This window comes from Kitasatospora sp. NPDC058184 (assembly GCF_042883725.1).
GTDB lineage: Bacteria > Actinomycetota > Actinomycetes > Streptomycetales > Streptomycetaceae > Kitasatospora.
In genome coordinates this window covers 309,557-367,227 of the sequence record NZ_JBHVVE010000006.1, presented here as the reverse complement: position 1 = coordinate 367,227, position 57,671 = coordinate 309,557, and the positions used below count along the sequence as shown (strand labels likewise).

At 73.4% G+C, this 57,671-nt stretch carries 42 protein-coding genes; 20 read left to right on the top strand and 22 right to left on the bottom strand.

Annotation, left to right across the window (positions count from 1 at the left end):
• Window positions 1-110: 110 nt before the first annotated feature.
• A complete protein-coding gene (locus ACFVXH_RS14770; RefSeq protein ID WP_380718489.1) occupies window positions 111-1,061 on the top strand; it encodes a methyltransferase domain-containing protein in 951 nt (316 codons plus the stop codon).
• Between the two features lie 266 nt (window positions 1,062-1,327).
• Here the strand turns inward: ACFVXH_RS14770 and ACFVXH_RS14765 are convergent, their stop codons facing one another.
• From ACFVXH_RS14765 to ACFVXH_RS14755, 3 genes are all read right to left on the bottom strand, one after another.
• Window positions 1,328-2,149 carry an aminoglycoside 3'-phosphotransferase gene (locus ACFVXH_RS14765; RefSeq protein WP_387823419.1) on the bottom strand — a complete coding sequence of 274 codons (822 nt, stop codon included), beginning with the start codon at window positions 2,147-2,149 and terminating at the stop codon, window positions 1,328-1,330.
• 239 nt (window positions 2,150-2,388) lie between these two features.
• Entirely contained in the window at window positions 2,389-3,213 is an 825-nt protein-coding gene (locus ACFVXH_RS14760) for a phosphoenolpyruvate hydrolase family protein (RefSeq protein ID WP_074002548.1), read from the bottom strand.
• Between the two features lie 52 nt (window positions 3,214-3,265).
• A complete protein-coding gene (locus ACFVXH_RS14755) occupies window positions 3,266-4,501 on the bottom strand; it encodes a Tm-1-like ATP-binding domain-containing protein (RefSeq protein ID WP_387823416.1) in 1,236 nt (411 codons plus the stop codon).
• A gap of 145 nt (window positions 4,502-4,646) precedes the next feature.
• Between ACFVXH_RS14755 and ACFVXH_RS14750 the strand changes: the two genes are divergently transcribed.
• Window positions 4,647-6,122 carry a PLP-dependent aminotransferase family protein gene (locus tag ACFVXH_RS14750; protein WP_387823413.1) on the top strand — a complete coding sequence of 492 codons (1,476 nt, stop codon included), beginning with the start codon at window positions 4,647-4,649 and terminating at the stop codon, window positions 6,120-6,122.
• A gap of 58 nt (window positions 6,123-6,180) precedes the next feature.
• Here the strand turns inward: ACFVXH_RS14750 and ACFVXH_RS14745 are convergent, their stop codons facing one another.
• Entirely contained in the window at window positions 6,181-7,209 is a 1,029-nt protein-coding gene (locus ACFVXH_RS14745) for a glycosyltransferase family 2 protein (RefSeq protein WP_117487007.1), read from the bottom strand.
• A 266-nt stretch (window positions 7,210-7,475) separates the two neighbouring features.
• Window positions 7,476-8,078 (bottom strand): superoxide dismutase, encoded by a 603-nt coding sequence (locus ACFVXH_RS14740; RefSeq protein WP_049649981.1) that lies wholly within the window; start codon window positions 8,076-8,078, stop codon window positions 7,476-7,478.
• Window positions 8,079-8,477: 399 nt separating this feature from the next.
• On the opposite strand from ACFVXH_RS14740, the gene ACFVXH_RS14735 reads away from it, so the two are divergent.
• The 5 genes from ACFVXH_RS14735 (at window position 8,478) to ACFVXH_RS14715 (ending at window position 14,844) form a co-directional block, all read left to right on the top strand.
• Complete coding sequence (locus ACFVXH_RS14735; RefSeq protein ID WP_387823408.1) at window positions 8,478-10,757, top strand: M9 family metallopeptidase; 2,280 nt, start codon at window positions 8,478-8,480, stop codon at window positions 10,755-10,757.
• Between the two features lie 539 nt (window positions 10,758-11,296).
• Window positions 11,297-12,343 carry a cytochrome P450 gene (locus tag ACFVXH_RS14730; RefSeq protein WP_380739634.1) on the top strand — a complete coding sequence of 349 codons (1,047 nt, stop codon included), beginning with the start codon at window positions 11,297-11,299 and terminating at the stop codon, window positions 12,341-12,343.
• A 66-nt stretch (window positions 12,344-12,409) separates the two neighbouring features.
• Entirely contained in the window at window positions 12,410-13,444 is a 1,035-nt protein-coding gene (locus ACFVXH_RS14725; protein WP_387823399.1) for a JmjC domain-containing protein, read from the top strand.
• A 123-nt stretch (window positions 13,445-13,567) separates the two neighbouring features.
• Complete coding sequence (locus ACFVXH_RS14720; RefSeq protein ID WP_387823574.1) at window positions 13,568-13,936, top strand: BlaI/MecI/CopY family transcriptional regulator; 369 nt, start codon at window positions 13,568-13,570, stop codon at window positions 13,934-13,936.
• The gene (locus ACFVXH_RS14715; RefSeq protein ID WP_387823396.1) at window positions 13,933-14,844 is read left to right on the top strand and encodes a M56 family metallopeptidase; all 912 of its coding nucleotides are present in this window, start codon (window positions 13,933-13,935) and stop codon (window positions 14,842-14,844) included. Before ACFVXH_RS14720 ends, ACFVXH_RS14715 begins: the two co-directional genes overlap by 4 nt.
• 44 nt (window positions 14,845-14,888) lie before the next feature.
• Here the strand turns inward: ACFVXH_RS14715 and ACFVXH_RS14710 are convergent, their stop codons facing one another.
• The 12 genes from ACFVXH_RS14710 to ACFVXH_RS14655 all read right to left on the bottom strand — a co-directional run bounded on the left by ACFVXH_RS14710 (window position 14,889) and on the right by ACFVXH_RS14655 (window position 35,263).
• The gene (locus ACFVXH_RS14710) at window positions 14,889-15,722 is read right to left on the bottom strand and encodes an MOSC domain-containing protein (RefSeq protein WP_387823393.1); all 834 of its coding nucleotides are present in this window, start codon (window positions 15,720-15,722) and stop codon (window positions 14,889-14,891) included.
• Window positions 15,707-17,365, bottom strand: a complete 1,659-nt coding sequence (locus ACFVXH_RS14705; RefSeq protein WP_387823390.1) for a (2,3-dihydroxybenzoyl)adenylate synthase — start codon at window positions 17,363-17,365, stop codon at window positions 15,707-15,709. The genes ACFVXH_RS14710 and ACFVXH_RS14705 overlap by 16 nt, the downstream gene beginning before the upstream one ends.
• Before the next feature lie 51 nt (window positions 17,366-17,416).
• Window positions 17,417-18,745, bottom strand: a complete 1,329-nt coding sequence (locus tag ACFVXH_RS14700) for a salicylate synthase (protein WP_387823387.1) — start codon at window positions 18,743-18,745, stop codon at window positions 17,417-17,419.
• Window positions 18,746-18,799: 54 nt separating this feature from the next.
• Complete coding sequence (locus ACFVXH_RS14695) at window positions 18,800-19,564, bottom strand: thioesterase II family protein (protein ID WP_387823384.1); 765 nt, start codon at window positions 19,562-19,564, stop codon at window positions 18,800-18,802.
• Entirely contained in the window at window positions 19,561-21,261 is a 1,701-nt protein-coding gene (locus ACFVXH_RS14690) for a condensation domain-containing protein (protein WP_387823381.1), read from the bottom strand. The genes ACFVXH_RS14695 and ACFVXH_RS14690 overlap by 4 nt, the downstream gene beginning before the upstream one ends.
• Window positions 21,258-21,713, bottom strand: a complete 456-nt coding sequence (locus ACFVXH_RS14685) for a type II toxin-antitoxin system RatA family toxin (protein ID WP_387823378.1) — start codon at window positions 21,711-21,713, stop codon at window positions 21,258-21,260. Before ACFVXH_RS14685 ends, ACFVXH_RS14690 begins: the two co-directional genes overlap by 4 nt.
• The gene (locus tag ACFVXH_RS14680) at window positions 21,710-22,951 is read right to left on the bottom strand and encodes an aspartate aminotransferase family protein (RefSeq protein WP_387823375.1); all 1,242 of its coding nucleotides are present in this window, start codon (window positions 22,949-22,951) and stop codon (window positions 21,710-21,712) included. The genes ACFVXH_RS14685 and ACFVXH_RS14680 overlap by 4 nt, the downstream gene beginning before the upstream one ends.
• Window positions 22,948-23,994 (bottom strand): SDR family oxidoreductase, encoded by a 1,047-nt coding sequence (locus ACFVXH_RS14675; RefSeq protein ID WP_387823372.1) that lies wholly within the window; start codon window positions 23,992-23,994, stop codon window positions 22,948-22,950. The genes ACFVXH_RS14680 and ACFVXH_RS14675 overlap by 4 nt, the downstream gene beginning before the upstream one ends.
• An 8-nt stretch (window positions 23,995-24,002) precedes the next feature.
• The gene (locus ACFVXH_RS14670; RefSeq protein WP_387823369.1) at window positions 24,003-25,088 is read right to left on the bottom strand and encodes an acyl-CoA dehydrogenase; all 1,086 of its coding nucleotides are present in this window, start codon (window positions 25,086-25,088) and stop codon (window positions 24,003-24,005) included.
• 110 nt (window positions 25,089-25,198) lie between these two features.
• The gene (locus tag ACFVXH_RS14665; RefSeq protein WP_387823366.1) at window positions 25,199-29,206 is read right to left on the bottom strand and encodes an amino acid adenylation domain-containing protein; all 4,008 of its coding nucleotides are present in this window, start codon (window positions 29,204-29,206) and stop codon (window positions 25,199-25,201) included.
• Window positions 29,203-32,832 carry an amino acid adenylation domain-containing protein gene (locus tag ACFVXH_RS14660; protein WP_387823363.1) on the bottom strand — a complete coding sequence of 1,210 codons (3,630 nt, stop codon included), beginning with the start codon at window positions 32,830-32,832 and terminating at the stop codon, window positions 29,203-29,205. Before ACFVXH_RS14660 ends, ACFVXH_RS14665 begins: the two co-directional genes overlap by 4 nt.
• 181 nt (window positions 32,833-33,013) lie before the next feature.
• A complete protein-coding gene (locus ACFVXH_RS14655; protein ID WP_387823360.1) occupies window positions 33,014-35,263 on the bottom strand; it encodes an MMPL family transporter in 2,250 nt (749 codons plus the stop codon).
• Window positions 35,264-35,672: 409 nt separating this feature from the next.
• Here ACFVXH_RS14655 and ACFVXH_RS14650 point away from each other — a divergent pair, with 409 nt between their 5' ends.
• The 5 genes from ACFVXH_RS14650 to ACFVXH_RS14630 all read left to right on the top strand — a co-directional run bounded on the left by ACFVXH_RS14650 (window position 35,673) and on the right by ACFVXH_RS14630 (window position 39,782).
• A complete protein-coding gene (locus ACFVXH_RS14650) occupies window positions 35,673-37,100 on the top strand; it encodes an MFS transporter (RefSeq protein ID WP_387823357.1) in 1,428 nt (475 codons plus the stop codon).
• Between the two features lie 39 nt (window positions 37,101-37,139).
• Window positions 37,140-37,760 (top strand): TetR/AcrR family transcriptional regulator, encoded by a 621-nt coding sequence (locus tag ACFVXH_RS14645; RefSeq protein WP_387823354.1) that lies wholly within the window; start codon window positions 37,140-37,142, stop codon window positions 37,758-37,760.
• 33 nt (window positions 37,761-37,793) lie between these two features.
• Window positions 37,794-38,573 carry an SURF1 family protein gene (locus tag ACFVXH_RS14640; protein WP_387823351.1) on the top strand — a complete coding sequence of 260 codons (780 nt, stop codon included), beginning with the start codon at window positions 37,794-37,796 and terminating at the stop codon, window positions 38,571-38,573.
• Window positions 38,574-38,735: 162 nt separating this feature from the next.
• The gene (locus ACFVXH_RS14635; protein ID WP_387823348.1) at window positions 38,736-39,200 is read left to right on the top strand and encodes a DUF6193 family natural product biosynthesis protein; all 465 of its coding nucleotides are present in this window, start codon (window positions 38,736-38,738) and stop codon (window positions 39,198-39,200) included.
• A gap of 81 nt (window positions 39,201-39,281) precedes the next feature.
• A complete protein-coding gene (locus ACFVXH_RS14630; RefSeq protein WP_380739628.1) occupies window positions 39,282-39,782 on the top strand; it encodes a histidine kinase in 501 nt (166 codons plus the stop codon).
• A 79-nt stretch (window positions 39,783-39,861) separates the two neighbouring features.
• On the opposite strand, the gene ACFVXH_RS14625 is transcribed toward ACFVXH_RS14630, so the two are convergent.
• Both ACFVXH_RS14625 and ACFVXH_RS14620 read right to left on the bottom strand, forming a co-directional pair.
• Window positions 39,862-42,240, bottom strand: a complete 2,379-nt coding sequence (locus ACFVXH_RS14625) for an FtsX-like permease family protein (protein WP_387823345.1) — start codon at window positions 42,238-42,240, stop codon at window positions 39,862-39,864.
• Window positions 42,237-43,010, bottom strand: coding sequence for an ABC transporter ATP-binding protein (locus tag ACFVXH_RS14620; RefSeq protein WP_387823342.1), 774 nt, complete (start codon window positions 43,008-43,010; stop codon window positions 42,237-42,239). The genes ACFVXH_RS14625 and ACFVXH_RS14620 overlap by 4 nt, the downstream gene beginning before the upstream one ends.
• 209 nt (window positions 43,011-43,219) lie before the next feature.
• Here ACFVXH_RS14620 and ACFVXH_RS14615 point away from each other — a divergent pair, with 209 nt between their 5' ends.
• Together ACFVXH_RS14615 and ACFVXH_RS14610 are read left to right on the top strand one after the other, a co-directional pair.
• Complete coding sequence (locus tag ACFVXH_RS14615; RefSeq protein WP_387823339.1) at window positions 43,220-44,464, top strand: sensor histidine kinase; 1,245 nt, start codon at window positions 43,220-43,222, stop codon at window positions 44,462-44,464.
• Entirely contained in the window at window positions 44,461-45,156 is a 696-nt protein-coding gene (locus ACFVXH_RS14610; protein ID WP_049650744.1) for a response regulator transcription factor, read from the top strand. The genes ACFVXH_RS14615 and ACFVXH_RS14610 overlap by 4 nt, the downstream gene beginning before the upstream one ends.
• A gap of 98 nt (window positions 45,157-45,254) precedes the next feature.
• Here the strand turns inward: ACFVXH_RS14610 and katG are convergent, their stop codons facing one another.
• Window positions 45,255-47,471 carry a catalase/peroxidase HPI gene (gene katG / locus ACFVXH_RS14605; RefSeq protein WP_049650745.1) on the bottom strand — a complete coding sequence of 739 codons (2,217 nt, stop codon included), beginning with the start codon at window positions 47,469-47,471 and terminating at the stop codon, window positions 45,255-45,257.
• A 301-nt stretch (window positions 47,472-47,772) separates the two neighbouring features.
• On the opposite strand from katG, the gene ACFVXH_RS14600 reads away from it, so the two are divergent.
• A complete protein-coding gene (locus ACFVXH_RS14600; RefSeq protein ID WP_049650746.1) occupies window positions 47,773-48,186 on the top strand; it encodes a Fur family transcriptional regulator in 414 nt (137 codons plus the stop codon).
• 113 nt (window positions 48,187-48,299) lie between these two features.
• Window positions 48,300-48,920, top strand: coding sequence for an L-threonylcarbamoyladenylate synthase (locus ACFVXH_RS14595; protein WP_049650747.1), 621 nt, complete (start codon window positions 48,300-48,302; stop codon window positions 48,918-48,920).
• A gap of 27 nt (window positions 48,921-48,947) precedes the next feature.
• Here ACFVXH_RS14595 and ACFVXH_RS14590 read toward each other — a convergent pair whose 3' ends face one another.
• Together ACFVXH_RS14590 and ACFVXH_RS14585 are read right to left on the bottom strand one after the other, a co-directional pair.
• Complete coding sequence (locus ACFVXH_RS14590) at window positions 48,948-49,304, bottom strand: cytochrome P450 (protein WP_387823333.1); 357 nt, start codon at window positions 49,302-49,304, stop codon at window positions 48,948-48,950.
• Window positions 49,305-49,488: 184 nt separating this feature from the next.
• Window positions 49,489-50,001, bottom strand: a complete 513-nt coding sequence (locus tag ACFVXH_RS14585) for a hypothetical protein (RefSeq protein WP_181970515.1) — start codon at window positions 49,999-50,001, stop codon at window positions 49,489-49,491.
• A 444-nt stretch (window positions 50,002-50,445) separates the two neighbouring features.
• On the opposite strand from ACFVXH_RS14585, the gene ACFVXH_RS14580 reads away from it, so the two are divergent.
• The 4 genes from ACFVXH_RS14580 (at window position 50,446) to ACFVXH_RS14565 (ending at window position 57,539) form a co-directional block, all read left to right on the top strand.
• A complete protein-coding gene (locus tag ACFVXH_RS14580; protein WP_380744845.1) occupies window positions 50,446-53,817 on the top strand; it encodes a hypothetical protein in 3,372 nt (1,123 codons plus the stop codon).
• 329 nt (window positions 53,818-54,146) lie between these two features.
• A complete protein-coding gene (locus tag ACFVXH_RS14575; protein WP_380744847.1) occupies window positions 54,147-56,117 on the top strand; it encodes a DNA/RNA non-specific endonuclease in 1,971 nt (656 codons plus the stop codon).
• 31 nt (window positions 56,118-56,148) lie between these two features.
• On the top strand, window positions 56,149-57,195 hold the full coding sequence (locus tag ACFVXH_RS14570) for a hypothetical protein (protein WP_074002536.1): 1,047 nt from the start codon (window positions 56,149-56,151) through the stop codon (window positions 57,193-57,195).
• A 203-nt stretch (window positions 57,196-57,398) separates the two neighbouring features.
• Window positions 57,399-57,539: an N-acetylmuramoyl-L-alanine amidase gene (locus ACFVXH_RS14565; RefSeq protein WP_387823328.1), complete on the top strand. Its 141-nt coding sequence runs from the start codon at window positions 57,399-57,401 to the stop codon at window positions 57,537-57,539.
• The last annotated feature ends 132 nt before the right edge of the window (window positions 57,540-57,671 follow it).

Below are 57,671 nucleotides of genomic sequence, written 5' to 3'. Positions count from 1 at the left end.
TTCTCCCTGACCGCATTTGGCTGGGGCCCGACGGCGGCTCCCTCACACCGTGCGACCGTGGACGCGAGCCCGACCGGTGGTTGGCCGCCGCCTACGCGGACGAGCCGGTCGTGACGCAGATCAACGACGGGCAGGAGGTGAAGGACCCGTCCGACGCCCTTCCGTCCTCCTCGGCTTCCGCCCCGTCGATCGTCTTCCGGATGCTCGAACTCCTGGACGTCGAACCGGGGATGAGGATCCTCGAAATCGGCACGGGCACCGGGTTCAACGCAGCTCTCCTGTCCCACCGGCTGGGTGACGCCAACGTGACCACGATCGAGATCGATCCCGTCCTCGCCGAACTCGCTCGTTCCAACCTCAAGGCCACCGGCTACGCCCCCACCGTGGTCCGGGGTGACGGAGGTCTCGGCTGGGGCGTCCAAGCGCCATTCGACCGTGTGGTGGCCACGTGCTCGGTACGGCGGGTTCTGTACGCTTGGATCCGCCAGAGTCGGCCTGGCGGAGTCATCCTCACCCCGTGGTGCGACGACTGGAGTCACGGCGGCCTGCTCCGCCTCACCGTCGGCGACGACGGGACCGCCAGCGGCCGTTACACCCCTGACAGCGCCTTCATGCTGATGCGTACCCAGCGCCTCGACCTCCGGCTCTTCCGGGACGTCGCCCTGGACGAGCACGTGCCCACCGAGTCCACGACCGCCCTCGACCCGTGGGCTGTCGCGGATTCCGCCTTCGAGACCCAGTTCGCCCTCGGCCACCGCCTCGGCGACCTCTGGTACGCCTGGCACCACGGCCCCGAGGTCGAAGGCGTGGTGACCCGCCTCTGGGTGGCAACGACCGACGGCGGCTCCTGGGCGGCCGTCGACTGGGACGGCCGCGAGAACACCGAGCGCTACACGGTGTGGCAGCACGGCCGGCGCCGGCTCTGGGAGGAGGTCGAGGCCGCTCACCGCTGGTGGCTCGACAACGACCGCCCCGGGCCGGACCGGTTCGGCTTGACCGTCACGCCCGAGGGGCACACCGCCTGGCTCGACGACCCGGCGAACGGGTGGCCCTTGCGGTAGGACCGCACCCGCTCCCGGGCACACCCCTGCGCGCCCCCTCGGCTCTGGGGTCCGGAGCAGTTGGTGCCTGTTGAGCGCGTCCGGCTGCGGTGGCAGCCGGACGCGCCGGATGCCCGCCTGGACGGCAGTGAGCCGGAACTCGACCATGTCCGGCCACTCCGAGAGGACGGCCACCACCTATCGCTCATGCGCGGATGCGGTACGGGATCTCGCCAGGCCCCGGTTGTTCGAGAATCGCAGCGGCCGCCTCCTGGCGGATGCCGGGCTCAGTCCGTCAGTTCCCACAGCAGCCGGTAGTAGGCGGTCCGCTCCGGGTCCGGGGCGATGCCGTAGGCGTCGAGCAGCGGCTGCTCCCAGCCCGGGCCGTAGTTCCACTGGGTGCTCCAGGTGGCGATGGCGAGGTCGGCCCAGCGGTCGGCGAGGCCGAGGGTGCCGAGGTCGACGTGGCCGGTGTGGGTGCCGTCGTCGCCGATCAGGGTGTTGGGGGCGCAGGCGTCGCCGTGGCAGACGACGAGGTGGTCGATCGGGGGGATGTCGGCGAGGGTGGCCAGGGCGCGTTCGACGGTGCCGTGGTGGCGCAGTTCCTCCGGCCAGTCGGCCGGGTCGGTGCGGCCCGCTTCCGCCTTGGCCCGGGCGTTCGTCAGGCGTGTTTCGGCGGACCAGTCGAAGGGGCAGTCCGCGACGGGCAGTGCGTCGTGGAGCGCGCGCAGGCCGGCGCCGATGGCGCGGACGGCGGTGGCGGGGTCGCGCTTCCAGTGGTCGTCCACGGCCGACCGGCCGGGCAGGCCCTGGGTGACGAGCCAGGATCCGGTTTCGTCGGCGCCCTCGCCGATGACCGGTGGCACCACGGCGAACCTCGCCGCCCAACGCAGGCGGACCGCCTCCGCCGCGAGGTCGATGCCGATGCCGGTGCCGCTGCCGCTGCCGGCCGGCGTCCACTTCACGAACTGCCGGGTGTCGCCGTGGCCGAGCTGGAAGGTCAGTCCGCCGAGTTCGTTCTCCCAGACGGCCCGGACCGGCCGTCCGGCCGCGAGCTCGGTGACGACGGGTGGCGGCTGGACGGGGCCCTGGGGCGCGGCGGCGATCATCCGCCCATTCTCACCGGGGCGGGCGGCACCCTGCCAACCGTTTTGCGGGGTTCCGCCGCTACCAGGCGGCGGCCCGGAGGACGTCCTGGGCGATGTCCTCGACCGACCGGTCGTCGGTCGGGACGCGGACCGTGCCGGCGCCGGGATCTCCTGTCGCCGGGATCTCCCGCCGCCGGGAGGGCGGGGCGGCGGCGCTCCCGTTCCCGGGTACGCCGCCGTCCGGCCACCGCCCGTCGGTCTCAGCCGAGCGGCAGGGACTTGAACGCGCGGGCCTGCTCCGTGATGGCGCGTTCGGTGGGCAGCCGCTCCATCGAGGAGGCGCCGAAGAACCCGGCGATCCCGGTGGTGTGCTCCAGCACGTAGCGGGCGTCCTCGGGTTCGGCGATCGGGCCGCCGTGGCAGAGCACGATGATCTCCGGGTTGACCCGCTTCGCGGCGTCGTGCATCTCCTGTACGGCGGCCGCCGCCTGGTCGAGGGTGAGCGCGGTGGCCGCGCCGATGGAGCCCTTGGTGGTGAGCCCGACGTGCGGGACGAGCACGTCGGCGCCGGCCCGGGCCATGTCGGCGGCCTGCTCCGGGTCGAACACGTAGGGGGCGGTGAGCAGTTCGCGCTCGTGGGCCTGGCGGATCATGTCGACCTCCAGGCCGAAGCCCATCCCGGTCTCCTCCAGGTTCGCCCGGAACGTGCCGTCGATCAGTCCGACCGTGGGGAAGTTCTGCACCCCGGTGAAGCCGACGGCCTTCAGCTGGTCCAGGAAGTTGCCCATGATCCGGAACGGGTCGGTGCCGCACACCCCGGCGAGCACCGGCACCTCGCGGACCACCGGGAGCACCTCCCCCGCCATCTCCAGCACGATGGCGTTGGCGTCGCCGTACGGCATCAGGCCCGCCAGCGAGCCGCGGCCGGCCATCCGGTAGCGGCCCGAGTTGTAGATGATCAGCAGGTCGACGCCGCCGGCCTCCGCGCACTTGGCGGACAGGCCGGTGCCGGCGCCGGCTCCGATGACCGGCTTCCCGGCGGTGATCTGCGCGGTCAGGCGGGCCAGGGCTTCGGTGCGGTTCACGGGTGGGCTCCTCGTTCGGCGAGTGTCGTTCGGTGGGGGTATCGGCAACGGGTCAGGCGTGCGCGGCGATCAGCTGGTGCAGCCGGTCGGCGGCCGCGACGGCGAAGGCCGGGTCGTTCAGGTGGGCGTCCAGCTCGCGCAGTTCGACCGGGCCGCCGGCCAGCGCCGAGCGCAGCGCCGCCAGGCCGGCCCGGTCGGCGGCCGGGTCGTGGAACGGCCCGCCCGGCGCGTCCACGGCGGACACCCCGCCGAGCGGCCAGAGCACCGTCACCGGGCCGCGCGCCGCGTTGAGCTTGTGCCCGAGGTCGGCGCCGACGGCGGACATCTCCTCGGCGGTGGTGCGCATCAAGGTCACGGTGGGGTTGTGGACCAGCAGCCGGCGTTCGGCGAAGCGCTCCGGAACGGTCTCCCGGGGGCCGAAGTTGACCATGTCCAGCGCGCCCGGCGCGACCACCTGGGGGATGCCGGCCCGTCCGGCCGCGGTCAGCCGGTCGGGCCCGGCGCTGAGCACGCCGCCGACCAGTTCGTCCGCGAGTTCGGTGGTGGTCAGGTCCAGGACGCCGGCCAGGAAGCCGCCCGCGGCCAGCTTCTCCAGCGCCCGGCCGCCGGCTCCGGTGGCGTGGAACACCAGGACCTCGTAGCCGAGTTCGTCCAGGCGCTCGCGGGCGGCGTCGACCGCGGGCGTGGTCACGCCGAACATGCTGGCGCCGACCAGCGGGCGGCCGTGCGGACGCGGGGCGGCCAGCACCCGCTCGTGCCGGACGGCCATGCCCGCGGCGGCCGCCGCCGCGTTCCCGAGGATCAGCGAGGACACCGAGTTGATGCCCGCGACGTCCACCACGCTGTACATCAGGGTGACGTCGCTGCTGCCCACGTACGGTGCCACGTCCCCGCCCGCCATGGTGGACACCAGCAGCTTGGGCACGCCGACCGGCAGCGCCTGCATCGCGCGGGCCGCGATGGACGACCCGCCGCTGCCCGCCACCGCCAGGACGGCGTGCAGCCGGCCCGACCGGTACAGCTCGCCGACCAGCCGCTCGGCGCCCTGAGCCATCGCCGTCACGGCCGCCCCGCGGTCGCCCGCGGAGCGCAGCGCCGCCAGGTCGTGCCCGGCGGCCCGGGCGACCTCCTCCGGGCCGAGGTCGGCGGCGGGCGTGCCGGGGGGCGGCGGCAGCACGCCGGCGTCGACCATGACCACCTCGCAGCCGTCCTCCCGCAGCCGCTCGGCGAGCCACGCGTACTCCGCGCCCTTGGTGTCCAGTGTCCCGACCAGTACGACGGTCGCCATGTCCCTGCTCCTTTGAACGGACGGTGCCCCGATCATCCGGCGGGGCCGGGACGGCGGCCAAGACCACTTGCGGGCAAGTGGCCTGCCGTCGGCCCCGGTCACCGGGCCGGACGGCGGCCGGGGCCACCGGGGCATCATGGACGGCATGGACCGGATCCCCGCCACCCGCCTGTCGCGCCTGCTCACCGGCTGGGCCGCCGACGGTCCGGGGGCCCTGCCGCGGCTGCTCGCGGACGCGCTGCGCGAACTGGCCGAGCGCGGCGACGTGGCCCCCGGCACCGCGCTGCCGTCGCAGCGGGCGCTGGCCTCGGCCCTCGGGGTCAGCCGCTCCACCGTCACCTCCGCGTACGGGCTGCTGGAGGCGGAGGGACGGTTGGAGAGCCGGCACGGCAGCGGCTCGCGGCTGCGCGCCTCGGGAGCGGTCGGCGAGCCCGTCGGCGAGGGGCGGCTCGCCAGTTTCGGCACCCGGGACGGCGTCGTCGACCTCTCCAGCGGGGCGCTGGAGGGCCTGCCCGCCGTGGCGGACGCCCTCGACTCGCTGTCCGGCCGGGACCTCGCCGCCGCACTCGCCGGTGACGGCTACCTCCCGTACGGGCTGCCGCGGCTGCGCGAGCTGCTGGCCGAGCAGTACCGCGCGGCCGGCCTGCCGACCTCGCCGGACCAGATCCTGGTCACGGCCGGGTCCCAGCAGGCGCTCTGGCTGATCACCCAGGGACTGGTCGAGCCGGGCGACACCGTGGTCGTCGAGGACCCGACCTACCGGGGCGCCCTGGAGGCGCTGCGCGCCCGGGGCGCACGCCTGGTGCCGCTGCCCGCGTACGGCTCCCGCTCCGGCGCGGCCCGCGCCACCGACGCGCACGACGACGGGCCCGCCGCCCTGGCCCGGCTGACCGGCCGGATCCGCCCGCGCCTGGTGTACCTCCAGCCGGCCGTGCACAACCCGACCGGGCGCGCCATGAGCGGGCCGACCCGACGGGCCTGGGCCGCCGTCCTGGCCGAGCGCGGCCTGTACACCGTCGAGGACAACGCGTACGCGGAGCTGTCCCTGTCCGAGGACGGCGCGCCGCCCCCGCTCGCCGCACAGCTGCCGGACGGCACGACCGCGACCATCGGCACCCTCTCCAAGCTCTACTGGGGCGGCCTGCGGCTGGGCTGGATCCGCGCCTCCCGCCCGGTCATCCACCGCCTGGCCGAGCTCCGCAAGTCCGTCGACCTCTCCTGCCCGGTGGTGGAGCAGCTGCTCGCGGTGCGGCTGCTCCAGGGGCTGCCGGAGGCGCGGGCCCGGCGCCGCGCGCAGCTGCGCGAGCGCCTCGCCGCGGCCGAGCGGCTGCTCACCGCGCAGGCGCCGCACTGGCGTTGGGAGCGGCCGGCCGGCGGCTCCGCGCTGTGGGTCGAGCTCCCCGGCACCGACGCCGAGGCCACCGCCCAACTGGCCCGCCGGGCCGGGGTGCTGGTGGTGCCCGGGCCCGCCTTCTCCGCCGTCGACGGCTTCCGCAGCCGCCTGCGGCTGCCGTTCGCCGCCCGGCACGACCCGCTCGACCCGCACGACCAGTACGACCGGCTGGCCGCCGCCCTGCCCGTCCTCCTGCACAGCGCCGACCGCGCCGGTCCCGTCCGCTGAGCCGCCGTACCCACGGAACCGCCGTACCCGCGGAACCGTCCGCCCCGCGCCCCCCGGCTCAGCGGCGGAGGGCCTGGCGGGTGCGGCGGGCGAGGCGGTGGGCGCGTTGGACGGCGACGAAGGCGGGCATGGAGTCGGCCTGGGTGAGCCGGTACTTGAGGCGGAGCTGGGGGCTGAGGCCGGCCTGGGCCTCGGGGCCGATGGCCTGGAGGAGCCGGGCGACGTGCTGCTGGTAGGCGGCGCGGTAGGCGCGGTCGCCGTCCGGGACGGTCCAGAAGAACATCGGGATCTCCTCGACCAGGCAGTTGCGGTCGTAGGCGCGCAGGTGCTCGGCGAAGGCGGGTTCGGGGCGGGCGAGCAGCCATTCGCGGACGAGTTCCATCGAGCGGACCCGGTCGACGACACCGCGCGGGTCGGTCTTCTTCTGGGTGATGGAGAGGTCGCCGTCCTCGCGCACCCGCCAGTGGTAGACCGGGTCGGCGAGCACGTCGACGCGTGCGGCGAGGAAGTGGTGGGGCACGCTGACCGGGGCGTCCTCGTACAGGATGCCCTCGGGGTACGTCAGGCCGGCGCCGTCGAAGAAGGAGCGCCGGTAGACCTTGTTCCAGGCGGTGCGGTCGGTGACGAGGGCGGGGGTCTCGCCGATGTGGGTGCGCAGCCGGGTCTCGTGGAACGGGCGGCGGTGGGCGTGCGAGGGGCTGAGGCCGGAGGTGCGCAACCGCAGGGCGTTGCCGGCGGCGAAGTCGGAGCCGGTCCCGTCGAGGGTGCTGATCATCAGCTGGTAGGCGTGCGGCGGCACGACGTCGTCGCTGTCGACGAAGGCCAGGTACTCGGTGCCGGGGGTGAGGTGGCGCCAGCCGGTGTTGCGGGCGGCGCCGAGGCCCTGGTTCCGCTGCCGGACCAGTCGGAAGCGCCCGTCCCGCTCGGTGTACTCCTCGGCGATGACGGGGCCGTCGTCGGTCGAGCCGTCGTCGACCAGGACGCACTCGAAGTCCTCGAACGTCTGGGCCGCGATCGAGTCCAGGCACTCCCCGAGGTAGCGCTCGACGTTGTAGATCGGGACGACGAGGGAGAGACGCGGGGCCATCGCACGGCCTTTCGCTCAGGACACGAGCGGACGGGCCGGGCGGCCGTCGACCGCCGGTCACCGACAGTGGCCCGAGCATACGGACCGTATGCGGCCCGCGGGCGAACGCCGGGTTGAATCGAGCGAGCGGAACGGTGCAATCACCGGTCCGCCGGGGCGTCGGCCGCGCCCGGCGTCAACCCGCCCGCGCGGGAAGCCCCTTGGGGCGCAAGGGGAGGGCCCCGGACCGCCCGACCGGTCCGGGGCCCTCCGTCACCCGAACCGGGTCAGGCGCTCTTGACGGCCGCGAAGCGGTCCGAGACGTCCTGCCAGTTGACGACGTCCCACAGGCGGGTGACGTAGTCCGGGCGGACGTTGCGGTACTGCAGGTAGTAGGCGTGCTCCCAGGCGTCGAAGGCCAGCAGCGGGGTGGTGCCCTGGCCGACGTTGCCGTGGTGGTCGTAGACCTGCTCGACGATCAGGCGCTGGCCGAGCGGCTCCCAGGACAGGATGCCCCAGCCGGAGCCCTGCACGCCGGTGGTGGCGGTGGTGAGCTGCTTCTTGAAGGCGTCGAAGCTGCCGAAGTGCTCGGTGATGGCGTCGGCCAGCTCGCCCTCGGGGCGGTCGCCGCCCTCGGGCGAGAGGTTCTGCCAGAACAGCGAGTGCAGCACGTGGCCCGACAGGTGGAACGCGAAGGTCTTCTGCAGGCCGACCAGGCCGCCGAACTGCTCCTTGTCGCGGGCCTCGGCCAGCTGGTCCAGGGTGTCGTTGGCGCCCTTGACGTACGCGGCGTGGTGCTTGGAGTGGTGCAGCTCCAGGATCTCGGCCGACATCGCCCGCTCCAGCGCGGAGTAGTCGTACGGCAGGTCGGGAAGCGTGTAGGTGCCCATCAGGACACGGCCCCTTTCGGCGGGTTGAACGGTGGTGATCGTGCCGGGACAACACTATTGCGTATCAGTTGCAAGAACGAAGCATGGGCTCCTGCTTATTCCCGCACGTCCCGTCGGGCACAATGACCGCCGCTGACCACCCGTCCGGCCCAGCCGACTCGCCCCGCCCGCCCGACCCGTCCGGCCTGCCCGGCCCGTACGCCCCGTCACCCCGGCGGCCCGTCACTCCGCCGCACCGGTGCCCCTCCGGCAACGTTTCGGTCTCGTAGACCGGCAATCCGTTCCCGGGGCTTCCCTCCGTGTTCGCCGTTGTGCCATTTTACATGTCACACAGCAAGGCCCGTGCGCCCCACGCAGCGCGGCCACCCCCACCCTCAACGGCCCCGGAGGCCCCCACAGATGCGTCCCTCCTCGATAGCGAAGGACGGCGCGCGCAGACTCCCTGCGCTCGGCACCGCCCTCCTCCTCTCGCTCGGCCTGTTCGCACCCGCGGCGCAGGCCGCCGCCCCCGCGGCCGCCCCGGCCGGTCAGCCCGCCACCTCGGCCGGCCAGACCGCCGCACCGCGCACGATCCCGGTGCCCAAGTCCCCCGACACCCCCAAGGACGCCCGTCCGCTGGTCTCGGACCCGCAGGCCAAGGCCACCGCCCCGACGGCGGGCAGCACCGTCGGCGCCGCCAGGTCGGCACGGGCGCTCACCGCCGCCGCCTGCGACGTCTCCGCCTTCACCGGCAAGTCCGGTGCCGCGCTGGTCCAGCAGGTCAAGGGGGCCGGGCTCGACTGCGTCAACACCCTGTTCACGCTGACCGGCAACGACGCCAAGGGCGCCTTCAACGAGGCCCAGATGGTCACCGTCGCCAACGCCCTGCGCGACACCGCCGCCACGTACCCCGGCGACAACTCCACCTCCGCCGGGCAGCTGGTGCTCTTCCTGCGGGCCGGCTACTACGTGCAGTGGTACAACAAGGACGTCGTCGGCCCGTACGGCACCGGCCTCCAGACCGCCATCCGCGGTGCGCTGGACGCCTTCTACGCCGCCCCGCACAGCAAGGACGCCACCGACGCCAACGGTGCCACCCTCGCCGAGGCCGTCACCCTGATCGACAGCGCCCAGGAGAACGCCCGCTACACCGGCGTCGTCAAGCGGCTGCTGAACGACTACACCGGCAGCTGGCCCGCCACGATGGCCACCGCCGTCGCCAACACCGAGACCGTCATCGAGCGCGGCTTCGACCTGCCGGAGTTCGTCTCCGCCCTCCAGGCCGACCCGGCCTTCGCGACCACCGTGTCGTCCTTCGTCACCCGCAACAGCGGCCAGCTCAACGGCGGCGACACCGTCACCAAGATCGGCATCCAGCTCGGCAACCTGGTCGCCAACGACGCGCTGCGCGCCCAGGGCCGGCCGATCGTCAAGGACCTGATCAACCGCTACCCGCTGGTCGGCAACACCGGTCCGCTCACCATGAACCTGCTCTGGTTCACGGAGAAGAAGGACGCCGGCAACTGCTCCTACTACGGCACCTGTGACGTCCCGGCCAAGCTCGTGCCGCTGGTGCTCACCATCGACCACACCTGCAACGCCAACCTGCGCATCCGCGCCCAGGACATGACCGCGCAGCAGCTCGCCGACACCTGCACCAGCCTGGTCAACCAGGACGCGTTCTTCCACAAGGTGGTCAAGGACAACGGCCCGGTCCCGAACGACAACAACACCAACCTCGAGGTCGTCGTCTTCGACGACTACTACAACTACAGCCTGTACGCCTGGGAGATGTACAAGATCGACGTCGACAACGGCGGCATGTACGAGGAGGGCAACCCGGCCACGGTCGGCAACCAGGCCCGCTTCATCGCCCACGAGGCCTCCTGGCTGCGCCCCCAGTTCCAGATCTGGAACCTCAACCACGAGTACACCCACTACCTCGACGGCCGCTACGACATGTACGGCGACTTCGAGGCCGGCATGACCACCCCGACCATCTGGTGGGTCGAGGGCCTCGCCGAGTACGTCTCCTACAGCTACCGCGGCGCCCACTACGACGACGCGGTCGCCCAGGCCGGCAAGGGCACCTACGCGCTGAGCACCCTGTTCGACACCACCTACGACAACGCGGACTCCACCCGGATCTACAACTGGGGCTACCTGGCCGTCCGCTACATGCTCCAGTCGCACCCGCAGGACGTCGACGCGCTGCTCGCCAAGTACCGCGCCGGTGACTGGAACGGCGCCCGCACGCTGCTGAAGACCACCATCGGCACCGCGTACGACGCCGACTTCGCCACCTGGCTCAAGGCCTGCGCCGCCGACAACTGCGGCTCGCTGCCCACCACCGAGCAGCCCAAGGCCCCGCTCTGCACCGCCACCGACGCCCGGCAGTACGACAAGAACTGCCGCCGCGACAACGTCGCCGCCACCACCGGGAACTACAGCTACAGCTTCCTGAACCTGCCGGCCGGCGTGAAGCAGCTGACCATCACCACCAGCGGGGGCACCGGCAACGCCGACCTCTACTACAACGCCGGCTCCTGGGCCACCACCGGCTCCTCCACGGCCAAGTCCGCCACCGGCGGCAACGGTGAGACCCTGACCATCACCAACCCGCCGGCCGGCTACGTCTTCTTCAGCCTCTACGCCCAGCAGGGCTTCGGCGGCGTCACCGTCACCACGACCTACAACTGACACCGACGCCCCACGACCGACCGACTGCCGCAGGCAGCAGGGCCCCGCGACTTCGCGGGGCCCTTTCGCTTTCCCGTTCCGACCCCCCCGCCCGGGGATATCCAGGGGTTATAACGATTCGGCCATCGAATAGGCCGTCAACGGCCCGTAAGAGATCGCATATTCCTCTGCCGAGGGGGTGTCCGGGCGGCGAAGTTTCGGTTAGTGTCCATGAACAGATCAACCGGTTCGGCCTCCGGCAACGGAATGCCGAATATCTCTGACGGCTCGGGTGCGGCATTCTCGCCACACCCGCCAATCCCCGGAATGGAGAGTTAGTCATGAAGATGGTCAAGGCGCTCGTCAAGAAGTTCAAGAAGAACGACGACCTCGCGAACCACGCGTGGGTGCTGCACGTTATCTAACGTGTCCAGCCGCTGGCGGGGGCCGGGTCGGCCGTGCCCCCGCCGGCGCCACGGCGCGTCCGGGATTCCTCCGCGCGCCATGCCGAACACACTGACCTGCCATTTCGCATTGGAGGCCGGATTCCCGTGGAAGAAATGGCGACGGCAACCGCGCGCAGCCGTTCCCTCGTGTTCGCCCCGAGGATTCAGGAGCTGCTGGCCAGGGACGAGAAGGTGTTCCGGATCGACCCGTCGAAGGTCGGCGTCTCGGACTCCCGGCTGATGGCCGAAATCGTCGCGGCCCGCCCCGTCCTTTCCACCGAGCGATCGGTCTACAAGCCCGCCGCCGGCTCCGACATCCCCCACGACAGCGCGACGCGCACCATCCGCGCGCTGGGGCAGGACGCCATGGCGGGCATCCGCAAGCCGCCGCCCCCGGCGCGCGGCATGGCCGGCTCCTGGCCCTACGCGGGCACCTCCTACCTGCGCCGCTGGCTGTTCTCCGACGACCCGCTGCCGGTCTCCCTGCTGTCGAAGCGCGGCGTCACCCGCTCCGACACCCTCTCCCGGCTCGTCGACCGCGCCGTCACCGCCTGGCCCGGCTCCGCCGACCAGGACGGGGGCACCGAACTGGCCGGACTGATCCGCGGCGCCGACGAGACGCTGGAACGCAAGCAGGCCATCGCGATGTACCGCCGGGCGACCGCCACCCTCTGCGACGGCGTGGCCGCCCTGGCCGGCAACGCCCTGTGGCTCATGGGCCCGGAACAGGACCGGCCGGAGCACCGCGCCAAGCTCACCGACGTCCTCTGGGAGACCCTGCGCCTGCTCCCGCCCGCCTGGATGCTCTACCGCAACGGCGGCGCGGCGTACACCGAACTCCACCCCGAGATCCGGCCCGAGGACGACGTCGCGCTCTTCCCGCTGCTGATGCACCGCCACCCCGACTACTGGTCCGACCCGCTGGACTTCCGCCCCGAGCGCTGGGACGGCGTCGCGGACCCGGAGAAGACACCCGGGTTCATGCCCTTCGGCTTCGACGGCGCCCGCTGCTGGGCCAAGCACCTGATCGTGCCGCTGGCCGAGCAGCTGCTGACCGCGGCCCTGGACAACCGGCTGGTCGTCCACAGCCCGCGGCAGGACGCGCAGGTGCCGCTGCGCTCGCTGCTCGCCGTACGGTTCGAGGCGCGGGTCCGGGCCTGACGCCCCGGCGCCGCCTCCGGAACACCCCCGCCGCCCCGGAAGACCCCTGACACCACGGGACACACCATGGAATCGCCCACACTGGCCGACTGGGTCGGCGACGTCGACGGCTTCACCGGCCGCCAGTGGCAGCGCGAGCCCGCGCTCTTCCCCCGGAAGGCCCCGGAGGCGCCCGCCTCGCCCGCCGCGCCCGCCTCGCCGTTCGACCTCGACGAACTCGACGCCGCCTTCGACGGCGGGCTGCTGCGCACGCCCTACCTGGAGATGGTCCGCTCCGACAAGGTGACCATCCCGCCGGAGGCCTTCACCACCTCGCGCACCGTCAACGGCACGGCGCACCACGGCTTCGCGGACCGCGCGAAGGTGCTCGCCCAGCTGCGCCGCGGGGCGACGCTGCTGCTGCGCTGCGTCGACCAGTGGCACCGCCCGACCGGCGAACTGGTGGCGCGGCTCTCCGAGGAACTCGACCGGCGGGTAGAAGCCTTCTTCTTCGTCACCCCGGCCGGCGCCCAGGGTCTCGCCGTGCACCGCGACGACGCCGACGTGTTCGTCCTCCAGGCCGCCGGACGCAAGACCTGGTACGTCCACGACGCGCCGACGACGGCGGACTGGCGGCTCGGCGAACTCCCCGAGGACGAACGCTCCCCGCTGCGCCTGCACGGCGTCCTGGAACCCGGCGGCGTGCTCTACATCCCGCGCGGCTTCGCCCACCGGGCGGTCGGCGCCGGGGGCCTGTCCGCCCACCTGTCACTGACCGTCCGCGACCTCTCCGTCCAGGACCTGCGCACCGCCCTGGAAGGGCAGTTGGCCGAAGGCCTCGGCCTGCCCGCCCGCCCGCTCGGCGAGCCCGCGATCACCGACGCCTGCGCCGCCCTGCTCGCCCACGCCCGGACGAGGCTCGACGCGCTCGGACCGGAGGACCTCCTGCGCGCCGCCCGCGCCGCGCACCGAGTCCACCAGGTCCCGGCAGCCCCGGCCGAACCCGCGGAAACCCTCACCGAGGCCGCCCGCACCTGGGAGTCCGCCACCCCGACCGACGGCCGCCCCGGGCTCGCCTCCGTCGGCCGCACCTGGCGCCGCCTGCGCGGCGCGGCCGGGTAGCCTGCGGCGACGGCAGCCGGCAACGGCGCGTCAGGGCGGGAATCGCGCCCCCTTCAAGGGGCGAACCGCACCGTCTACGATGAGCGCCGGAGAGTACGGGCCGAGGAGAGGAAGGCAGTGAGCGTGCGACGGCTGGGGGAACTGGAGGCGGAGATCATGGATCGCCTTTGGAGCTGGGGCCGCCCGGCGACCGTCCGCGAACTCGTCGACGACCTGAACCGGACCCGCCCGCTCGCGTACACCACCGTGATGACCGTGGCCGACGTGCTGCACGGCAAGGGCATGGTGCACCGGGAGAAGGACGGCCGGGCCTGGCTCTACGAGCCGACCCGCACCCGGGAGTCGTACACCGCGGCTCTGATGCAGGACGCCCTGGCCGCCACCACCGACCGCTCCGGCGCCCTGGCCCACTTCGTCGGCCAGATCACCCCGGACGAGCAGGACGCCCTCCGGCGCGCGCTGCGCTCGCTCAACGGCGACGACCAGGAGTGATCGGGCCCCTCGTGCTGGCCGGGTACTCGGTGCTGATCGGCTGCCTCGTGCCGTTCCTGCTCGCCCGGGCGCAGTGGCCGCTGCGCTCCCCCAGGACGGCGCTGCTGCTCTGGCAGGCGCTGATGGTGTCGTTCGTCGTCTCCGTCGCGCTGACCTGGTACCACCTCACCCCCACCGGCCGGCACCTGCACGGCGTCCTCGGCACGGCCGAGCGCTGGGTGAACGACCCGGGCCCGGTCGCCGACGGCGCCCCCGCCGGCGGCGCGGAGGGCCTGGCGTTGCTGGCCCCGATCGGCCTGACCCTGCTCTGGCCGGCCGCCTGGTTCACCGTGCTCGGCGTCTCGGCCCACCGGCGCCGGCGACGCCACGCCGACCTGCTGGACCTGGTCGGCCGGCCCGCGCCCGAGCTGGGCGCCGTGGTCCTCGACCACGCCGTCCCGGCCGCCTACTGCCTGCCCGGCCGGTCCGCCCGCGTCGTCCTGACCAGTGCGGCCGTACGGTCCCTGACCGCCGACCAGCTGCGGGCGCTGCTGGCCCACGAGCGCGCGCACCTGGCCGGTCGCCACCACCTGGTCTCGGCGGCCACCGAGGCGTTCGCCCGTGCCTACCGGATCGTGCCGCTGGCCCGGGCCGCGCGCGAACGCACCGCCGTCCTGCTGGAGATGGTCTGCGACGACCACGCCGTGCGCAGCACCTCCGCCCGGACGCTGGCGGGCGCGATGTGCGAGGTCGCGACGGGCGGCGCGCCGCAGTCTGCGTTCGCGGCCGGCGGCGCGGCCGTGCTGGCCCGCGTCCGGCGGCTGCTGCGGCCGGCCGCGCCGCTCCACCCGGCGGCCCGGTGCGCCATCCTGCTGCTCGGCGTCGGCGCCGCCCTGCTCCCCTACTTCGTGACCTGCGGGCCGGTGTGACCTACGGATCGGCCTGACCCTGGGGCCGGGCCGCCCGGCCGCGCTCAGTGCAGCAGCACGGCGTCCCCGCGGGCGATCCGGCCGGGGACGAGCACCCGGGCGTGCACGCCCGCGCAGGGGTGCGGGCCCATGCCCGCCAGCGGCTCGACCCGGTTGTGCCGCGCGGGGACCCGCAGGGCCTCCGGGTCCCGGGGCAGTACGCCGTGGGCGAGAGTCGGCACGGCGCAGCGCGGGGTGGGGACGGTGATCCGCAGGCGCAGCCGCGGGCCGACCGTCAGGTCCCGGCCGATCCAGCCGTTCTCGACGAAGCCGCTGCCGCCCTCGGTGCGGATCACCATGTTCGGCCGGTAGCGCTGGACCTCGACGGTCCCGCGCGGGCTCAGTTCGCCGATCCGGTCGAGGGTGGCGGTGGTGAGCAGGTGGAGCGGAGAGTGGTCGAAGAACGTGCCGGCGGGCAGCCCGACGGCGTGGACCGCGACATCGGCGGCCGGTCCCGCGTGCAGGACCTCCTCGGGGTCGGCGCGGTCGAGCGAGGCGCCCGGCGGCGGCTCCGCGGTCAGGGTGACGGGGCGTCCGACGAACTCCGCCAGCGCGTCCGGATCGAGTTCCGCGCCATCCGGGCCGGTGATGCGGACGCCGTCCTCCGTCGTCGCCGCCGAGAGCGTGAGCAGCCGCCGCCACAGGCGCGGGTTCTTCGCGCTGGCGACCTTGCCGGTCCGCGGGTCGAGCAGGGCGAACCGCCGGTCCCCGTCGACGCCGCGTTCGGTGACGTCGGCTGCGGACAGGTCCTCCCCGAGCATCGACTTGACCGGGTAGCGCCGGAGCGCGCCCACCGTGCCGACCCGTCGTCCCGTGCCTGCCGTTACGGCGTCGGACACGAGGCGTCCCCTTCCGACGGCCGCGCCGGGCCGCCCACCAGGGCCGCGATCCGCTCGGTCAACGCCCGCTTGTCGACCTTCCCCACCGTGGTGAGCGGCAGCGCGTCGACGCACTCCAGGCGGTCGGGCAGCTTGTAGGTGGCGAGGCCGCGGGAGACGAGGAAGTCGACCGCCTCGGCGTGGCTCAGCCCGCTGTCCCGGGTGACGGCGAACACGCAGATCCGCTCGCCGAAGTCCGGGTCCGGCATCGGGACGACGGCGGCCTGGCGCACGGCCGGGTGGGCCAGCAGTTCGTTCTCCAGCTCCTCGGCCGCCACCTTCTCGCCGCCCTTGTTGATGACCTCCTTGGTGCGGCCCAGGGCGACGACGTGGCCGGTCGGGAGCAGCCGTACCAGGTCGCCGGTGCGGTAGAAGCCGTCCGGGGTGAAGGCGGTGGCGTTGTGGTCCCCGGCCCCGTAGTAGCCGCGCAGGGTGTACGGGCCGCGGGTCAGCAGCTGTCCGACCGCTCCCGGCGGCACGTCGAGGCCGTCCTCGTCCACCACCCTGAGCTCGTCGGCCGGGGACAGCGGTAGGCCCTGGGTGGTGGCGACGAGCTCGTCCGGGTCGTCGAGCCGGGTGTAGTTGAGCAGTCCCTCGCCCATCCCGAAGACCTGCTGGAGCCGGCAGCCCAGGCTCCCCCGCACCCGGCGGGCGGCCTCGGCCGGGAGCTTGGCGCCGCCGGCCTGGAGCAGGCGGAGCGTGGACAGGTCGTCGTCCAGCCAGTCCACGGCCTGCATCCAGAGCAGGGCCAGCGGCGGCACCAGGGCCGTCATGGTCACGCCCTCCCGCTCGATGAGCGCGAAGGCCTGGTCCGGGCTCGGGTCGGTGGTGAGCACCACCCGGCCGCCGGCGTGCAGGGTGCCGAGCACGCCCGGGCAGCCGAGCGCGAAGTTGTGCGCGACCGGCAGGGCGGTCAGGTAGACGGTGTCGCGGTCCAGCCCGCAGAGTTCGGCGCTGGCACGGAGGTTGTAGGCGTAGTCGGTGTGCGTCCTGGGGATGAGCTTCGGCTGCCCGGTGGTGCCGCCGGAGAGCAGGAAGAACGCCACGTCCTCGGCGTGCGGCGGCTCCGGCACCGGGAGCGCGTCGTCCCGCGCCTCCAGGTCCGTCAGAGGGACGAACTCGGCCGCGTCGCCCGCCACGACGACGTGCCGGAGGCCCGGCACCGCCCGCCTGACCCGGCGCGCCAGTTCCCGGTAGTCGAAGCCGAGGTCCTGGTCGGCGACGACGTAGGCGCTCGCCCCGGTCAGCTCGCTCAGCGCGGCGATCTCGTGCTCGCGGTGGGCGGGCAGCGCCAGCACCGGCAGCGCGCCGATCCGGCAGAGGGCGAAGAACACCGGCAGGAACTCGACCACGTTGGGCAGTTGGAGGACGACCCGGTCCCCCGGGCCGATGCCGAGGCGGCGCAGCCCGCCGGTCAGCCGGTGCGCCCAGGCGTCCAGTTCCCGGTACGTCACCCGCCGCTCGCCGGCGGTGACGGCCACGCTGTCCCCGTAGGCCTGCGCCCAGCCGGTGAGCAGGCCGCCGATGGTGACGTCCTGCCAGTAGCCCTCCTCCCGGTACTTCCGCCTCAGGTCCTCGGGCCAGGGCACGAATCCCGCAAGCATCTGTTCGGCTCCCTCTCGTCGCTGGTCTGTCGGGTCGTCACGGGTCGTGCGCTACGGGCGGTCCGCCGGGGCGGCGGCGATCACGTGGGGGGCCACGCTGGAGAGCTTCTCACGGGTCTCCTCCAGCTCCCGGGCCGGGACGGAGTCCGCGACGATGCCGGCGCCGGCGCGCAGCCAGGCCCGGCCGTCCTGCTCGTAGAGCGCGCGCAGGACCAGCGCCGCGTCCATCGAGCCGTCGCTGGAGGCGGTGAGGACGGCTCCGGAGTACAGCCCGCGCGGGCCGGGCTCCAGCCGGACGATCCGGTCGTACGCGGCCTCCTTGGGCACGCCGGACGCGGTGATCGCGGGGAAGAGCGCCTCCAGCGCGTCCCAGGCGGTCTTCTCCGGGGCCAGCCGTCCGACCACCCGCGAGCCGAGGTGCTGGACGCTGCCGCGCGGCTTGACGCTCATGAAGTCGCTGACCGCCACCGTGTCGGGGTCGCAGACCGTGAGCAGCTCCTCGTGGCCCAGCTTCACCGAGATGGCGTGCTCGTAGATCTCCTTGGCGTCGGTGAGCAGTTGCTCCCGCAGCCGGGCGTCCTGCTCCGCGCCGAGGCCGTACGCCCTGGTCCCGGCCAGGGGCTGGGTGGAGACCGTGCCGGTGGCGTCGACCTCGACCACCGTCTCGGGGCTGAAGCCCATCGCCCGCCAGCCGCCCAGGTTGAGCAGGAAGGAGCGGGCGGGGGTGTTGCGGCGGCGGCCGTGCAGGTAGGTCGCCGGGATGTCGACGGGCCCGGCGATCGGCACCGGCCGGGAGAGGATCACCTTCCGCAGCTCGCCGCGCCGGATGTCGTCCACCGCGACGGCGACGGCCTTCTGGTACATCTCAGCCCCGTACGCGTCGACCGGGACCGGGGTCGGCACGGCGTCCTCACCGGGCTGCGGGGCCTCCAGGACCGCGCGGACCAGCTCGGCGGAGACCGGTTCGGCCGCCCGGACCAGGGCCCGGTCGGCCCGCAGCCGGACCTCGGTCCGGGGCACGATCAGATGGAGCAGCGGGGTGCCGGACGGCGCCTCGGCCCGGCGGCGGGCCAGGAAGCTGAGCTCGAAGGCCGCCCATCCGTAGACGTTCCAGTCGGTGATCGGCAGCCGCCCGAGGGCTGATGCCACCTGGGCGAGCGGGCGGGTCCCCAGCGGTTCGACCGTCTCCTCGCCGCCCCAGCGGACTCTGAGTTCGTCGGCGTCGAGGACGAGTTCGCCGAGCGCGCCGCCGGCGTAACACCACTCCTGGTCGCGCTCGTAGACGACGTGGCGGTCGAAGAGCTCCGCGCGGGCCAGGGCGGTGGCGGCGACCAGCGGGTCGAACCGGCCGGCGAGCGTGGTGTGCTGGTACGGGTTCATGCTGTGCCTCTTTCCGGTGCCCACGGGGGCACGCAGTGGCGGGGAGGTGGTGGGCTACCGCGCGGACGGGAGCAGCCGGGCCGTGACCAGCCGGGCGATTCCGGCGGTGTGCTCGCCGAGGAAGAAGTGCCCGCCGGGAAAGACCTCCAGCGTGCAGCGGCCGGTGGTGTGGCGCTTCCAGTCGCCGGCTTCGGCGACGGTCGTCCTGGGGTCGTCGGCGCCGGTCAGGACCGTGATCGGGCAGCTGGGTTCCCGGCCCGGCCGGTGCCGGTAGGTCTCGATCGCCCGGTAGTCGCGGCGGATGCCGGGCAGCAGCAGCCGCATCACGTCCGGGTCGTCCAGCAGTTCGGGGCCGGTGCCGCCCAGTTCCCTCAGTTCGGCCACCAGGTCCTGGTCGCTCTTCAGGTGCACGGCCTCCTCGCGGATCCGGCAGGGGGCCCGGCGGCCGGAGACGATCAGCGCGACGGGCGGTGCGCCGACCTCGTGCTCCAGCCGCCTGGCCGCCTCGTAGGCCAGGACGGCGCCCATGCTGTGGCCGAACAGGGCCAGGGGGCGCTCGTCGAGCAGCGGCACCAGGGCCCGGACGATCCCGTCGGCGAGGTCCTCGATGTCGTCGAGCCCCGGCTCGGCCCTGCGGTCCTGACGGCCCGGGTACTGCACGGCGAGCGTCTCCACCGCCGGGGCGAGCGCCTCGGAGAGCGGGAACCAGAAGCCGGCCGCACCGCCGGCGTGCGGGAGGCAGACCAGCCGGACCGGGGCGTCCTCGGCGGGGTGGAACCGCTTCGTCCAGCGGGACCCGGTCGCGACGGCGGCGGTCATCGGGCGGCCCCCGCCGTCACCTCGGCGGTGGCCTCGGGGGAAACCCCGGCGGTGGCCTCGGCGGTGACCCCGGCGGGCCGGTCCCACCGGTCGTCGGCGGCGCCGAGCCGGTCCAGCAGGTCCCGGTAGGCCCCCAGCATGGCGTCCAGCAGGCCCGGGGGAAAGAGCTCGTCGACGGCGTCCCAGGCGAGCAGCACCGAGTCGTCCGTCCGGTACACCTGGTGGTCGAGCCAGACCTGGGGCGTCTGGGAGAGCATCCAGGTCAGCTCGCCCAGCTCGGCGCGGAACTCCGGGCCGACGAAGTCGGAGCCCAGGTTGCAGGCGAAGACGACGGGGGCGCCGACCCGACGGCCGCCGTTGGCCCGGCGGAGGTCCCGCAGGACGTTCAGGGTGGAGTACTGGGCGTGCGAGGCGTTCCGCTGGACCTGCCGCTGGAGCTCCCGGACCCGTTCGGCGAAGGGGACCGGCCGGCGCAGGTCCACGTTCAGCAGGACGAGGTTGGTGAAGTCGGCCACCAGCTCGCCGACCGCCGGGTGCAGCGGCTGGCGGTCGAAGAGCGGAACGTTGAGCAGGAAGTTCCGCTCCGCGCTCCAGGCGCCCAGGACCTCCGCGTAGGCGGTGGCGAGCACCATGGCCAGGGTGAGGCCGTGTGCCCGGGCCCGGTCGGTGATGCGCTCCCACTCCTGGGCGCCGAGCACGAAGGCGCGCCGGGAGAAGCGGGTCCCGGTGAGCTCCTCGGGCTGCTTCGCGAGCGGCAACTTCGGTCCGCTGGTGGGGAGTTCGGGGATCAGGCCGGTCCAGTACGCCCGGGCGTCGGCGGCCGGGCTGCCGGGGGTGGCGGGGTCTCCGCACCAGGCCCGGTGGTCCTCCAGGTACTGCGCGAAGCCGTAGTCGGGGGCGGGGGCCGGCCGGTCCGGGTCGCGGTAGGCCCGGGCGAGGTCGGTGAGCAGCACCTCGATGCTGGCGACGTCCGCGACCAGCAGGTCGATGTTGGCGTGGAGCCTGGTCCGGCCGGCGGGCAGCAGCGAGAGCCGTACGTCGAACACCTCGCCGGCGGCGACGTCGAGGCGGCGGTGGGACAGCCCCGCCCGGACCGCCGCCAGGCCCTGGTCGAGCTCCGCCCCCTCGGCCGCGCGGAGGTCGTGCACGGTGAGGCCGGCCCAGGGGCTGTGGTCGAGGACCTGCTGCCGTCCGTCGTCGAGGAACCGGGTGCGCAGCATCCCGTGCCGTGCGGCGACCCGGCGCACGGCCGCCTCCAGCCGGTCCGGGTGCACGGCGGCACCGTCGAACTCCAGGTAGGCGTGGCAGCCGACTCCGCCGAGGGTCATCTCGTCGCCGCGTCCGATCCAGTAGGCCCGCTGGACCGGGGTGAGGTCGAACGCGGCCCGGGCGTCCACCACCCGGCGGGTCGGCCGGGCCACCGGGTCCTCGGCCGCGGCGGCCGGACGCTCCGTCAGCAGCGCGTGCCAGCCCTCGACGGTGGGGTTCTCGGCCAGCTTCTGGAAGCTGACGTCCGCCCCGGCGCGGCGCCAGCCGCCCGCCAGCCGCATCATGCGGATGGAGTCCATCCCGTGGCGGATCAGGTTGTCCGCCTCGGGGATCGTGTCGGCGGCCACGCCGAGCAGGTCGGCCACCGTGTGCCGGACGTCCTCCCGCGACAGGTCGCACGGGCTCGGCAGGTCGCGCGGGCCGGTCACGCCGGGCCGCCGAAGGTGGTCGCCGGGCCGTTCAGTCCGGCCAGGATGCGCTGGAGGTTCTCGATCAGGGTGCGCTCGGCGATCGGGTCGAGGATCGCGGCCAGGCTGGCCATGCCCAGGTCGAACTCGGCGTCGAACCGGATGACCACCCGGCCGTCGGCCTGCTCGACCCGCCAGGTGCCGTCGAAGGACGCGAAGTCCCCGGTGGTCTGGGCGAAGGTGATGGAGCGGGTGGCCGGGTCGATGACCTCGTTCTCGGACCACCGCATGACGCCGTTGCGGAAGTTGACCGCCCACTCCGAGTCGATGACGCCGTCCTCGCGCTCGGTGACCCGCACCTGCCGGACGGCGTCGGTGAACTCGGGGTAGCGCTCGAAGTCGGCCAGCCGGGCGAAGACCGTGTCGGCGTCGGCGTCGGGGACGAAGGCCTCAAGGGTGACCTGTCGCGTCACAGCGTTCCTTCCAGGGTGGTGGCCGCGTCGTCGAAGGCGGTGAGCAGCCAGTCGACGTCGCTCGGGGTGAGGACGGCGGGCGGGGTGAACCGGATCACCCGGTGGGCGTTGAGGCTGTGGTTGACCAGGACGCCGCGGTCGTGGAGCTCCATGACGAAGGCGCCCGCGGTGTGCTCGTCCTTGAACTCGATGCCGATGAGCAGTCCGGCCCCGCGGATTCCGGCGACCAGGCCGGGGCAGCGTTCGGCGACGATCCGGGTCAGGCCGTCGAGCAGGGTGCGGCCGAGCGCGGCGGCCCGCCCGACCAGTCCCTCGGCCGCGATGGTCTCGACGGCGGCGCGGGCGGCGGCCATCGCGATCGGCGAGGCCGCGAAGGTCGAGGTGTGCAGGAACGGGTCGCGGCTGAACGGCTCGTAGGCGGCGTCGGTGGCCACCATGGCCGCGACGGGCACCACCCCGCCGCTCAGGCCCTTGCCGACCAGCAGCACGTCGGGGCTGATCCGCTCGCGGTCGGCGCCCCACCAGGTGCCCAGCCGGCCGAGCCCGGTCTGGATCTCGTCCAGCACCAGGAACGCGCCGGCGGACCGGCAGAGCCGCTGGACCTCGGTGAGGTAGCCCTCCGGGGGGACGATCACGCCCCCTTCGCCCTGGACGGGTTCGAGGACCACGCAGGTGTCGGCGCCGACCACGCCGGCCAGCGCGGCCGCGTCCCCGTACGGCACGTGCGAGACGTCCGGCAGCAGGGGGCGGAACGGCTCCTGGTAGAGCTCCCTGGCGGTGAGCGAGAGCGCCCCCATGGTCTTGCCGTGGAAGCCCCCGTCGGCCGAGACGAGCCGCCGTTTCCCGTGCGTCCGGGCCAGTTTGACGGCCGCTTCGACGGCCTCGGCACCGGAGTTCACGAAGTGGACCCGGTCGAGGCCGTCGGGGGTGACGGCGGCCAGGGCCGCGGCGGCCAGGGCCGCGGTGGGCTCCAGCAGCAGCCGCGTCGACATCGGGTGCGTCCGGGCCTGGGCGACCACGGCCTCGACGACGGCGGGGTGGGTGTGCCCGAGGAGGAAGACGCCGTACCCGCCGCAGTCCAGGAAGCGCCGCCCGTCGGCGCCGAGGACGTGCGCGGCGTGCGAGGAGACCTCCTGGTCGCCGCCGGTCAGTTCGGCGAGGCTGGCCCGACCCTTGCTCAGGTGGCGGCGGTACAGCTCGGGGACGAGCCGGTCCGCCCGCCCGGTGCGCGCGCTCACGCGGCCACCTCGCGGGGGTGGACGAGGCCCTTCACCCGGGCGTAGTGGAGCATGGACGCGGTGAAGGCGTCCTCCAGGTCCCCGGTGGTGAGCCGGGGCGTCCCGGGCACCAGGTGGTAGCTGCTGCGGAACGGCTCGGCGGTCTGGAACAGGGCGGTCATGGCCAGCATGTCGTCGAGCCGGCGCTGCTGCGCCTTCGGCAGCGACGCGATGAAGACCGGCCGGATCAGCCGCTCCACCATGTCGGGGGAGACGAACCGCGGCGCGTCCGGCTCCAGGCCGAACCGCCGGCCCAGGTCCAGGCCCAGTTCGACGATCCGCTCGGCGGTCGGGGCGGCCTCGCCGCCGGTCACCCAGTACTCCCCGCCGGTCGTCCCCGCCCTGACCAGGCCGACGATCACATCGGCGACCAGGTCCTGCGGGACGAAGTCGATCCGGGCGTCCGGCTGGAGCGGGAGCATCGGGAGCGCGCCCCGCAGCAGGGCGCCGGCGATCGCGTGCAGCCCCTGGAACTGCGAGATCCGTCCGGTGACGGCGTCGCCGATCACGACCGAGGGCCGGATCACGTTCGCGGCCACGTCGGAGTCCAGGACGGCCCGTTCGGCGAGGCGCTTGCTGTCCAGGTAGACCTCGGGCCGGGCGCCGCCGCCCCCGTCCCGGGCGAGGTCGTGACGGGCCACGAAGGCGGTGCTGACGTGCTGCAGCGTCGCCCCCGCCCGTCGGGCGAACGCCAGGACGGCCGCGCTGCCGCGCACGTTCAGGTCGTTGGTCGGGCCCGCGTCGACGCTGAACCCGGTGACCGCGGCGCAGTGCACCACCGCGTCGACGCGGTCGGCGAGGTCCTCGTACACCGTCCGGTCGAGACCGAGGTACGGACGGGTCAGGTCGCCGCGGAGGCCGACCACCCGGGAGCCGGAGACCGGCTTGCGGTGGGTGAGGCAGACGACGGTGCGGTCGGTCAGCCGTTCCAGTACGGCCTGGCCGACGACGCCGCTCGCTCCGGTGAGCAGGACGACGGGACCGGACGTCACAGTGGCAGTCATCGGGGCCCTCAGCCGACGCGCAGCGGTCGGCCGGCGAAGTGGTCACACAGCTGCCCGGACATGTGGGTGCGGGACGGCGGGTGGAACATCAGGCCGGCGCAGGCCGCGGTCAGGTAGGCCGCGTCGCCCGACCCGATGTAGGACATGCCGCCGAGCAGTTCCACCGCCTTGCGGTTGATCCGGCCGATGGCGTCCTGCACGGCGTAGCGCACGCACAGGACCCGGGCGAGCATGTCCGGGCCGCGCTCCCCGGCCTCCACGGCCCGGGCGACGCCCTCCAGCATGGCCATGGCGGCCTCGGCCTCGACCGCCAGCGCCGCGCGCTCGACGGCGTCCGCCCGCCCGGCCTCCAGCACGCCCTCCACCAGGGCGCTCGCCGCGCCCAGGTAGGTGGCGGTGACCAGGAGTTCGAACCAGATGAACCCGCTGGTCTGGAGCTCGTCGGGCTGCTGGTCCGCGGTGTTCCCGGTCATGACGACGAGTCGGCCGGGCACCTCGACGTCCTTGAGGACCACCTCGTCGCTCTCGGCGCCGGCCAGCACGAAGGTGTTCCAGAACGGCCGGACCTCCAGCCCGGGGCTGTCCACCGGGACGACCACGACGGCCATCCGGTCGCGGCCGTCCTCGCCGGTGACCGCCACCGAGGCGGTGAGCAGGTCCATCGAGCGCGACAGCGAGCACGGCTTCTTGGAGCCGGTCACCCGCAGGCCGTCGCCGTGCGGCACGGCGCGCAGCGTCGGGGAGAGGATGGCCGCCCCGCTGCGGCCCTCGGCGAAGCCGGAGGCGACCAGCAGCCGGCCGGTCGCGATGCCCTCCAGCAGCATCCACTCCCAGCCGTCGCCGAGGCTGGCCTCGGCCAGGCTGGCGACGGAGAAGTGGTGCATGGTCGTGGCGATCCCGAGCGACGGCGACCGGGCGCCGATCGCCCGCTGGACGCGGACCGCCTCCAGCGGGGTGGCGCCGTCGCCGCCCTGCTCCGTCGGGATCAGCAGGCCCGTGCCGCCGGCGGCCTTGAACAGGGCCAGCGCCGGGTTGCCGGGCCGCTCCAGATCCGCGAGCGGGATCCGGGCGAGGTCGTCGTCGAGACCGGGCATGAACCGCTGAAGGGTCGCCCGTTCGGTTGCCAAAAACCGCATGGTGAAGTTCCCCCGTGTGTCGTGGTGGTTCGGCTCGACCGGGACACCCGGTCGAGAGGAGGGGCCGGCTACCGCTGGGTGCGCGGTTCCCCGAGCCAGGCCGTGAGGCGGTCGGCGATCGCCGCAGGGCGGTCGCCGGCGACGATCGAGTAGTGGTCCTCGTCCCAGCGCTCCACGTCGAGCCGGGGGCAGACGTCCTGCCAGGCCGGGACGGGGTCGGTGCGGTCGACCGCACCGGCCACGAAGAGGAGCGCGGGCACGTCGGACTTGTCCGCCCGGTAGCGGCCCAGGGCGGCCAGGTTGTGCGCGTGGACGCGCATCAGCAGCTCGTACTGGTGCACGTCCGTCCCGGCGGGCAGCCACCCGTGGGCGACCGACACCTGGGCCGCGGTCCGCGTCAGCGCGGCGGGCGGTGTCGCCAGGACGGCGGTGCGCGCCGCCTCGGGCAGGCGCCCGCCGGCGAGGTCGCCGAGGAACTCCAGGTGCCGGGCCGCCTCGGTGGCGGTCTCCCGGGCCTCGGTGAGATCGCTGTCGATCATGAAGACCCGGACCTCGTGGCCCTGTTCGGCGAGCTGCCGGCCGACCTCGTGGGCGAGCACCCCGCCCATCGACCAGCCGCCCAGCAGGTACGGTCCCCCGACCGACACCTGTTGGAGCTCCTCGCGGTAGGCCGCCGCCATCGTCTCCACGTCGGGGTCGAGGACGGCGGTGGTGCCCCGGGCCAGCGCCCGGCTCTGGAAGGCGTGGACCGGGCCGGGCCAGGACCGGGCCAGCGCGGTGTAGCCGCTCACCGAGCCGCCCACCGGGTGGAACAGGAACAGCTCCCGGCCCGCGGCACCGGCCGCGCCCGCGGCACCGGGCCCGGCCGCGCCGCCGGCCAGCACGACCCGGCAGCCGGCCGGGCGCTCGTGCTCCGCGACGCGCGCGGCCAGCGCCCGTACCGTCGCGGCCTCGAAGACCTGGCCGAACTGCAGCTCGACCCCCAGCTCGGCGCGGATCCGGTTGATCAGCCGCAGCGCGAGCAGCGAGTTGCCGCCCAGCGCGAAGAAGTCGTCCTCCGGCGCGACCGAGGGCAGTTCGAGCAGTTCGGCCCAGAGCACGCGGAGCCGGTCCACCAGCTCGCCCCCGGCGCCCTCCGCCGCAGCCCCGGTCCGCCCGTCGGGCGGGGTCTGGGCGGCGAGCGCGGCCAGCGCCCCGGCGACGTCCACCTTGCCGTTGGGCGTCAGCGGCAGCCGCTCCAGGACGTGGACCCGACCGGGGACCAGGTAGTGCGGGAGCCGCGTCCGCAGGTGGGCGAGGACCGTCCGGCCGTCGAGCGCCTCGCCCTCGTGCGGGACGACGAGCGCCACCAGGCGCCGCTGCCCGCCCGGCGTGGCCTCGCCGCTGACCGCGCACTCCCGCACCGCGGGGTGTTCCCGGATCGCGCTCTCCACCTCCCCCGGTTCGACCCGGAAGCCCTGGATCTTGAGCTGGCGGTCCTCCCGGCCGAGGAACTCGATGGTGCCGTCCGGCCGGTAGCAGCCGAGGTCGCCCGTCAGGTACAGGCGCTCGCCGCTCCCGGGGTGCCGGACGAACCGCTCGGCGGTGCGACGCTCGTCGCGCCAGTAGCCCCGGCTGAGCCCGACGCCGCCGATGAGGATCCGGCCGACCGCCCACGGCGGACAGAGGTCCAGCCGGTGGTCGAGCACCCGCATGGTCTGGTTACGCAGCGGGACCCCGTACGGGATGCTCCGCCAGGCGGGGTCGACCCGGTCGGCCTCGTGGATGTTCGACCAGATCGAGGCCTCCGTCGCGCCGCCCATCGCGATCACCCGGGTGTCCGGGAAGCCCGACCGAAGCCGGTCCGGCAGTTCGGTGGGGATCCAGTCGCCGCTCATCAGGAAGGCGCGCACCGGAGGCCGGCCGGCCTCCGGCCGCTGCTCGACGACCTCGGCCAGCATCTGGGCCAGCGCGGGCACCGAGTTCCACACCGTCGCGCCGTGCCGGACGGCGGCCCGCGCCCAGCCGAGCGGGTCAGGGCGGCGGCGCGCCTCCGGGAGCACCAGGGCCGCGCCCGCGGCGAGCGCGCCGAAGACGTCCCAGACGGAGAGGTCGAAGCTCAGCGAGGAGATGCCGAAGACCCGGTCCTCGGGGGTGAGTCCGAGGCGCTGGTTGATGTCCTGGACGGTGTTGACCGCCGCCCGGTGCTCGATCATGACGCCCTTGGGCAGGCCGGTCGAGCCCGAGGTGTGGATGACGTACGCCAGGTCGGCCGGGTCGCCGACCCGGGCGCAGGTCCGGCCCGCCGTCGGTTCGAGGCCGTCCACCGGGAGCAGGGGGCGCTCGCCGAGCGCGCCGAGGCGCTGCTCGTCGCGGGACCGCACGAGCGCGACCCGTGCGGAGCAGGCCGCCAGCAGGTGGGCGATCCGTTCGTCGGGCAGGTCGGCGTCGACGGGGCAGTACGCCGCGCCGGCCCGCAGCACGCCCAGGACGGCGACGACCTGCTCCCAGTCCTTCGTCATGACCACCGGGACGAGGTCGCCGCGGCCGACGCCCTGGGCGCCCAGCCGGCAGGCCACCGCCCGGGAGCGGGCCTCCAGTTCGCCGTACGTGACCGTCCGGTGGGCGGTCAGGACGGCGGGGGCGGCCGGGCGCAGGGCCGCCTGCCGCAGGAACCCGTCCTCCAGTCGCTCGTCCGGCGGGGCCGCGACGGGCCCGTTCAGCGCGGCGACCCGGGCGTGGTGCCCGGCGGACACCGGGTCCGGCGCGGCCGCCGCCCCGGCGGGCCCGGCCAGCTCGTCCAGCATCCGCCCGTACGCCTCGAACATGAGGTCGGGCAGGCCGGGCGGGAAGGCCTCGTCGACGACGTCCCAGACGCAGTCCACCCCGCCGTCGGAGCCGTCGTGGAGCTGGTTGTCCACCAGCACCTGGGGGGTGCGCAGATCGCTGGCCACCTCGCGGCAGGCCAGCCGGTCCCGGCCCCCGCCGGTCGGCGGCCGTCCGTCCGCCGTACCGGCCTTCAGCATGCTGGTGAAGACGTACGGCAGCGCGGCGCGAGACGTCCAGCCCCGGCGGGCGGCCAGCTCGCGGGTGATCCGCACCCCGGCCACGTCCGCGTTCTGCAGGTCCTGCCAGACCTGGCGCTGGAGCCGCCGGGCCCGCTCCCAGAAGTCCCCGGACTGCCCCAGGTCCACCTCCAGCGGGAGGGTGGCGCCGAACTGGCCCAGCACGCCCGCCATGTGGGGCCGGGTGGTCGCCCAGTTCTGGTGCAGCAGGTTCAGGCTGAAGTGCGGGGCAGCCGCCCACGCGCCGAGCACCTCGGCGAACACGTGGCAGAGCGCGGTGGTCGGCAGCACCCGGTGCTGCCGGAAGGCGGCGGACAGCCGCTGCCACTGCTCCCGGGTCAGCCGGTGGGTGCGGCGGGTGAAGCGCACCGTCCCAATGGCCGCCGGCTGGACGGAGAGCGGCAGCCGGGGGGCGTCCGGCAGCCGGTCGAGGCGCTCCTCCCAGTACTGCCACTGCTGCCGGTACTCCGGGCTGTCCTCGTGCGCGAGCAGCTCCAGCCGGCAGTCCCGGTAGGTCCGCGCCGGGGCGGGCGGCTCGGCAGCGGGGTCGTGGTAGTACGCCCGCCACTCGTCCATGACCTGGCGGATCCCCCGGCCGTCCAGCAGCAGCAGGCTCATCGCGAGGTGCACCCGGACCCGGTGCGGCCGCAGGCGGTTCACGACGATCGCGAACAGCGGCCAGCGGGTGGGGTCCACGCCCTCGCGGCACATCCGCTCCCTGGTCCGGAGCAGCTCGGCCTGCCGCGCGGCCTCGTCGAGGCCGGTCAGGTCCGTCACGGCGAGCCGGACGGGCCGGATCCGGTCGTCCGTCAGCACCCGCTGGGCGCCGGCGTCCTCGACCACGGTCCGCAGGTGGTCGTGCCGGCGCAGCAGCCGGTTCAGCGCGTCCTCGGCCCGGGCCAGGTCCGCGTTGACCAGGTCCAGTTCGACGTAGTAGCTCGGCAGGAAGCCGCCGAGTTCGACCAGCCTGGAGGCGCCGACCAGGTAGGCCTCCTGGAGCGGGGTCAGCGGGAAGGGGTCGTGCCGGGTCACCGGGCCGCCTCCGGCCGGGCGTCCAGCACCGCGGCGAGTTCCGCGATCGTCGGGGCCTGGAACAGCAGGTCGACGGCCTCGTCGCCGCTCTGCCTGATGCCGAGCTCGGTCCGCAGCCGGCCGATGACGCGCACCGCGTGCAGCGAGTCGCCGCCCAGGTCGAAGAAGTTGTCCTCGACGCCGAAGTCGTCGCGGCCCAGCGCGTCGGTCCACATCTCCAGCAGCAGTCGCTGCAGCGCCGTGCGCGGCGCCGCCCGGTCCTCCGGGGCGCGCTCGCGCCAGGGCGAGGGCAGGGCCGACCGGTCGACCTTGCCGTTCGCGCTCAGCGGCAGCCGGTCGAGGACCACGTAGTGGTGCGGAACCATGTACTCGGGCAGCAGGTCGCCCAGCACCTTGGTCAGGGCGGCCGGGTCCAGGGCCTCCCGGCCGGAGGGCGAGCCCGCGACCAGCACGTGCTGGGCCAGCGCGCGTACGGCCGGCCCGCCGTCGGGGACGGCGGCGAACCGGGTGAAGCCGGCGGCCGCCAGCTGCTCCTGCCACTCGGGCACCGAGAGCAGGGTGGCCCCGCGCTGGTCCTGGTAGTTCCCGAAGCCTTCCAGGAAGGCGAAACTGATCATGTTCAGCGGCGAGTTGACGGTGCCCTCGATCAGGACCAGCAGCCCGCCGGGGGCGAGCAGGCCCCGGACGGTGTCCAGGGTCCGTCCCAGGTCCTTCGCGTCGTGCAGGACGTTCGCCGCCACGATGACGTCGGCGCTGCCGGGCGCCAGTCCCTGGGCGGCCGGCTCGCCGTCGATGTCGAACAGGCCGTAGTCGACGAAGGGGTAGCCGTCCTCGTAGCGCCGGCGGGCCGAGGTGGTGAAGGCCGTGGAGAGGTCGGTGAAGCGGTACCGGACGCGGTCGGCGGGCAGCACGGGAAGGATCGCGTCGCTCGTGGAGCCGGTGCCCGCGCCCAGTTCGAGGATCCGGACCTTCCGGTCCGCGGGGAACCGCTCCACGAAGGAGCGCACCGCCGAGGCGGCGATCCGGTTCTGCAGCCGGGCGGCCGGGTTCGCGGCGTACAGCGCCTCGGTCACCCGCCAGTCGCCGTCGGGGAGCAGCAGTTGGAGCGGCCGGACCCTGCCCTGGAGCATCGGGACCTGCTGCTCGACGCAGTCGGTGAAGTAGTCCAGCAGGACCCGGTCGGGCCCGGAGACCGTGAACACGGCCAGCTCGGCGGCGATCCGGCGGTCCAGCGCGTCCGCGTCGAAGGGCCGCTCGGCGCGGTAGCGACCGGGCTCCCCGGTGGCGCTCAGCAGCCCCTCGGCGGCGAGGACGGCGAGCCACTGGGCGACCAGGCCGCGGTAGGTCGGACGCAGTCCGTTGCGGGCGGTGATCTCGTCGGCGGTGGCGGTGGCGTCCCCGGTGGTGAAGGCCCCGAGCCGGGCGAGGCTGCGGGCCATGACCGACGGGGCGAGCGCTTCCAGCCGCTGCCAGAGGTGCTCGAAGGTCGCGACAGCGGGGGCGAGTTCGCCGACGGCCTGCCGCAGCTCGGCCTCCCCGGCGGCCGACGCGGCGGACCAGGCTGCCCCGTCGTCCGGGGTGGCGGCCGGCTCGGTGCGCTCCTCCGGCAGGACGTACGCGACGAGCTGCCGGCGGTCGGTGGCGGGGTTGGTGTCGACGGTGAGGAGCGCCTCGCCCACGCCGGGCCGGCGGCGCAGGACGGCCGCGATCTCGTCGAGTTCGATCCGGTACCCGTTGAGTTTGACCTGGGTGTCCTCCCGGCCGAGGAACTCGATGTCGCCTCCGGGCAGGTAGCGGCCGAGGTCGCCGGTCCGGTAGAGGTACTCGCCGGTCGCGGGGTGGACGATGAACCGCTCGCCGGTCCTGACCGGGTCGGCCCAGTAGCCCTTCGCCACGCCGGTGCCGCCGATGTGGATCTCCCCGGTGGTCCACACCGGGCACGGGTCGAGCCGGCCGTCGAGCACGTGGAGCGTCTGGTTCGCCAGCGGCTTGCCGTAGGGGATGCGGCTCCACTGCGGCGGGACCTCGCCGATGGGGTAGCCGACCGACCAGATGGACGCCTCGGTCGCGCCGCCGAGGCTGACGACCTGCGCCCCGGGGTGGGCGGCGCGGACCGCGTCCGGCAGCGAGACGGGTATCCAGTCGCCGCTGAGCAGGACCACCCGCACGGTCGACGGCGCGGGGGCCGGGGCGGCGGCGGGGACGGGGGCGTCCAGCCAGACCCGCATCAGGGCGGGGACGGAGTTCCAGACGGTGACGCCGTGCCGCTCGACCAGCGCGGACCAGTGCTCGGGGTCGTGGGCCCGACCCGGCGCGGGCACCACCACGGTGGCACCGGCGGCCAGCGTGCCGAAGACGTCGTAGACGGAGAGGTCGAAGCTCAGCGAGGACAGGGCGAGCACCCGGTCGTCGGGGCCGACCCCGAAGCGCCGGTTGATGTCCTGGACGGTGTTGGCCGCCCCCCGGTGGTCGATCACCACGCCCTTGGGCCGGCCGGTGGAGCCGGAGGTGAAGATGACGTAGGCCAGGTCCTCCGGCGCGGGGCCGGTGGGGAGCGGCCCCGCGTCCGCCTCGCGGACCTCGGCGTCGTCCGGGGTGACCAGCCGGACGCCGGTGGGCCAGGCGAGTTCGTCGCGCAGCCGGGGGGTGGTGACCACGGTCCGGACGCCGCCCTGCTCCATCACCTGGGCCCGGCGCGCGGCCGGCCACTGAGGGTCGATCGGCAGGTAGGCGGCCCCGGAGAGGGTGACGCCGAGGACGGCGGGCACCTGGGCCCGGCTCCTCTCGACGACGACACCGACCAGGCTGCCGGGCGTCGCGTCGAGGGCGGTCAGCCGGCGGGCGAGGCGCCGGGCGTCGGCCACGACCTCGCCGTAGGTGGACTGTCCGTCGTCCGCGATGACGGCGACGGCGTCCGGCCGCTCGGCGGCCCGGTCCTCGACCAGCCGGCCGAGGGTGGTGACGGGGAGGTCGGCGGCGGTGCTGTTGGCGGCGGCGCGTTCGGCGCTCTGCCAGGCCGGCAGCGTGGTGAGGCGGGCCCGGCTGTCCCAGGCGCCGTCCTCGGCCGCCAGCCGGTCGAAGGCGGCGGCGCAGGCCGACACCAGGTCGGCCGGCAGGCCGTCGGGCAGCGGCTCCTCCCGGACGTCCCAGGTGAGGACGAGCTCGCCCGCCTCCTCGGTGGCCATCCAGATCGGACGACATCGCTCCTGCTCGCCCGGCTCCGGCACCAGCTCGCCGGCCCGGGCCTCGTCGAGCTGGTGCTGGAGCCGCTGCGCGCGGGCCGCGAAGGAGTCGTCGGGGAGTGCGTCGAAGGTGAGCGGAAGTTCCGTCGCCCGGCCGGGCAGCACCAGGTCGAGCGTGAAGTCGGCCCGCGGGGCCCACTGGCGCAGGACGTCGGCCCAGGCGGTGATCAGTACGGCAGCCGGGGCGAACCCCCGGCGCTCCGCCTCGCGGCGGACGGTCGTCCAGGCCGCCCGTCCGACCCTCTCCCGGTGGGCCGTGGACGCCGCCTGCGCCGGGCCCGCCGCCGGGTGCGGCGCGACCGGCAGTTCGGGGGCCGTCGCCCGGTTCGGGATCCGCAGTCCGATTCCCTCGCCGGGCAGTTCTCTGAGCAGGTTCCGCACCATTTCGAATTCTCCCCGTGATGACGCTATTCGAAATCTTCAAATGTGAATTCCGGGCAGCCCGGAATGGTCTGGAATTTCTATGGCCGGAACCCTAGCCGGGCCCCGGGTCGACGTCAAACAATTTCACCTGACGGTTCACCGGTACGGGCGGGTCCCACGATCGGGAACCGCCCGTACCCGATCAGCCCAGACGCTCGGCCGGCTCGCGCCCCGGAACCGGCGCCGACCGTCCGCGGTATTCCTCCGGAACCTCCCCGGAATGCTCGCTCAGGCCGAACCGGTCGTGCAGTCGGCGCAGCGGCCCGGGCGCCCACCAGTTCGCCCGCCCGGCCAGCCGCATGAAGGCGGGCACGAGCAGACCGCGCACCAGGGTCGCGTCGACGACGACCGCGAGGGCCAGGCCGACACCGAGCAGCTTGAGCAGCGTGAGCCCGGAGGAGGCGAAGGTGACGAACACCGTGCCGATCAGCAGGGCGCCCGCACTCATCACCCGCCCCGTCTTCTCCAGGCCGAGCGCGACGGAGTGCGTGCTGTCCCCGCTCCGCAGGTATTCCTCGCGAATTCGGGAGAGCAGGAAGACTTCATAGTCCATGGACAGCCCGAACGCAATGCAGAACATCAGCACGGGCATCGTCGCGTCGATCATTCCGGTGGTCGTGAAATCACCGACGAGCCATTTCAGGTGACCGTCCTGGAAGACGTAGACCATTGAACCAAAAGTAGCCGTCAGGCTCAGCAGGTTCAAGAGGATCGCCTTCACCGGAATGAGTACGCTTCCGGTGAACAGGAAGAGCAGCACGAAAGTCGTCACCGCGATGATGAGCAGCGCCAGCGGCAGGGTGCCGCCGGTGGCGTGCGTGGTGTCCACCAGTTGCGCGGCCTGCCCACCGACCCGGGCGGGGACGGGCGCCCCGTCCGCGGTGCGCACGGCCGCCACGAGCGCGCGGCCCTGCCGGGAGTACGGCTCGACGGACGACACCACCGACAGCCGGCTGCCCGCCCGGGCGGTGAACTGCTTCGACGCGTCCGTCGGCGGCGCGACCAGCCGGCCGCCGGCGTAGGAGCCGGTCAGGGTGTCCACCCGCTGGACCCCCGGCAGCGCCGACAGCCGCTCGGCGTACGGCGGGAGCGCCTGCGCGGCGTCGGCCTCGGACAGCCCGGGCAGGACGACCGGGATCGGGTTGGTCTCCCCCAGGTCGAAGTGGTCCCGCAGGTACTGGGCCGCCTGCCGGGCCGGCGAGGACGCGGGCAGCACCCGGTCGTCCGCAAGGCTGAACGAGGCCGACAGGAACGGGCTGCCCAGCAGGAGCAGCAGTCCGGCGACCACCGTCATGACGGGCACCGGACGCCGCATCACGCCCAGCGCCAGGCGGCGCCAGAAGCCGCTCGGCGTGCGCCGCCGGAACCGCCCGAACACGTCGAAGCGGTTCACCCGGTGGCCGAGCACGGCGAGCAGGGCGGGCAGCGCGACCACCGAGGTGAGCGCCGCCACCAGGACCACCGCGATGCCGCCGTAGGCGATCGAGCGGAAGAAGTACATCGGGAAGACCAGCAGCGCCGAGAGCGAGAGGGCCACGGTGAGACCGGAGAACAGGACGGTCAGGCCCGCCGTCCGCACCGTGGTCCGGACGGCCTGACCGACGTCCGCGCCGGCGGCCAGCTCGTCGCGGAACCTGCTGATCACGAACAGGCTGTAGTCGATGGCGAGTCCGAGCCCCAGCGCCGTGGTCACGTTGAGCGCGAAGACCGACACGGGGGTGAGCTCGGTGAGCAGTTGCAGGACGGCGGTGGTGAAGACCACCGAGATCCCCCCGACGAGCAGCGGCACGAGCGCGGCGGCGAGGCTGCCGAAGACGACCACCAGCAGGACCAACGCGACCGGGGCGACGATCAGTTCGGCACGCAGGAGGTCGTCGGCCGACACCCGCTCGACCTCGACGTAGGTCTGCGCGATCCCGGTGAACCGCAGGTCCAGCCGGTCGTCGCCGAGCCGGGGGACGATCCGTTTCGCCTCGGCCTGGTAGGTGCCCTCGTTCCCACCGAGCCGGACCAGGACCAGGCCGCCGGCCCCGTCCTTCGAACGCAGCGACGCCGGCCGGCCGGACGTCCAGTAGGAATCGGCCGAGACGACGCCGTCGAACGAGCGGATCCGGTCGACGAGCCCGGTCGCGGCGGCCACGACGGCGGGGTCCTCCAGGCCCTTGCCGTCACGCCCGGAGGCGATGACCACGAGGTTCGGCGCCCCGGTGCCGAAGTCCCTGGCCAGGGCGTCGTCCACCCGCATCGACTCCGACGACGGGTCCTGGAAGCCGCCGTTGGCCAGGTGCTGCTGGACGCCCGCCCCGAAGAACGCCGCCAGTGCGGCGACGAACACGGTGAGCGCGAGGATCAGTCCTCTCCTGGCCACGGCCAGTCTGGCGATGACGTTCACGAAGCTCCTTCACAAGGACGCGGCCCCACGATCTGGGGCGGCTCTGCAGACCCGGGCTGGGATGCGCCCAGGCGACGGAGAGTCCTCAAGAGCCCTACGGGACAACGAATGTGTCGTCGCGTCAGGTCGATGGCGCCACCGGCTGACCATCAAGTCGAACACAATGTCCAACTTAACTACTATGACGCATAGGGTCAAGGGTCCGCCTGCACGCCGGGGCCACCGGGCGGGTGCGGGGGCGGGCATGCGGACGGGCCCAGGGGCAGGCCGATGCGACCCTCCCGACGCCAAGGGCGGACTCGGGCGGACTCTCCGAGCGGAGACAGTAACTCATACAGGACTGTTCAACTTAGCCGTTCTGCGGTATCCCTTAACTCATACACCGTTGTCTGAGATAGGGGTTGTCCCGATGACTCACGCTGCCCACACCACGTCAGAGGACCATCCGCAGGCCGAACTCGACCCGCGCCGCTGGCTGCTGCTCACCCTGCTCTGCCTGTCCCAGTTCATGCTGATCGTGGACGTGACCGTGATCAACGTCGCGCTGCCGAGCATCGGCGACGACCTCGATCTCAGCCGCGAGACCCTGACCTGGGCCGTCACCGCCTACACCCTCTGCTTCGGCGGCCTGATGCTCCTGGGCGGCCGGCTGGCCGACGCCTTCGGCGCCCGGCGCCTCCTGGTGACCGGCCTGGTCCTGTTCACCGCGGCCTCCCTGGTGGTCGGGCTCGCCGGGAACGCGACCGTCCTGATCGGCGGGCGGCTCGCGCAGGGCGTCGGCGCGGCGCTGCTGTCGCCGGCCGCCCTGGCCACGATCACCCGCACCTTCCACGGCGCCGAGCGCCACAAGGCCCTGGGCATCTGGGCCACCCTCGGCGGCATCGGCTTCGCGGTCGGCGCGATGCTCGGCGGCGTGCTCACCGCGGGCCCCGGGTGGAACTGGGCCTTCTTCATCAACGTCCCGGTCGGGCTGGGCATCCTCGCCGTGGTCCCCCGGCTCGTCCCCGCCCCGAGCGCCTCGGCCGCCCACGGCGACCGCCGGATCGACCTGCCGGGCGCGGTCCTCGTCACCACGGCGACCGGGTCGCTCATCTACGGCCTCATCAAGGCCGGTGACGCGGGCTGGGGTTCGACCGCCACCCTGCTGCCGCTGATCGGCGCCGTGGCGCTCTACGCCGCCTTCACCCTGGTCGAGCGGAAGACCGCCTCCCCGCTGATGGACCTGCGCATCCTCGCCAAGCGCCCGGTCGCCGCCGGCTCGTTCCTGATGCTGATCGCCACCGGCCTGCTGCTCGGCTACGTCTTCCTCGGCTCCCTCTACCTCCAGAACGTGCGCGGACTGTCCGCCCTGTCCACCGGGGCCCTGCTGCTGCCCGTCGCCGTCGCGACCGCGATCGGCGCCCACCTCGCGGCGCACCTCATCGGCCACGCCGGCGCCCGTCTGGTCGCCGCCGGCGGACTGCTCGTCTCGGCCTCCGGGAGCCTCGTGCTGTCCCTGGCCGACGGCACCGTGGGCGTCATCATCGGACTGGTCATCGGAGCCGTCGGCATCATCCCCGTCTTCGTCTCCGCGACCACCACGGCGCTCGGCTTCATCTCCCACCACGAGGCCGGGATCGCGTCCGGGGTCGTCAACACCTTCCACGAGGTCGGCGGAACCATCGGCGCCGCGACCGTCTCGACCGTCGCGGCGGTCGGCATCGCGCAGCACACCGACGCCGGGTTCCCCGCCGCCTACACCACACTGGCCGCGGTCGCGGCGGTGGCGGCGCTGATCGGGCTGCTGGTCGTCCCCCGCGGCAAGGCCGATATGCCCGAAGGCGTCCACGTCCACTGAGAGGAAGAGGAACCGCCCACGGTATTTAGACTCCGTCCCATGGAATCCGAACACCACAGCGGCGCCGCGAAGGCCCGGCGGGGCGGCTCCGCCCCCCGTCGGGCCGACGCCGAGCGCAACATCGCCGCGATCCTCGCCGCCGCTGCCGCCTGCCTCGGCAGGAACCCCAACGCGAGCATGACCGAGATCGCCGCGGCCGCCGGGGTCGGCAGAGTGACCCTGTACGGGCACTTCTCCTCGCGCGAGGAACTCCTCAGCCAGCTGATGGAACGCGCCCTGACCGAGGTCGCCACCGTGGTCGACGCCACCGACCTCGCCCACGGCCCGGCCGACGAGGCCCTCCTGGCCTTCATCCGGTCCTCCTGGCAACTGCTCGACCGCAACCTGCGCATGCTGCACGCCGCCCGCCACGCGCTGCCGGCCGAAGCCGTCCACGGCCACCACACCGGCATCCTCTCGGCGATGGAACAGCTCATCACCCGAGGGCGGCAGGAAGGAACGTTCCGGGATGACCTCCCCGCCCATTGGCTCGTCACCTCCATCTACGCCCTGGTCCAGGCCGCCGGCGACCAGGTCGAGTCGGGCCGCTTCACCTCGGAGGAGGCCCTCGACGCACTCGAGGCGACCCTCGTCGCCCTGCTGCGCCGGCCGGCCGACTGAGCAACACCCGGGCCGCGTAGGGACGGTGAGGTCGTGTACCGCTTCCTGCTGACTCCCCGCTGGCTGGCCGGAGCCGTCGTCGCCCTGGCGGCCGTCACGGTCTGCCTCTGGCTCGGCACCTGGCAGCTCGGCCGGTTCCAGGACCGACTGGCGACCCACCGCGCCACCGACCGCCCGGCCGCCGGGGCCGTCCCGCTCGAACAGCTCCTGACCCGGGACCAGCCCCTGGTCACCACCACCACGGCAGGACGCACGGTCCTCGCGACGGGCGGCTACGACTCCGCGCACCAGTTGCTCGTGCCGTCCCGCCTCCTCGGGGGCGAGCAGGGCTACTTCGTGCTCACCCCGCTCCGCACCGACGGGGGCCCGGCCGTCGCCGTGGTCCGGGGCTGGGCCCCCGACCCGCCGGCCGCCGACCGGGTACCCGCCGCGCCGACCGGCCGGGTCACCGTCACCGGGCGCCTCCAGGCACCGGAGGACAGCGGCCGGCGCGGCGCGATCGCGGGCGGACTGCCGGCCGGGCAACTCGGCACCATCAGCCCGGCCGCCCTGGTCAACCTCCTCCCCTACCCGGTGTACGACGGCTGGGTGGCGGCCGACGCCGCACCGGCCGGCCTCACCCCGGTGGCGGACCTGCGGCAGCAGGACGGCAACGGGCTGACCCTGCGGGCCTTCCAGAACCTCGGTTACACCCTGGAGTGGTTCGTCTTCGCGGGCTTCGTCGTCTTCATGGGGTTCCGCCTGGCACTGCGCGAGGCCGAGGTCGCCCGGGACCGGGCGCTCGGCCTCACGGAATCCGCCTCGGCAATCTGACGTATCGTCAAGGATGTTTGTTATGGCCTGAGTTCGACTGACGCGACCTCTCCGGCCCGGCGGCCAGGCGTCGCCGGGCCGGGTCCGACGGGCCGTTTCGTTTCCGGGAGGCGCGTGCCCGGGAGGCGGGTTTCCGGGCAGCGCTGGGGCAGACTGCTCACCATGCGATCAGAAGATCAGAGGGACGCCCTGCCCAAGCCCGTCCTGCCGGACGTCGCCGCCGCCCGCGCGATCGGTCCCGAGGCCGCGGTGGAGGCCCGCTGGGAGGGGATCGTCCTGTCCTGGGAGTGGCTCCAGCAGGACATCGGGCACGGCCCCGGCAGCTGCCACGACGGCCTGGTGCGGCTGCTGAAGGCCGCCCGCGCCGAGCCCCGACTGGGCCGGCTCTTCCCCTGGACCAGCCACCACGACCTGCACTTCAGCCTGTCGACCTCGTCCCCGTGGACCGCCGCGGGCGTGCCGTTCGCCGTGCCGCTGGACGGCGGTGGCTACCAGGTCCGCGGCCAGGGCGGCGCCGGGGTGCTCGGCACGCCCGCCACCCCGGAGGAGGCCGTCGCCCTGCTCGTCGACCACCTCCCGCCGGACCTCGGGCCGGTGTTCAACCACCCGGCGGACGAACCGCGCTGAGGCCGCCGGGGTGGCAGCGCCCCGCACCGGGGGTCACGATGGAAGCCCGGCCACCTCCGGCCCCGGCCCGATCGGAGCGCGATGAGCGACCAGCACAACGTCGTCCTGCTGACCTTCCCCGAGGCCGCCGCCTGGCGCCCGGCCTTCGACGAGGCGCAGCACCTGCCGGGCCTGCGGATGGTGGCGGCGATGGAGCGCAGCGCCGACGGGCTGCTGGAGGTCGCGGACACCTTCACCCGGGGCGCGGGGGTGGCGACCGTCGGCTCGGGTGTGCTGGGCGGCCTGATCGGGCTGCTCGGCGGGCCGGTCGGCGTGCTGCTGGGCTTCGCGGCCGGCGCGGCGCTCGGCAACGCGGCCGAGGAGCACCAGGCGAGCGAGGGCGGCGCCGGGCTGATCATGCTCTCGCCCCGGGTGCCGGACGGCGGGGCGCTGCTCGCCGTGGAGCTCCGGGAGTCCTCGCCCGCCCCGGCGGACGAGCTGGCCGCCCGGCACGGGGCCTCGGTCGAGCGGATCGACGCGCGCGAGTTCGCCGAGCAGGTCCGGGCGGCCGAGCAGAGGGCGGACGACCCGGGCGCCTCCTGAGCGCCACGGGGGCGGGGGCCTCCTGAGCCGCGCCGGGGCCGTACGGGACCGGGCGTCCGGTCCCGTACGGCCCCCGCCGTCACTCCGCCCGTAGCGCGTCCACGGTGCGCGCCCGCGCCGCCCGTACGGCCGGGAGCAGCGCGCCGAGCAGGGCGATCGGCACGCCGCCGAGGCCGAGCAGGACCAGCGCCGGGGTGCCGAAGACGTCCAGCGCGGCGGGCGGGAAGTTCAGCCCGGCGCTGTGGCCCATCGCGGGCACCGTCAGGCCGTGCAGCAGCAGCCCCGCCGGCAGGCCGATCGCGCCGCCGACGGCACCGGTCAGCAGGACCGAGGCGAGGACGACGCCCACGGTCTGGGCCGGGGTCATGCCGAGCGCCTTGGCGACGCCGGTGTCCCGGGTGCGCTCGCGGATCTCCAGGACGACGGTGTTGAACACCCCGAGCCCGGCGACCACGAGCAGCAGCAGGGTGAGCGTGGCGGTGAGCGAGTTCAGGGCGGCGATCGAGCCGCTGGAGCCGTGCGGCCCGCCGGTGTCGGCGGTCATGTGTGCCGGGGCGAGCGCGGCGGTGAGGGCGGCGGCGTAACCGGCGCGGTCAGTGCCCGGCTTCAGCTTGACGAACCAGAAGTCGGGGGTCGGGGCCGTTCCGGGCGGGTAGCTGCCGGCGTCGGTGAGCAGTTCGTTGGTCTGCACGTGCGGGTCGAAGACCTCGCCGACGATCCGGACGGTGACGGCCCGGCCGTGGGTCGTGAAGGTCACCTGGTCTCCGAGGTTGACGGAGGCCTCGGTCAGGAAGGTGGACGGGGCGACGGCCTCGCCCGGGCCCCGGTACCAGCGGCCGCTGACCATCTTGTAGCCCGCCCGGGAGGAGTCGCCGTCGAAGGCGGTCACCGTGGTGGCGCCGGCCACCCCGGGGACGGTGACGTCCTCGGTGCCGTTGCCGAGGTACCCGGCGGTGCCCGGCTGGGCGTCCAGCGCGGCGGTGACCACGGCCCGGTCGGCCGGGACGGGACTGGCCGGCGCCGTTCCGGGCGGGCCGTCCGGCCGGACCGGGTGCACCGCGACGTCCCCCGCGTCGCGGCTCTTCGCCTCCTGCACCCAGCTCATCGTCCCGCCCATGCCCACCGCGAAGACGGCCGCCGCCGTGCCGAACAGCACCGCCGCGAGCATTCCGGCCGCGCGGGCCGGGCGGGCGAAGGGCTGGGCGAGGCCGAGGCTGAGCGGCCTGGGCAGCGGCAGCCGGGCGGCCAGCGCGGCGGCGCGGGCGGCCAGGACGTCCCGTCGGGTGCCGCCCGCGGTCCGGCCGACGGCGAGCGCGTCCACCGTGCGCAGCCGGCCGGCCCGGGCGGCGGCGGCCCAGGCGACCAGCGCGACGGCGGCCAGGGTGCCGCCGGCCACCGCGACGTCCACCCAGGGGACGAGGCCGGAGGTGTCGGTGCCGTACAGCGAGCCGGTGGTGGCGAGCACCGGGACGGTCAGCGCGTTGCCCACGACGACCCCGAGCAGGGTGCCGACGGCGGCCGGGACCAGCGCCTGGGCGACGTACGCCCGCACCACCTGGGCGGGGGTGCAGCCGAGCGCCTTGAGCACGCCGATCCGGCGGGTGGCGGTGCCGACCGCGCCGGCCACCACATTGCCCGCGACCAGCACGGACATCGCCATGCCGAGCAGGCCGAAGGCGACCATGAAGGGCAGGAACAGCGCGGTGTTGCGGTCCGATCCCTGTTTGGCGGTGAGCCAGGACTGGGCGCCGGTGAGCGCCCCGGCGGGGGCGGCGGCGGTGACGGCGGCCCGGTCGGCGGCCATGGCGTCGGCGCTGCCGGCGTCGGTGAAGCGGTAGAGCATCTGGTAGCCGGGGGTGCTGCCGGGCGCGGCGAGGGCGGCGACGGTCTCCGGGGTCACCCAGGCGTCGGCGGTACGGCTGACGGAGCGGGCGAGGCCGACGACCTTGAGGGTCGGCGCCCCCGGCAGGCCGGGCACCCGCAGGCTGCCGCCCAGGCCCCTCGGCTGGTCGTGGTATCCGGCGTCGACCACCACCTCGCCCGGCTGCTGCGGCCAACTCCCTTGGACCAGGGTGACGTTGTCGACGCCGACGGTGGCCGAGCCACGCCCGGCGACGGTCATCGGCCCCATCGTCACCCCGGGCGGCATGCCCAGGCCGGGCCCCGGCTCGGGGTCGACGGTGACGGTGCGGTACGGCCCGGCGGCGGCCGCCACCCCGGGGGCGTGCGCGGTGGCGGCGAGCTGGTCGGCGCTCGCCCGGGCGCCGTCGAAGCGCGCGGTGAGGTGGGCGCCGTGCTGGTGGTCGAAGGCCTGGTCGAAGGGGTCCTGGGAGGCGACCAGCAGCGAGCCGCCGAGGACGGAGCAGGTGGTGGCCACCAGGGCGGCCAGCCCGACCGCGACGGACTGCGTCCGGCGCCTGCGCACACCGGCCCGGACGACCCTGCCGAGCGCGCTCATGCCGACACCGCCGGGCCCGGAGCCGTACCCGAAGTCGAAGCCGCGGCCGCAGCCGCACCCGAAGCCACGTCCGGCCCCGAAGTCGACCCCGGACCCGAGTCCGCCTCGACCCGGCCGTCCCGCATCCGCACGGTGCGGGTGGCGCAGTCCTCGGCCAGGGTCAGGTCGTGGGTGACGAGCAGGACGGTCTGCCCGTCCTCGTGCAGTTCCCGGAACAGCTCCTTGACGTCCTCGCCCGAGGCCGAGTCCAGCGCCCCGGTCGGCTCGTCCGCCAGCAGCAGTGTCGGCCGGTTCATCAACGCCCGTGCCACCGCGACGCGTTGGCGCTCACCGCCGGAGAGCCGGCCCGGGTGGGCGCGGGCGTGCCGGTCGATGCCGAGGCTCTCCAGCAGTTCGGCGGCCCGGCGCCGGGCCTCGGCGCGCGGGACGCCGGCCAGTTCGCCGGCCAGCACCACGTTGTCGGCCACGGTGAGGTCGTCCAGCAGGTTGAAGAACTGGAACACCATGCCGATCGTGCCGCGCCGGTAGCGGGCCGAGGCCGCCTCGCCCAGCCGGTCCACCCGCACCCCGGCCACGGTGACCGTCCCGGCGCTCGGCCGGTCCAGCCCGGCGACCAGGTTCAGCAGGGTGGACTTCCCGCTGCCGGACGGGCCGAGCACGGCCACCGACTCCCCCGTCCGCACGCTCAGCGTGACCCCGTCCAGGGCCGCCCGGGCGCCCTCGTAGTGACGGCTCACCCCGTTCAGTTCGATCACCGGATCGCCGCTCATGTCCCCGCTCCTCGTCGTTGCCCGCCTGGTGACGAGGACGAAGGTACGAACGGGCGGCCCGCGCCCGCGTCAGCCGTCCGCCGCACCATCGCTACCGCGTCCGGCGGACCCGGGCACGGCGTCATCCTTCCGACGTAGTCGCCGGGTGTACCCGCCGCCCGCCACCCGCGGGGCTGTCCCCCGGCGCCCGCGGCCCCCACAATGTCCCGGTGATCAACCATCCGACGGTGCGGCGGCTGCGCGCGGCGGTCCGGCTGGCCGGCGGCCCGGGCGGACCGCCGCCGCCCCGGCCGACCCGGCGCGGCCTGGCCTTCGACCTGGCCCTGGCCCTCTTCCTCGCGCTCACCGGCGGGCGCTACGCGACCATCGCGCAGAACCCCGGCCATCCGGACCGGCACGGCCTGTTGCTGCTGCTGGTGCCGCTCGTCCCGCTGCCGCTGGTGCTGCGCCGGCGCCACCCGCTGGCGGTGCTCTGGGTGGTCCTGCCCGCCGCGCTGCTGGTCCGGCACGAGTCGGAGGACATCGCGTACGCGGCGGGCGTGGCGGTGATCGTCGCCGCGTACAGCGCCGCCGCGTACGGGCGCCGAGCGACGGCCCTGCTGCTGAGCCTGCCGGCCGCGACCGCCGCCCTCGTGGTGCTCTTCGCCGCGGCCAAACTGCCGCACTTCCCCAACGGGGTGATGGCCGTCCTGGTCCTGGTGCCGGTGTTCGCGGTCGCCTACGAACTGCGGATGTGGCGCCGCCGGGTGGACGAGGGGCGGGAGCGGCTCTCCGCCCTGGAGCGCGGGCAGCTGGCCGCTCTGGAGCGCGCGGTGGAGCTCGAACGGGCCCGGATCGCCCGGGAGTTGCACGACGTCGTCACCCACAACGTGAGCATGATGACGATCCAGGCCGGGGCGGCCCGCAAGATCCTGGACACCGCCCCGGACAAGGCCCGCGAGGCGATGGCCGCGGTGGAGTCCGGCGGGCGCGCGGCGATGACCGAACTGCGGCACGTGATGGGCCTGTTGACCATCGACTCGGAGAGCTCCGGCGACCCGGCCGCCGGGGCCGACCTCAGCCCGCAGCCGGGCCTCGGCCGCCTGGAGGCGCTGGTCCACGGCGTCCGGCAGGCCGGGCTGCCGGTCGAGCTGACCGTCCGCGGCGAGCGCCGGCCCGTCCCGCCCGGGGTCGAGCTGGCCGCCTACCGGGTGGTCCAGGAGGCGCTCACCAACACCGTCAAGCACGCGTCCGGCGCCGACGCCGCGGTGACCGTCGAGTACGCCCCCGACCGGCTGCTGGTCGAGGTCACCGACACCGGCGGCCGCCCCACCGGCGCCGCCGCCACCGGCAACGGACGCGGCCTGCTCGGCCTGCGCGAACGCCTCGCCGTCTACGGCGGCACCCTGCACACCGGCCCCCGGCCGCGCGGCGGCTACCGCGTCAAGGCCCTTGTCCCCCTGGAGAGTTCATGAACGAGCAGCCGCTGCGGGTGGTGGTCGCCGACGACCAGGCCCTGGTCCGCACCGGGTTCCGGCTGATCCTGGAGTCGGAGGGCATCGACGTGGTGGCCGAGGCCGAGGACGGCGAACAGGCCGTCGCCGCCGTCCGGCGCACCAGGCCGGACGTGGTGCTGCTGGACATCCGGATGCCCGGCTTGGACGGGCTGGAGGCCGCCCGCCGGATCCTGGCGGACGGGGCGCGGCAGCCGCCCCGGATCATCATGCTGACCACCTTCGACCTCGACCACTACGTCTACGCGGCGATGGCCGCCGGGGCCAGCGGCTTCCTGCTGAAGGACGTCACCCCGGAGCACCTGGCGGCCGCCGTCCGGCTGGTCCGCACCGGGGACGCGCTGCTCGCCCCGGCGATCACCCGCCGCTTGGTCGAGCGCTTCGCCCGCCCGGACGACCCGGGCGCCGCCGCCGTCGCCCCGCACCGGGAGCTGGGCACGCTCACCCCGCGCGAGCTGGAGGTGATGGCGCTGCTCGCCCGCGGCCTCAGCAACGCCGAACTCGCCGCCCGGCTGGGGCTGTCCGAGGCGACGGTGAAGACGCACGTGGCCCGGATCCTCGGCAAGCTGGGCCTGCGGGACCGGGCCCAGGTGGTGGTCGCGGCGTACGAGACCGGGCTGGTCAGCGTGGGGTCCGCGGACGCCGCCCGGTAGCGGCGGCGGGAGCCCGGTAACGACGGCGGGAGCCCGGGGTCGACACCCCGGGCTCCCGCCGCGCCATCCGCGCCGGCCGCGTCAGCCGCGGGTGCGGATCACGCCAGGTCGAAGCGGTCCGCGTTCATGACCTTGGCCCAGGCCGCGACGAAGTCCTCGACGAACTTCTCCTTGGCGTCGTCGCTCGCGTACACCTCGGCGACGGCGCGCAGTTCGGCGTTCGAGCCGAAGACCAGGTCGGCGCGGGTGCCGGTCCACTTCACCCGGCCGGACTCGTCCCGGCCCTCGAAGGTGTGCGCGTCCTCCGAGGTGGCCTTCCAACTGGTGCCCAGGTCCAGCAGGTTGACGAAGTAGTCGTTCGTCAGCACGCCCGGCGTCCCGGTGAGCACCCCGTGCGCGGACCCGCCGTGGTTGGCGCCCAGCACGCGCAGGCCGCCGACCAGCACGGTCAACTCGGGGGCGCTGACGCCCAGCAGGTTGGCCTTGTCGAGCAGCAGGTACTCGGCCGGCAGCCGGTTGCCCTTGCCGACCCAGTTTCGGAAGCCGTCCGCCTTGGGCTCCAGCGCGGCGAAGGACTCGGTGTCGGTCAGCTCTTGCGGCGCGTCCACCCGGCCGGGCTCGAACGGCACCTCGACGGCCAGGCCGGCCGCCTTCGCGGCCTGCTCGACGCCGACGCCGCCGGCCAGCACCACCAGGTCCGCGAGCGAGACCTGCTTCTCGCCGGCCTGCGCGTTGAACTCCCGCTGGACGCCCTCCAGGGCGCGCAGCACCGTGGCCAGCCGGTCGGGCTCGTTGACCTCCCAGCCGATCTGCGGCTGGAGCCGGATGCGGCCGCCGTTGGCGCCGCCGCGCTTGTCGCTGGAGCGGAACGAGGAGGCGGCCGCCCAGGCGGTGGAGACCAGCTCGGACACCGACAGGCCGGTGGCGGTGATCCGCCGCTTGAGGTCGGCGACGTCGGCCGCGCCGATCCGCTGGTACGTGACCTCCGGCAGCGGGTCCTGCCAGAGCAGGTGCTCGGCGGGGACCTCCGGGCCGAGGTAGCGGACGACCGGGCCCATGTCGCGGTGGGTCAGCTTGTACCAGGCGCGGGCGAAGGCGTCGGCGAACTCCTCCGGGTTCTCCAGGAAGCGCCGGGAGATCGGCTCGTAGACCGGGTCGAAGCGCAGCGAGAGGTCGGTGGTGAGCATGTTCGGGGCGTGCCGCTTGCCCGGGACGTGCGCGTCCGGCACGGTGCCCTCGCCGCCGCCGTCCTTGGGCTTGTACTGCCAGGCGCCGGCCGGGCTCTTGGTGAGCTCCCACTCGTAGCCGAACAGCGTCTCGAAGAAGCTGTTGTCCCAGGTGATCGGGGTGGCCGTCCAGGTGACCTCCAGACCGCTGGTGATCGCGTCGGCGCCCACGCCGGTGCGGAAGCTGCTCTTCCAGCCGAGGCCCTGCTGCTCCATGGGGGCGGCCTCGGGGTCCGGGCCGACGTTGTCGGCCGGGCCGGCGCCGTGGGTCTTGCCGAAGGTGTGGCCGCCGGCGATCAGCGCGACGGTCTCCTCGTCGTTCATCGCCATCCGGTAGAAGGTCTCGCGGATGTCGCGGGCGGCGGCGAGCGGGTCGGGGTTGCCGTTGGGGCCCTCGGGGTTGACGTAGATCAGGCCCATCTGGACGGCGGCCAGCGGGTTCTCCAGCTGGCGGTCGCCGGTGTAGCGCTCGTCGCCGAGCCAGGTGGTCTCGGGGCCCCAGTAGACGTCCTCGTCCGGCTCCCACTCGTCGACCCGGCCGCCGCCGAAGCCGAAGGTCCGGAAGCCCATGCCCTCCAGGGCCACGTTGCCGGACAGGATGATCAGGTCGGCCCAGGACAGGGCGCGCCCGTACTTCTTCTTCACCGGCCACAGCAGGCGGCGGGCCTTGTCCAGGCTGGCGTTGTCCGGCCAGCTGTTCAGCGGGGCGAAGCGCTGCTGGCCGCCGCCGGCGCCGCCGCGGCCGTCGCTGATCCGGTACGTGCCGGCGCTGTGCCAGGCCATCCGGATGATGAAGGGGCCGTAGTAGCCGAAGTCGGCCGGCCACCAGTCCCGCGACGTGGTGAGGGCCTCCTGGATGTCCCGCTTGACGGCCGGGAGGTCGAGGGTCTTGAAGGCCTCGGCGTAGTCGAACTCCGCGCCGAGCGGATTGGCCACGGCGGGATTCTTCGCGAGGATCTTCAGATTGAGCCGTTCCGGCCACCACTGGCGGTTCCCGCCGCCCTGGGTGGGGTGCGGCGCGCGCCCGTGGTTCACCGGGCAGCCCTCCGCGTTCGCCTCTACGCCGGTTGCATCGTGGTTGTCAGACATGGGAATCCTTCCCTCACAAGGCGGATCACGGTGTCTTCATCTGCTACCTACGGCACCTACTGCTGCGGTCTGGCCTGGTGCGCCCCGTGGTGTTCCCGCTCGGCACCGCGCACGGCGGTGACGGGAGTGGTGACGGGAGTCACGTGCTGCTGCTGTCCAGGCTAGCGCCGGAGCCGATCCTACGGTGGACGGAATCCAAGTCAAGAAAGACACCAAGCCCATATCCGATCGGGATCCGGAGGGCACCGGAAGCGCATTGGTAAACTCCGGTCCTCCCCATTACCTGAATAGGTGAACCGATATGAGTGACCTCCTGGAGCGGCTGCGCGGGCGCGGCTGGCGCCTCACCTCCCAGCGGCGTGTCGTGGCCGAGGTCCTGGACGGCGAGCACGTGCACCTGACCGCCGACGAGGTGCACGCCCGGGCCGCCGAGCGCCTCCCGGAGATCTCCCGGGCGACGGTCTACAACACGCTCGGCGAACTGGTCACCCTGGGTGAGGTCGTCGAGGTCGCCACCGACGGGCGCGCCAAGCGCTACGACCCGAACGCGCACCACCCGCACCAGCACCTGGTCTGCACGGGCTGCGGCGCCATCCGCGACGTCCACCCGCAGGGCGACCCGCTGGCCGACCTGCCGGCCGAGCAGCGCTTCGGGTTCGTCGTGGCGCAGGCGGAGGTCACCTACCGGGGGCTGTGCCCGGACTGCGCGGGCTGACCGCTCCGGCGGCCGGCCGTCTGCCCTGCCCGTACCCGCTGGCCGTACCCGCTGCCCGTACCCGCTGGCCCGCCGTGCAGCGATCGGGGGCCGGGATCGCTTAGGGTCGACCAATGGCGAAGTACTTCGACGTGCATCCAGAGTCCCCCCAGCCGCGCACCATCGGCTCCGTGGCCGCCGGCCTCCGTTCCGGGGACCTCATCGCGTACCCGACCGACTCCTGTTTCGCCCTGGGCTGCCAGCTGGACAACCGCGACGGCCTCGAACGGATCCGGTCGATCCGGCGCCTCGACGACCGCCACCACTTCACCCTCATGTGCATGGACTTCGCCCAACTGGGCCAGTTCGTCCACATCGACAACAACGTCTTCCGCGCGATCAAGGCCGCGACGCCGGGCAGCTACACCTTCATCCTCCCCGCCACCAAGGAGGTGCCGCGCCGCCTGCTGCACCCGAAGAAGAAGACGGTCGGCGTCAGGATCCCCGACCACGTCGTCACCAGGGCCCTGCTCGCCGAGCTCGGCGAGCCCCTGGTCTCCAGCACCCTGCTCCTCCCCGGCGAGGACGAGCCGATGACCCAGGGCTGGGAGATCAAGGAGCGGCTCGACCACCAACTGGACGCCGTGCTGGACTCCGGCGACTGCGGCACGGTGCCGACGACGGTCGTCGACTTCTCCAGCGGCGAGGCGGAGATCACCCGGCGCGGGGCCGGCGACCCCGAGCGCTTCGAGTGACGCACCGGGCGCACCCGGAGGGCGGTCTCAACCCCACTGGACCCACAGTGACTTGAGCCCGTTCTGGAAGTTGGAGACCAGCCGCCGCGGCGGCCGCCCCGGCACGAGCCCGAGCCCCGGCAGCCGCTCGACCAGGCAGCGCAGGGCCGACCTCAGCTGCAGGCGGGCGAGTTGGGCACCGAGGCAGAAGTGCGGACCGTACCCGAAGCTCACGTGGTCGTTCGGGCTACGGGTGACGTCGAAGCGGTCCGGGTCGGGGAACACCACCCCGTCCCGGTTCGCGGAGGCGTGGTAGACCACCACCTTGTCCCCCCGCCGGATAGCCCGTCCGCCCAGCTCCACCTCCCGCGTCGCGGTGCGGCGGAAGCCTTCGAGGACATCCACGGTCCGGGTGGCGCCGTCGGCGGCGAGGCTCGCCCTCCGCCTCGCCGGACACACTGCCATCGCCGCTGGCGTCCGCCACCACGCGCGCAACGCCACCCGTACCCTGGCCATCCTCGGTATCGCATGATCGAACCGGGGACGCACACTGAACGACGACGCCCCTGGGGCCGGGCGCCGACTGGTGCTACTTGCTGGTGCGGATTTCCAGGAGCATGAAATCGCGGCCCTGCGCATCCGCGGTCTCGCCGACAGCCGTCCAGGAGTTCTTGTCGACCGGGAAGGTCTTTTCCTCGGTGCCGGTGGTCATCGCGACCTGCGCGGCGTAATCGTTTCCCTTCACTCCGAAGACCGCAGGGATTTCGAGGCTCAGGTAGCCCTTGTCCCCAGTGACCCGGAAGCAGACCTTCTCGTTCTTGTGGGAGAAGACCTCCATCAATTCAGGTGCACCCGTGCACGGAGCGAGGAGGATGTGGCCGTCTCCTCTCTTGAGCTTGATCTTCTGCTCCGCGAGGATTCCGTCGGCATTCGGGTAGGCGAAGTCTTCAACCGCGTACCCGGGGCCTTCATCGGCAACCACCTGCGTCGCGATCTTATCGGGGCCGCGTTCGCCAGCTCCTCCAGCGATTGCAATCCAGGTCAGAGCGCCTGCACTCAGAGCTGTGACAGTGATCCGCAGAATGGTGCTACGTACCTTCATTTTCGTCCCAGGTGTCGATTCGGTGCATGTGAACGCGCATGAGTGCGCGATGGGAAAGAGAGGCGCGCAGATTTATGGGGTGCGCCTCGGCCAGGTCATAAGGATTCTGCCGGAACGGGAGTGTAGCGACATCATGCCCTGACTGGCGAGCTCCTGAATAGAAGCAGCCAGATGCCGCCAAGCCAAGCGGATATACCGGAACATAGTCGTGCAAACTCCATATTTGGAACGCGACGTGTGCCACTCCGTCGAATGGTTGTGGCAGTTTTGCGAAAATCTGAGGACCAGATCCAGCCATCTTCCGACCGGGACGTCACCTGGGCTCCAGCCAAGGTTTTAACGACGTGTTCGCTTACATAGGGTCAGGCCACCGCCACTCCGACGATACGTCCCGGGCGGGATTCGGCCTCACCCTCGAGGATTCGCAATCAGAGAGGTCCTTCTGTGCAGCAGACTTTTTGGAGCCGGCGCCGTTTCGCCACCGCCCTCGCGGCGAGCGCAGCCGCCGTCTCCACTCCCTGGCTGTTCACCACACCCGCACGAGCAGCCCCCGGCGCCGGCACGGCCGACCCCGCCGGTGACGCCCTGTCCCTTCCGGACACGGACCGCGCCCAGGTCGTCAAGGCCTGGATCCTGGGCGGCCGTTCGGTCAGGGAGGCGGCCTCCTACGCGCTGAGCGGCACTGACCAGGAGATCACCACGTTCCTCACCGAGCAGCTGCCGAAGGCGACGCGGATCGACAACCGTGTCACCGCCTTCACCTACCTCGGCTTCGGAGGCAGGAGCATCCGCAGGGACGTCACCGCCGCCCTCAACGACGGTGACGACGCGATATCGGCCTTCATCAAGGACGGATTCCGCTCCTCGGTCACCGAGGACATGCGGGTCTCGACCCTCTCGGTGATGGCCAACGGCGGAAAGAGCGTCAAGCGCGACGGCAACACCGCGCTCAGCGCCGGAACGGACCAGGCGCTGGAGCAGTTCCTGCTCACCACTCAGTACAGTGCCAGGCTGGAGGACATGCGGGTCGAGATCATCCGCGGCCTCGCTACAGCCGGCCCGGAGCTCAAGAAGTACGCGAACCGGGCCCTGAGCGGGACCGCGGACGACGTGCAGTGGTACCTCGACACCGGCCAGCACATCGCGCGGGCCCGTGACCAGGAAGCAGCCAACATCGGGCAGCTGGTCGCCATCGTCGAGCGTGAGAGCGCACGCGCACGGGAGCAGACCGACCTGGCCGTCGAGGCCTCGGCACGTGCGACGACGGCCGCGGGCAAGGCCAAGGAAAAGGCCGAGACCGCCGCGCTCGAAGCCGAGAAGGCGCGGGACGACGGCCGTCTGGCCGCCGACGCGGCCCGCTCGGCCGCCACCGCCGCCAGCGGCGCCGCGTCCGCCGCCGGGATCGCCATCAATGCCTCCAACGCCGCCATCCAGGCAGCGCAGCGGGCGTCCTGGGCAGCCACCGCGGCCTCGCAAGCGGCAACCGCCGCCGGCTCGGCGGCCACGCGCGCCTACAACGCCGCGATCGCCGCGTCGAAGGACGAGAAGAAGACCGAAGAGGCGAAGAACGCCGCGGTCGCCGCACGCGACGCCGCCGCGAAGGCCTACAACGCGGCCAAGGCGGCCGATGACGCGGCCCTCGCTTCGGACCAGTCCGCCGACGCCGGCCTGGCGGCCGCCGACGCCGCACGCGACGCCGCCGCCGCCGCGAAGGCCTCCGCCCAGGCTGCGAACGCCTCCGGTGCCGCCCAGAACGAGGCGGCCGAAGCCAAGCGCCAGGCCGAGATCGCCTCCTCCGCGGCCAACCAGGCGACCAACGCCGCCTCCACCGCCCGGGCACTCGCCTCCACCGCCGCCCAAGCCGCGCGCACTGCCCATGTCGCGGCCAAATCGGCCGCCGAACACGCCGAGAAGGCCGCCGACGCCGCAGAGGAAGCCGTCAAGTACGCCGGCCAGGCCATCGACTTCGCCAACAGGTCCACCGCCTACGCCGACGAGGCGGTCAAGGCGGCCAACCTCGCGACCCAGGCGATCGCGGACGCGATCGAGGTCGAGAAGAACGCCCGCGCCGCCGAGGCCGCCGCACTGGAGACCGACAGACTGCAAGGTATGAAGGAGGCGGCCCAACTCACCCTGCTGGACCAGAGCGAACGCGCGGCCGCCCTGCACAAGCGCACCCAGGCGCAGCGGACCGCCCAGGCCACCAAGGACCTCATCGCCCGGGCGGAGCAGGCCCTCAGGAACAACGACCTCGCCGCTGCCGCCACCCTCGGCCGACAGGCGGCGACCGCGTTCCTGGATTCCGCGGGCACCTGGAGCCGTCAGGCCGCCCGCTTCGCACTCGCCGGATCCGAGTACGACGTCTACTCCTGGATCGACCTGGACCGCGAGCTCGCCGCCTCCCAGGACGATCGCGAGACCATCCTCTTCATCGCCCAGGTCTCCGAGCCGGCCGTCGCGAGGGCGGCGGTCCAAGCCCTTGCCGGCGGCATCCCCGCGGAAGGCGACTTCAACACCAGCGGCGTCATCAAGTCACGGGCCGAGGACAACAGGGTCAACATCCTCAAGATCCTCAACGAGAGGCCCGGCAAGGCCGTGGTCCAGGCCGCCAACGACGCCCTCAACGCCAACACACCGGAAGCCCTCCAGAAGTTCTTCGACGAGGACCTGACCAACGCCATCAGGGAGGACGACGCCGTCTCCACCATGAAGGTGATCGCCTCCGGCAACGCCTACTCCAAGGCGTACGCCCAGGTCGCCATGGAAGGCCCGGCCTGGATGCGCCGGCGCTTCGTGGATTTCGTCCAGCACCGAGCCGCCCAGCTCGACTACGACTCCCTCAGCCACGCCGCCGCCATGCAAGCGACCATCGCGGCGGCAGCCAAGATCGCCCAGGAGGCGCAGAAGGACGCGGCACTCGCTTCCAAGGTCGCGGCCGAAGCCCGAGATGCGGGGGTCAAGGCCCAGGAGTGGGCCCAGAAAGCACTGGACTCGGCCACGTTGGCCGACGGCTACGCCACCCAGGCCCGCCAGTACGCGAGCGCGGCGGACAAATCCGCCGCCGACGCCCAGGCTTCGGCGGACAAGGCCAAGGACGCCGCCAACACCGCTCAGGGTGCCTCCCGCGCGGCGAACAACTCCGCCAACATCGCCGTCGACGCGGCCCGCAGCGCGCTGGCCTCCTCCTACAGCGCCGCAGCCTCCGCCGCCAGTGCCCACCAGGCCGAGCTCAACGCCGGCCGGGACGCCAAGACCGCTGCCACCGCAGCCGCCGAAGCACGCCAGACCGCGGCCGACAAGCGCACGGCAGAGGTGCAGGAAGCCGCGCGCGTCGCCGCCGAGCAGGCGCAGAGGGACCGCGATGCGAACCGCAATCCCTCCAACACGGCGACCAACGACACGGTCAACCCCAAGGGAACCCAACCCGGCAAGGACGGATCCCAGCCCGGCCAGGACGAATCGCCGAGCAACGCCAAATGGTGGGCTGACACCGCCGACAAGGTGAGCTCGGCCGCAGGACTCCTGGCGGTGGGTTTCGGCGTCGCCTGCGTGTTCTGGCCTGCCGCGCCCGTCCTCGGCAGCATCGCCGCGGTCTGCCTCGGCGTCTCCGTCGTCGCCTCTGGAATCAGCGCGATCGCCTCGGGATTCGAATACGGCTTCGGCAGCAGCCAATTCGCCATGGCCGCCGGGCGCACGGCGCTGCAACTCGTCACCCGTGGCGGCGGAAAGGCCGTCTCCACCGTGGCCAAGCCGGTCGTCAGGACGGTGGAGAAGCTCGCCGACGCCGGCTCCAAGCTCGTCGGCGCCTTCTTCTGACAGGTCCGCCACCGCCTTCCGCTCACCTCCCAGGCGTCGGCTGATCGGCTCGTCCGGCACGGCAGCGTCTCCGGCCGACCCGGGATGAAGTGCCCGCATCCAGCCGCAGCTCACTGATACTCACCCGCTGCCCCCACGGCACGGGCGCCGAGGGAAGTGAGAGCAGGCTCAACCAGTACCGAAACCGTGCCGGACGGTCAGTGACGGATAGCTCCCAAGGCGATTCCCGTAGCCGCACCCGCCGACCCGAACGACGGACGGCGGTGCGGCTCACCTCGTCACGCAGCCCACCACATGGCGCTTGGAACGATCCCCAGCCGAGAGAAGACATGATCTCATCACGCACAAGACGAATACTTCCCGGGCTCCTTCTCGTTTTCAGCCTCACCGCGACCGGCACCGCCGTCGCCGACCAGCACACCCCGTCGGCGCACGTGCCCACGGCGTCCGGCCTCAAGGTGGGCACGGTCGACCCCAGCGGTCCGGACCGCGTTCCCACCCCCGCCAAGACCCGGCCCTTCACGGCGACTTCCGAGGAGAACTGTGAGCCCACGCGCACAGGCTCCAGCGAGCGCGGGGCGGGAGCCGTGCAGGCCTGTGTCACCATGAGCGTCGCGCCGCCGACGCCGGCCGAGCGGCGGTCTCTCGCCGCTGCTCAGCCGACCGCGCTGGCCGCCGCCGACGACGCCACCTGTGCGACGACGACCCCCGGCAACTGGAGCTACGGCCGCTTCGGCTACTGCGTGAACGGCCTGAACGTGCTGTACACGCTCAAGGACGGCAACGGCAAGGAGCTCGGCACCGGCACCCTGACCGTCGCGACCAGTGCCCTCCTGCCCGCCGCGCGCACGACGTGGGACGAGGACATCACGGTGGCCATGACCGGCGCGACCGGGGCGGTCACGTCCCTCAGCGCGAAGTTCAGGGCCGAATGCTCGGCCGGCTGCAAGGTCACCAAGCCCGCCCCCTGGTTCGGCGGGGACCTGGTCAAGGGCCAGTCCGTCAGCGGCAACGTGTCCTACTCCTCCGCCCCCGCCGCCGGAACGTCCGTCGACTTCACGACGTCGTACAAGCTGTACGTGACCTCACCCGGCGCCCAGGCCGTCGACCCGAACGCCTCCTGGAGCAATCCGGAGAAGATCCGGTGCGACGACGACGTCCGGGACACCAGCAGCTCCACCAGCAAGCCCGTTGCCGGCTGCGCCGTCCCCAGCGTCATGCCCATCGTCCGGATGAGCACGTCGACCGAGGGAGCCGCGGCGGCCGGATACCAGTGGGCCCAGAACAACCTCTCCGACGGCTGGGGCCGCAACAAGCCACTGACCCGCGCGAAGAGCGGCATGGCCGACCGCACGAGCCGCACCTGCGAGGGCTCGCAACCCTTCGAGGCCCTACCGGACCTCGTCACCGACGACACCTGTGACGACTTCCCCTTCGGGGCCAGCCATGAAGGGGGAACCGACGGCGCCCAGTGCGCCGAGATCATCCCCAACCCCAGCACCGGAACATGGGACGTCTACCCGCTGCGGAGCGTGACGGGCAGCATGCCGTGCGTGCGCGCCCACGTTCCGGTCGCGGACAGCCAGTCCGCCCGGACGCGGCTCTCCGAGGGCTTCGCCAACCAGCGTGTGGTGGAGGGCGAGCGGTTCGGTCTGGAGGTCACCGGCTCGACCGCCCCGCCTCGGGCCGCCTGCCTTCAGACTCGGCCGACAGGGTCGCTCCCGAATGGCGACGGGTGGAACAGCAACACCACCGAACCGGTCGCGCAGCGCAACAAGGACACCAACCCGCCCGGCCCGGCCGGTACCCGGCCGACCAAGGCCGAAGCCTGTCTGGGGAAGAATCCGGGCAAGGGCACCGCAGCGTCGGGTGACATCACCGGCTGGGAGGACGCACAGGAATTCGCCCGCCCCCTGGCCTCTCCCGGCACCAAGGCTCCGTACGGACTCGCCCGGTGCCACCTGATCGCCAACATCGTCGGCGGAAAGGGCCAAATAAAGGACGGCGGGCAGGACAACCTCGTCCCCTGCTGGCAGTCGGGCATGAACACGGGAACCCCCAGCATGCGGACCTACGAGTACAAGGCTCAGGAACTGGTGAAGGACGCCAACTTCGGGGAGAACGACGCCATCTTCTACGAGGTCACGCCCCACTACGGTGACATCACCAGCACGATCCCCGACGGCGTCACGATGAGCGCGACCGTCCAGCGGGCGGACGGAACGTCGCAGCCGCTGTTCCCCGACGTCTACATCCCCAACACCAAGGGCAATACTGGGTTGTACAACCTCGGCAACTAAATCCGACCGACCAGTGCCATCGGGAGCCAGAATGAGTCGTACCACCCCACCGCGGCCGCTCGACGTCACCGCGCTGTTCCCTCGGCTGGCCCCCCTGGCACGCACGGCGACCCGGTTGCACCCGCACCCCGGATCACCGTCACCGCATGACAGTTCCGTCGGCGGGCCGCTGCTGTGGCCCGCCGACGAGCCCTGGCCGCACTGCGAGGGCCCGCACGTGTGGGACCAGGTCAACACGATCCTCTCACCGCAGGACGTACGGCAGCAGCGCAGCATCCGGGCGGCCGTGGCGAGCCGCCCGAAGGGCATTCCCGAGATGGTCCGGTTCACGCCCGAAGAGCGCGCGATCGACAGCCTGATCAAAGCCGGCCGCCCGTGGCCCGACGGCCCCGTCCCCATGCTTCCCGTCGCCCAGCTGTACACGCGTGACATCCCCCGGCTGCGCCCGCCCGGCACGGCCGAGGCCGATGTGCTCCAGGTGTTGTGGTGCCCCTTCGACCACCCGGAGCACCCCAGGACCGCACTGTTCTGGCGGTCCGCCGCGGCGGTCACCCCAGTTCTCACCGCACATCCCGAGCCGCCTGCGGTCCAGTTCCCCGGCTATGTGCCGCAGCCGTGCCTGCTCTCGCCGGAGGACGTCACCGACTACCCCAACCCCCTGGAGCTGGACGAGGAGGTGCAGCAGCAACTGGCGGAGTGGAGTGCCTGGCAGGCGGCCGGGCCCGCGGTGGACAGCTCCTACGCCATCGCCCCGCAGGAGTTCTACCTGAACAAGCTGTCCCACGCTCCCGGCTGGAAGGTCGGTGGCTGGACCCGTTGGGGCCTGACCGACCCCACCCCCCGCGACTGCGACGCGTGCGGCACCGAGATGGACCCGCTGCTGACCATCTCCTCGGCCGAATGGGATCCCAGCACCGAGAGCTGGATCCCCTACGAGGACCAGTCCCGCTCCACGCAGTCCCTCACCGATCCCGAACCGTGGAACCCGACCATGCTCGACCTCGCCCGCGGCTACGACCTGCAACTCCACGTCTGCCCGGTGTCCCCGGACCATCCGCACCTCGAACTGATCCAGTAGACGCCGAGGAGCCGCGCGGCCTGCGCCGGGTCAAGACCGAAGTGGCCGCGCCGCGCAGCCGCCTCCGGGGCCCTGCTGCACGCCGTCCTGGCCTCGCTGGTAAGCCAGGCCGCACCGGCCCGGGCGGCGGCACCGGCTCGACCTACTCCCCCCACCACCCCCGTCCCGCTGCTGGACACCCGCACGGCACCGACCGCCCCGGCGTGTCGAACCTCAACTTCACAGCCGGGCAGACCAGGGCCAACCCGGTCGTCGTCCCGGTCGTGGACGGCCGGGTGACGTTCTTCAACAACTGGGGTGACACCCACGTGATCGCCGACCTGAGCGGCTACTTCACGGCCTGACCCCGTCCCGCCCGTTACGAACGCTGCCGTGGCGCCCCCGCCCCCCGCCGCCCGCCCGCCCCGGTTCCGGGACCCCGAAAAGTGGCCCAAAACCACACCCCGGGGGGGGGGCGCCGGGGGCCGCGGGGTGGC

Coding starts and splice junctions, on each gene's coding strand:
- ACFVXH_RS14675 (WP_387823372.1), bottom strand. CDS start 23,994: ATGACTGCCACTGTGACGTCCGGTCCCGTCGTCCTGCTCACCGGAGCG.
- ACFVXH_RS14620 (WP_387823342.1), bottom strand. CDS start 43,010: ATGAGCGGCGATCCGGTGATCGAACTGAACGGGGTGAGCCGTCACTAC.
- ACFVXH_RS14745 (WP_117487007.1), bottom strand. CDS start 7,209: ATGGCCCCGCGTCTCTCCCTCGTCGTCCCGATCTACAACGTCGAGCGC.
- ACFVXH_RS14705 (WP_387823390.1), bottom strand. CDS start 17,365: ATGCTTGCGGGATTCGTGCCCTGGCCCGAGGACCTGAGGCGGAAGTAC.
- ACFVXH_RS14650 (WP_387823357.1), top strand. CDS start 35,673: ATGACTCACGCTGCCCACACCACGTCAGAGGACCATCCGCAGGCCGAA.
- ACFVXH_RS14625 (WP_387823345.1), bottom strand. CDS start 42,240: ATGAGCGCGCTCGGCAGGGTCGTCCGGGCCGGTGTGCGCAGGCGCCGG.
- ACFVXH_RS14575 (WP_380744847.1), top strand. CDS start 54,147: ATGATCTCATCACGCACAAGACGAATACTTCCCGGGCTCCTTCTCGTT.
- ACFVXH_RS14670 (WP_387823369.1), bottom strand. CDS start 25,088: ATGCCCGGTCTCGACGACGACCTCGCCCGGATCCCGCTCGCGGATCTG.
- ACFVXH_RS14585 (WP_181970515.1), bottom strand. CDS start 50,001: ATGAAGGTACGTAGCACCATTCTGCGGATCACTGTCACAGCTCTGAGT.
- ACFVXH_RS14725 (WP_387823399.1), top strand. CDS start 12,410: ATGGAATCGCCCACACTGGCCGACTGGGTCGGCGACGTCGACGGCTTC.
- ACFVXH_RS14730 (WP_380739634.1), top strand. CDS start 11,297: ATGGCGACGGCAACCGCGCGCAGCCGTTCCCTCGTGTTCGCCCCGAGG.
- ACFVXH_RS14765 (WP_387823419.1), bottom strand. CDS start 2,149: ATGATCGCCGCCGCGCCCCAGGGCCCCGTCCAGCCGCCACCCGTCGTC.
- ACFVXH_RS14630 (WP_380739628.1), top strand. CDS start 39,282: ATGAGCGACCAGCACAACGTCGTCCTGCTGACCTTCCCCGAGGCCGCC.
- ACFVXH_RS14750 (WP_387823413.1), top strand. CDS start 4,647: ATGGACCGGATCCCCGCCACCCGCCTGTCGCGCCTGCTCACCGGCTGG.
- ACFVXH_RS14635 (WP_387823348.1), top strand. CDS start 38,736: ATGCGATCAGAAGATCAGAGGGACGCCCTGCCCAAGCCCGTCCTGCCG.
- ACFVXH_RS14660 (WP_387823363.1), bottom strand. CDS start 32,832: ATGGTGCGGAACCTGCTCAGAGAACTGCCCGGCGAGGGAATCGGACTG.
- ACFVXH_RS14735 (WP_387823408.1), top strand. CDS start 8,478: ATGCGTCCCTCCTCGATAGCGAAGGACGGCGCGCGCAGACTCCCTGCG.
- ACFVXH_RS14610 (WP_049650744.1), top strand. CDS start 44,461: ATGAACGAGCAGCCGCTGCGGGTGGTGGTCGCCGACGACCAGGCCCTG.
- ACFVXH_RS14600 (WP_049650746.1), top strand. CDS start 47,773: ATGAGTGACCTCCTGGAGCGGCTGCGCGGGCGCGGCTGGCGCCTCACC.
- ACFVXH_RS14595 (WP_049650747.1), top strand. CDS start 48,300: ATGGCGAAGTACTTCGACGTGCATCCAGAGTCCCCCCAGCCGCGCACC.
- ACFVXH_RS14700 (WP_387823387.1), bottom strand. CDS start 18,745: ATGAACCCGTACCAGCACACCACGCTCGCCGGCCGGTTCGACCCGCTG.
- ACFVXH_RS14645 (WP_387823354.1), top strand. CDS start 37,140: ATGGAATCCGAACACCACAGCGGCGCCGCGAAGGCCCGGCGGGGCGGC.
- katG (WP_049650745.1), bottom strand. CDS start 47,471: ATGTCTGACAACCACGATGCAACCGGCGTAGAGGCGAACGCGGAGGGC.
- ACFVXH_RS14755 (WP_387823416.1), bottom strand. CDS start 4,501: ATGGCGACCGTCGTACTGGTCGGGACACTGGACACCAAGGGCGCGGAG.
- ACFVXH_RS14740 (WP_049649981.1), bottom strand. CDS start 8,078: ATGGGCACCTACACGCTTCCCGACCTGCCGTACGACTACTCCGCGCTG.
- ACFVXH_RS14695 (WP_387823384.1), bottom strand. CDS start 19,564: ATGACCGCCGCCGTCGCGACCGGGTCCCGCTGGACGAAGCGGTTCCAC.
- ACFVXH_RS14570 (WP_074002536.1), top strand. CDS start 56,149: ATGAGTCGTACCACCCCACCGCGGCCGCTCGACGTCACCGCGCTGTTC.